The 57671-nt window shown below is 71.2% G+C and carries 43 protein-coding genes and 1 pseudogene (1 of these 44 running past the window's edge); 10 read left to right on the top strand and 34 right to left on the bottom strand.

Annotated features, from left to right (window positions below; genetic code table 11):
• Together tuf and ACZ61E_RS27285 are read right to left on the bottom strand one after the other, a co-directional pair.
• A protein-coding gene (gene tuf, locus ACZ61E_RS27290; RefSeq protein ID WP_469702525.1) for an elongation factor Tu crosses the window boundary here: on the bottom strand, nt 1–851 show its 5' portion. Its footprint begins 328 nt before the window's first position; the window shows 851 of its 1179 coding nt (coding positions 1–851); it begins with the start codon at nt 849–851; its stop codon lies beyond the left edge, outside the window.
• A 97-nt stretch (nt 852–948) separates the two neighbouring features.
• Nucleotides 949–1203, bottom strand: coding sequence for a hypothetical protein (locus tag ACZ61E_RS27285; RefSeq protein WP_469702531.1), 255 nt, complete (start codon nt 1201–1203; stop codon nt 949–951).
• 139 nt (nt 1204–1342) lie between these two features.
• Between ACZ61E_RS27285 and ACZ61E_RS27280 the strand changes: the two genes are divergently transcribed.
• Nucleotides 1343–2104, top strand: coding sequence for a TVP38/TMEM64 family protein (locus ACZ61E_RS27280; RefSeq protein ID WP_469702524.1), 762 nt, complete (start codon nt 1343–1345; stop codon nt 2102–2104).
• A 27-nt stretch (nt 2105–2131) separates the two neighbouring features.
• Here ACZ61E_RS27280 and ACZ61E_RS27275 read toward each other — a convergent pair whose 3' ends face one another.
• Genes ACZ61E_RS27275 through ACZ61E_RS27260 form a run of 4 tightly spaced genes read right to left on the bottom strand, consistent with a single transcriptional unit; the run spans nt 2132 to nt 8289 of the window.
• A complete protein-coding gene (locus ACZ61E_RS27275; RefSeq protein WP_469702523.1) occupies nt 2132–3199 on the bottom strand; it encodes an enoyl-CoA hydratase/isomerase family protein in 1068 nt (355 codons plus the stop codon).
• Nucleotides 3196–4206: a methylmalonyl Co-A mutase-associated GTPase MeaB gene (meaB, locus tag ACZ61E_RS27270; protein WP_469702522.1), complete on the bottom strand. Its 1011-nt coding sequence runs from the start codon at nt 4204–4206 to the stop codon at nt 3196–3198. The genes ACZ61E_RS27275 and meaB overlap by 4 nt, the downstream gene beginning before the upstream one ends.
• A 4-nt stretch (nt 4207–4210) precedes the next feature.
• The gene (scpA, locus tag ACZ61E_RS27265; protein WP_469702521.1) at nt 4211–6412 is read right to left on the bottom strand and encodes a methylmalonyl-CoA mutase; all 2202 of its coding nucleotides are present in this window, start codon (nt 6410–6412) and stop codon (nt 4211–4213) included.
• The gene (locus ACZ61E_RS27260) at nt 6409–8289 is read right to left on the bottom strand and encodes a methylmalonyl-CoA mutase family protein (RefSeq protein ID WP_469702520.1); all 1881 of its coding nucleotides are present in this window, start codon (nt 8287–8289) and stop codon (nt 6409–6411) included. Before ACZ61E_RS27260 ends, scpA begins: the two co-directional genes overlap by 4 nt.
• 439 nt (nt 8290–8728) lie before the next feature.
• Here ACZ61E_RS27260 and ACZ61E_RS27255 point away from each other — a divergent pair, with 439 nt between their 5' ends.
• The 4 genes from ACZ61E_RS27255 to lnt all read left to right on the top strand — a co-directional run bounded on the left by ACZ61E_RS27255 (nt 8729) and on the right by lnt (nt 12377).
• Complete coding sequence (locus tag ACZ61E_RS27255) at nt 8729–9601, top strand: undecaprenyl-diphosphate phosphatase (RefSeq protein WP_469702519.1); 873 nt, start codon at nt 8729–8731, stop codon at nt 9599–9601.
• Between the two features lie 194 nt (nt 9602–9795).
• A complete protein-coding gene (locus ACZ61E_RS27250) occupies nt 9796–9966 on the top strand; it encodes a hypothetical protein (protein ID WP_469702518.1) in 171 nt (56 codons plus the stop codon).
• Between the two features lie 194 nt (nt 9967–10160).
• Nucleotides 10161–10634 (top strand): nuclear transport factor 2 family protein, encoded by a 474-nt coding sequence (locus ACZ61E_RS27245; protein WP_469702517.1) that lies wholly within the window; start codon nt 10161–10163, stop codon nt 10632–10634.
• Nucleotides 10635–10760: 126 nt separating this feature from the next.
• Nucleotides 10761–12377, top strand: a complete 1617-nt coding sequence (gene lnt / locus ACZ61E_RS27240) for an apolipoprotein N-acyltransferase (RefSeq protein ID WP_469702516.1) — start codon at nt 10761–10763, stop codon at nt 12375–12377.
• Here the strand turns inward: lnt and ACZ61E_RS27235 are convergent.
• Nucleotides 12322–13227, bottom strand: coding sequence for a Gfo/Idh/MocA family protein (locus tag ACZ61E_RS27235; protein WP_469702515.1), 906 nt, complete (start codon nt 13225–13227; stop codon nt 12322–12324). The genes lnt and ACZ61E_RS27235 overlap by 56 nt on opposite strands.
• A gap of 171 nt (nt 13228–13398) precedes the next feature.
• Here ACZ61E_RS27235 and ACZ61E_RS27230 point away from each other — a divergent pair, with 171 nt between their 5' ends.
• Nucleotides 13399–13839, top strand: coding sequence for a hypothetical protein (locus ACZ61E_RS27230; protein WP_469702514.1), 441 nt, complete (start codon nt 13399–13401; stop codon nt 13837–13839).
• 25 nt (nt 13840–13864) lie between these two features.
• Here ACZ61E_RS27230 and ACZ61E_RS27225 read toward each other — a convergent pair whose 3' ends face one another.
• The 11 genes from ACZ61E_RS27225 to ACZ61E_RS27175 form a co-directional block, all read right to left on the bottom strand.
• Nucleotides 13865–14323, bottom strand: coding sequence for a hypothetical protein (locus ACZ61E_RS27225; RefSeq protein WP_469702513.1), 459 nt, complete (start codon nt 14321–14323; stop codon nt 13865–13867).
• A 154-nt stretch (nt 14324–14477) separates the two neighbouring features.
• Nucleotides 14478–15161, bottom strand: coding sequence for a uracil-DNA glycosylase (locus tag ACZ61E_RS27220; protein ID WP_147875932.1), 684 nt, complete (start codon nt 15159–15161; stop codon nt 14478–14480).
• Nucleotides 15162–15239: 78 nt separating this feature from the next.
• Nucleotides 15240–16820, bottom strand: coding sequence for an ABC transporter substrate-binding protein (locus ACZ61E_RS27215; protein ID WP_469702512.1), 1581 nt, complete (start codon nt 16818–16820; stop codon nt 15240–15242).
• 107 nt (nt 16821–16927) lie between these two features.
• Nucleotides 16928–17704: an SDR family oxidoreductase gene (locus tag ACZ61E_RS27210; protein ID WP_469702511.1), complete on the bottom strand. Its 777-nt coding sequence runs from the start codon at nt 17702–17704 to the stop codon at nt 16928–16930.
• A 17-nt stretch (nt 17705–17721) separates the two neighbouring features.
• On the bottom strand, nt 17722–18483 hold the full coding sequence (gene fabG / locus ACZ61E_RS27205; protein ID WP_469702510.1) for a 3-oxoacyl-ACP reductase FabG: 762 nt from the start codon (nt 18481–18483) through the stop codon (nt 17722–17724).
• A gap of 235 nt (nt 18484–18718) precedes the next feature.
• Nucleotides 18719–19102 (bottom strand): DUF3037 domain-containing protein, encoded by a 384-nt coding sequence (locus ACZ61E_RS27200; RefSeq protein WP_469702509.1) that lies wholly within the window; start codon nt 19100–19102, stop codon nt 18719–18721.
• The gene (locus ACZ61E_RS27195) at nt 19099–19950 is read right to left on the bottom strand and encodes a HipA family kinase (RefSeq protein WP_469702508.1); all 852 of its coding nucleotides are present in this window, start codon (nt 19948–19950) and stop codon (nt 19099–19101) included. The genes ACZ61E_RS27200 and ACZ61E_RS27195 overlap by 4 nt, the downstream gene beginning before the upstream one ends.
• 526 nt (nt 19951–20476) lie before the next feature.
• Nucleotides 20477–21268 carry an ABC transporter permease gene (locus ACZ61E_RS27190; protein WP_469702507.1) on the bottom strand — a complete coding sequence of 264 codons (792 nt, stop codon included), beginning with the start codon at nt 21266–21268 and terminating at the stop codon, nt 20477–20479.
• Nucleotides 21265–22398 carry an ATP-binding cassette domain-containing protein gene (locus ACZ61E_RS27185; RefSeq protein WP_469702506.1) on the bottom strand — a complete coding sequence of 378 codons (1134 nt, stop codon included), beginning with the start codon at nt 22396–22398 and terminating at the stop codon, nt 21265–21267. Before ACZ61E_RS27185 ends, ACZ61E_RS27190 begins: the two co-directional genes overlap by 4 nt.
• Before the next feature lie 48 nt (nt 22399–22446).
• Nucleotides 22447–22653 carry an MbtH family protein gene (locus ACZ61E_RS27180; protein ID WP_469702505.1) on the bottom strand — a complete coding sequence of 69 codons (207 nt, stop codon included), beginning with the start codon at nt 22651–22653 and terminating at the stop codon, nt 22447–22449.
• Entirely contained in the window at nt 22650–33284 is a 10635-nt protein-coding gene (locus ACZ61E_RS27175; RefSeq protein ID WP_469702504.1) for an amino acid adenylation domain-containing protein, read from the bottom strand. Before ACZ61E_RS27175 ends, ACZ61E_RS27180 begins: the two co-directional genes overlap by 4 nt.
• A gap of 977 nt (nt 33285–34261) precedes the next feature.
• Here ACZ61E_RS27175 and ACZ61E_RS27170 point away from each other — a divergent pair.
• On the top strand, nt 34262–35173 hold the full coding sequence (locus ACZ61E_RS27170; protein ID WP_469702530.1) for an MBL fold metallo-hydrolase: 912 nt from the start codon (nt 34262–34264) through the stop codon (nt 35171–35173).
• Between the two features lie 188 nt (nt 35174–35361).
• Here the strand turns inward: ACZ61E_RS27170 and ACZ61E_RS27165 are convergent, their stop codons facing one another.
• The 11 genes and pseudogenes from ACZ61E_RS27165 to ACZ61E_RS27115 all read right to left on the bottom strand — a co-directional run bounded on the left by ACZ61E_RS27165 (nt 35362) and on the right by ACZ61E_RS27115 (nt 46391).
• Nucleotides 35362–35820, bottom strand: a complete 459-nt coding sequence (locus ACZ61E_RS27165; protein WP_469702503.1) for a hypothetical protein — start codon at nt 35818–35820, stop codon at nt 35362–35364.
• Between the two features lie 790 nt (nt 35821–36610).
• Nucleotides 36611–36710, bottom strand: a pseudogene (locus ACZ61E_RS27160) (HipA family kinase); the annotation flags it as partial.
• A gap of 61 nt (nt 36711–36771) precedes the next feature.
• On the bottom strand, nt 36772–38691 hold the full coding sequence (gene htpG, locus ACZ61E_RS27155) for a molecular chaperone HtpG (protein WP_469702502.1): 1920 nt from the start codon (nt 38689–38691) through the stop codon (nt 36772–36774).
• A 130-nt stretch (nt 38692–38821) separates the two neighbouring features.
• Nucleotides 38822–39472 carry a type III effector protein gene (locus tag ACZ61E_RS27150; RefSeq protein WP_469702529.1) on the bottom strand — a complete coding sequence of 217 codons (651 nt, stop codon included), beginning with the start codon at nt 39470–39472 and terminating at the stop codon, nt 38822–38824.
• A gap of 171 nt (nt 39473–39643) precedes the next feature.
• On the bottom strand, nt 39644–40342 hold the full coding sequence (locus ACZ61E_RS27145; RefSeq protein ID WP_469702501.1) for a hypothetical protein: 699 nt from the start codon (nt 40340–40342) through the stop codon (nt 39644–39646).
• Nucleotides 40343–40463: 121 nt separating this feature from the next.
• Nucleotides 40464–40997, bottom strand: coding sequence for a DUF6328 family protein (locus ACZ61E_RS27140; RefSeq protein WP_469702500.1), 534 nt, complete (start codon nt 40995–40997; stop codon nt 40464–40466).
• 192 nt (nt 40998–41189) lie between these two features.
• Nucleotides 41190–41855 (bottom strand): HAD family hydrolase, encoded by a 666-nt coding sequence (locus ACZ61E_RS27135; RefSeq protein WP_469702499.1) that lies wholly within the window; start codon nt 41853–41855, stop codon nt 41190–41192.
• A 194-nt stretch (nt 41856–42049) separates the two neighbouring features.
• Nucleotides 42050–43591 carry an FAD-dependent oxidoreductase gene (locus ACZ61E_RS27130; protein ID WP_469702498.1) on the bottom strand — a complete coding sequence of 514 codons (1542 nt, stop codon included), beginning with the start codon at nt 43589–43591 and terminating at the stop codon, nt 42050–42052.
• A gap of 251 nt (nt 43592–43842) precedes the next feature.
• Nucleotides 43843–44577 (bottom strand): GAF and ANTAR domain-containing protein, encoded by a 735-nt coding sequence (locus tag ACZ61E_RS27125; protein ID WP_469702497.1) that lies wholly within the window; start codon nt 44575–44577, stop codon nt 43843–43845.
• Nucleotides 44578–45197: 620 nt separating this feature from the next.
• On the bottom strand, nt 45198–45425 hold the full coding sequence (locus ACZ61E_RS27120; RefSeq protein WP_469702496.1) for a DUF5133 domain-containing protein: 228 nt from the start codon (nt 45423–45425) through the stop codon (nt 45198–45200).
• Between the two features lie 57 nt (nt 45426–45482).
• Complete coding sequence (locus tag ACZ61E_RS27115) at nt 45483–46391, bottom strand: SigB/SigF/SigG family RNA polymerase sigma factor (RefSeq protein ID WP_469702495.1); 909 nt, start codon at nt 46389–46391, stop codon at nt 45483–45485.
• Nucleotides 46392–47067: 676 nt separating this feature from the next.
• Here ACZ61E_RS27115 and ACZ61E_RS27110 point away from each other — a divergent pair.
• The 3 genes from ACZ61E_RS27110 to ACZ61E_RS27100 all read left to right on the top strand — a co-directional run bounded on the left by ACZ61E_RS27110 (nt 47068) and on the right by ACZ61E_RS27100 (nt 50707).
• Entirely contained in the window at nt 47068–47796 is a 729-nt protein-coding gene (locus ACZ61E_RS27110; protein WP_469702494.1) for a GAF and ANTAR domain-containing protein, read from the top strand.
• Nucleotides 47797–47944: 148 nt separating this feature from the next.
• Nucleotides 47945–48880, top strand: a complete 936-nt coding sequence (locus ACZ61E_RS27105) for an SDR family oxidoreductase (protein ID WP_469702493.1) — start codon at nt 47945–47947, stop codon at nt 48878–48880.
• A gap of 171 nt (nt 48881–49051) precedes the next feature.
• A complete protein-coding gene (locus tag ACZ61E_RS27100) occupies nt 49052–50707 on the top strand; it encodes an MFS transporter (protein ID WP_469702492.1) in 1656 nt (551 codons plus the stop codon).
• Nucleotides 50708–50781: 74 nt separating this feature from the next.
• Here ACZ61E_RS27100 and ACZ61E_RS27095 read toward each other — a convergent pair whose 3' ends face one another.
• From ACZ61E_RS27095 to ACZ61E_RS27075, 5 genes are all read right to left on the bottom strand, one after another.
• On the bottom strand, nt 50782–51621 hold the full coding sequence (locus ACZ61E_RS27095; RefSeq protein ID WP_469702491.1) for a methyltransferase domain-containing protein: 840 nt from the start codon (nt 51619–51621) through the stop codon (nt 50782–50784).
• Between the two features lie 396 nt (nt 51622–52017).
• A complete protein-coding gene (locus ACZ61E_RS27090) occupies nt 52018–53448 on the bottom strand; it encodes an FAD-binding oxidoreductase (RefSeq protein ID WP_469702490.1) in 1431 nt (476 codons plus the stop codon).
• Between the two features lie 441 nt (nt 53449–53889).
• A complete protein-coding gene (locus ACZ61E_RS27085) occupies nt 53890–54462 on the bottom strand; it encodes a GNAT family N-acetyltransferase (RefSeq protein ID WP_469702489.1) in 573 nt (190 codons plus the stop codon).
• Nucleotides 54463–54516: 54 nt separating this feature from the next.
• Nucleotides 54517–56205 (bottom strand): MFS transporter, encoded by a 1689-nt coding sequence (locus ACZ61E_RS27080; protein ID WP_469702488.1) that lies wholly within the window; start codon nt 56203–56205, stop codon nt 54517–54519.
• A gap of 228 nt (nt 56206–56433) precedes the next feature.
• Nucleotides 56434–57477, bottom strand: coding sequence for a methyltransferase (locus ACZ61E_RS27075; RefSeq protein ID WP_469702487.1), 1044 nt, complete (start codon nt 57475–57477; stop codon nt 56434–56436).
• Nucleotides 57478–57671 lie beyond the last annotated feature (194 nt).

Below are 57671 nucleotides of genomic sequence, written 5' to 3'. Positions count from 1 at the left end.
CGTGGCATGCCGCGCAGCAGCAGGGCGACGTTGTCGCCCGCCTCGGCGAACTCCATCGGCTTCCCGAAGGTCTCCAGCGAGGTGACCGTACTGAACTGCGGCCCGGACTCGGCGCCGAGCACCTCGACCCGGTCGCCCACGCGCACCGTGCCGCGCTCGACGGCGCCGGTGACGACCGTGCCGCGCCCGGTGATCGTCAGGACGTTCTCCACCGGGAGCAGGAACGGCGCGTCGGTGTACCGGACGGGGATCGGTACGTACGTGTCGACCGCGTCGAGGAGCGCCCGCACGGCGTCCGTCCAGCGCGGGTCGCCCTCCAGCGCCCGGAGTCCGGAGACCCGGACGACGGGGACGTTCTGGCCGCCGTACCCGTGCGAGCTGAGCAGTTCGCGCACCTCCAGCTCGACCAGGTCGGTCAGTTCGTCGTCGCCGGCGTCGGCCTTGTTGAGGGCGACGACGATGTGGTCGACGCCGACCTGGCGGGCGAGCAGGACGTGCTCGGCGGTCTGCGGCATGATCCCGTCGAGCGCGGACACGACGAGGATCGCGCCGTCGAGCTGTGCCGCGCCGGTGACCATGTTCTTGATGTAGTCGGCGTGGCCGGGCATGTCGATGTGCGCGTAGTGCCGGGTGTCCGTCTCGTACTCGACGTGCGCGATGTTGATGGTGATGCCGCGCGCGGCCTCCTCGGGGGCCCGGTCGATCCGGTCGAACGGGACGAACGTGCCGCTCCCGCGCTCGCTGAGGACCTTGGTGATGGCCGCGGTCAGGGTGGTCTTGCCGTGGTCGACATGGCCCATGGTGCCGATGTTGAGGTGCGGCTTGGTGCGCACGTATGCCGTCTTGGGCATGGCTGACGTGTTCCTTCCAGGAACTCGAAGCGTGAAGGGGACCCCGGTGCCTTGCCGACCCTCCCCCTGTGGGGTCCGCCGGACGATCCGGGAAGGGTCAGCTTCGGGCGCCGTCGAGCAGCGCCGCCGCGGGGGCCTGCGCCGCGGCTGCTTCCGCGTGCGCCGCCAGGAACCCGGCAGCCTTCGGCGCGTCCGCGACCGCGGACGACGCTGCGTGGAAGGCGTACCGGAACATGCCCTCGATGATGTCCGACCGGCGACGCGGCGTCGACGGATTTACGGGCGTGCGGCCGGCGACGAGGCGCGCCGGCACGGTGTCCGCGCGAGCGCCGGGCGGCGGTGCGAGGGTCATGACGTGCGGTTTCCGCGGCGCCACCGCCCGTTCGCGGTGGTCCGCGTACGGCCGCGGACGGGCCGGTCGGGCGGCCGAGTGGCGGTTGTCTCAAGGCTCTTGACGACAATCACATCGCGTCGTCGGTTAGTCTCCCCGAATGCTCGACCACGTCGACAGGCCGTCCACCGGCCTCACGGTCCGCTGTACGAGGGTGCTGCTCTCACCCTGGTCCAGGCTCTCCCTCCTCGTGCTCCTGCTGGCGTGCGCGGGGACCGCGGTGCTGGTCTACGAGCCGCAGAGATTCGTCTCGGCCGGCTGGCCGCAGCTCAGCGGCGGCGCCGCCGTGGTGCTGTTCGCCGCCGCCTACGGGGTGTGCACGGCGGCCTTCGTGCCGCGTCCGCTGCTCAACCTCGCCGCGGGCGCGCTGTTCGGTACGCAGCTCGGCCTCCCCGCGGCGATCGCGGGGACGGTGCTGGGCGCGGGCATCGCCTTCGGACTCGGCCGCTTCCTCGGCCAGGACGCGCTGCGTCCGCTGCTGCGGGGCCGCTGGCTGCTCGCGGCCGACGGGCAGTTGAGCCGGCACGGCTTCCGCTCGATGATGGCGGTACGCCTCTTCCCCGGGGTCCCGTTCGTGGCCGCCAACTACTGTGCGGCGGTGTCGCGGATGGGCTGGCCGCCGTTCCTGCTGGCGACGGCCATCGGCTGCGTACCGAACACGGCGGCGTACGTGATCGCGGGGAGCGAGGCGGGATCGCCGACGTCACCCGCGTTCCTGCTGGCGATGGGGTTCATCGTGCTGACCGGGACGGGAGCGGGGGTGCTGGCGTGGTTCAAGCGCCACCGGCTGCGTCCGGCGGGCCCGAAACCCACGGAGACCACGGAGTCCGCGGAGGCCAGGGTCCCGGAGCCGGTCGCCTGACCGGTCCCCCTCGGCCGCCGGACGGGCTCAGGGGAGCGCGCGCGGCAGTTTCAGGTCACCACTCGGCGGCACCGCCGAGAAGCGCGCCACGTCCGCCCGCGTCACATCGCCCAGCTCCCCCGGCGCCCATCTCGGCGTCCGGTCCTTGTCGATCACCTGCGCCCTGATCCCCTCCACGAGGTCCGGCGTCCTCAGCGCCGCGCACGACGCCCGGTACTCGGCCTCCAGCACCTCTTCCAGGGTTTCGGCCGTCCGCGCCCACCGCACGGCGGCCAGCGTCGCCTTGAGCGCGGTCGGGGACTTCGCCAGGATCGTCTCCGCCGTCTGCTTCGCCCGGTGGTTCCCGCCGGCGAGGAGCCGGTCCACGATCTCCTCGACCGAGTCGGCGGCGTAACACGTGTCGATCCACTCGCGGTCGGCCGCCAACTCCCCCTCGGGCGGCGCCGACACCTGGCGCCGTACGGCCACGGGGACGTCCGTGTCGGCGAGTCGGGCCGCCAGTTCGGGCAGCCGCCCGGAGGGCACGTAGTGGTCGGCGAGCCCGCAGAGGATCGCGTCGGCGGCGCCCACCGCCGTGCCGGTGAGGGCGAGATGCGTGCCGAGTTCGCCGGGTGCCCGGGAGAGCAGATACGTACCGCCGACGTCCGGTACGAGGCCGATGCCGGTCTCCGGCATGGCGACCCGGGAGCGTTCGGTGACGATCCGGACGTCGCCGTGCGCCGAGAGGCCCACCCCGCCGCCCATCACGATGCCGTCCATGAGGGCGACGTACGGCATCGGGCAGCGCGCGATCCGGGCGTTGAGGCGGTACTCGTCGCGCCAGAACGCGGGCGACGCCGAGCCGCCCGCACGCGCGTCCTCGTGAATGGCCCGGATGTCGCCGCCCGCGCACAGCCCCCGTCCGCCGGCGCCGTCGAGGACCACCGCGCGCACGTCCGGGTCAGCCTCCCAGGCGGTCAGCGCGGCGTCGACGCGCGACACCATGGCGTGGGTGAGGGCGTTGAGGGCGCGCGGCCGGTTGAGCGTGAGCCGCCCCACGCGTCCGTCGCGGCGTACGAGGACGGTCTCGTCCTCCGTAGGAGGCCGTGCGGTCATCGGTCCTCTCCCCCGGCCGGCAGGTCCAGCGCCTCGACGATCCGCTCGGCGGCCAGCGTCGCCGTCAGCGAACCCTCCCGCACCCGCTGTTCGAGCGCGGGAGCCAGCTCGCGTACGCCCGGATGGCCGTGCAGCCGGTCCAGCAGATGGTCCCTGATCATCGACCAGGCCCAGTCCACCTGCTGCTCGCCACGCTTGTGCCGGAGGCGTCCGCTGGTGTCGAGGACCTTCCTGTGCTGCTCCAGGCGCTCCCAGACGGTGTCGAGCCCGGTGCCCTCACGGGCACTGCAACTCAGCACCGGCGGCGTCCACGCGGCGTCGGCGGGGTGCATCAGGCGCAGCGCGCCCGCGAGTTCACGCGCGGCGGACCGGGCGTCGCGCTCGTGCGGCCCGTCGGCCTTGTTGACGGCGATGAGGTCCGCCAGTTCCAGCACGCCCTTCTTGATGCCCTGGAGCTGGTCGCCGGTACGGGCGAGGCTCAGCAGGAGGAAGGAGTCGACCATGTTGGCGACGGCGGTCTCCGACTGGCCGACGCCGACGGTCTCGACGAGGACCACGTCGTAGCCCGCCGCCTCCATGACGATGATGGTCTCGCGGGTGGCCTTCGCGACGCCGCCCAGGGTGCCGGCCGTGGGCGAGGGCCGGACGAAGGCCGCCGGGTCGACGGACAGACGCTCCATCCGGGTCTTGTCGCCCAGGATGGAGCCGCCGGTCCTGGTGGACGACGGGTCGACGGCGAGGACGGCGACCCGGTGCCCGAGGCCGGTGAGCATCGTGCCGAGTGCGTCGATGAAGGTCGACTTGCCGACGCCGGGTACGCCGCTGACGCCGATCCTGCGCGCCGTTCCGGAGTGGGGCAGCAGCGCGGTCAGCAGCCGCTGGGCGAGTTCGCGGTGGTCGGCCCTGGTGGACTCCACGAGGGTGATGGCGCGCGCGACGGCCGAACGGGAGCCGTCGAGCACCCCTTTGGTGTAGGTGTCGATGTCGATGCCGGTCCGGGCTGTCACCGGCTCACCGCTCGTGGCCGAGAGCGGTGGCCAGGGTGGTGAGGAGGTCCCGTGCTGCCTCGGGGATGACGGTGCCGGGCGGGAAGACGGCCGCGGCGCCCGCGCGGCGCAGCTCGTCGACGTCCCCGGGCGGGATCACCCCGCCGACGACGATCATGATGTCCTCGCGGCCCTCGCGCGCCAGCTCCTCGCGCAGGGCGGGCACGAGCGTGAGGTGTCCGGCGGCCAGCGACGAGACACCGACGATGTGCACGTCGGCCTCCACGGCCTGCCGCGCGACCTCACCGGGCGTCTGGAACAGCGGGCCGACGTCGACGTCGAAGCCGAGGTCCGCGAAGGCGGTGGCGATGACCTTCTGGCCTCGGTCGTGGCCGTCCTGGCCCATCTTGGCGACGAGGATGCGCGGGCGCCGCCCCTCGGCACGCTCGAACTCCTCGACGGCGTCACGGGTGCTCTCGACCGCCGGTGACGTGCCGGCCTCGTTCCTGTACACACCGGAGATGGTACGGATCTGTCCGGAGTGCCGTCCGTAGACCTTCTCCAGGGCGTCGGAGATCTCGCCGACGGTGGCCTTGGCGCGGGCCGCGTTCACGGCGAGGGCCAGCAGGTTGCCCTCGGGCCCCGGGGCCGACCCCGCCTCGGCGGCGCCGGTGAGGGCGCGCAGCGCGTCCTGGCAGGCCGCCTCGTCCCGCTCCTCGCGCAGCCGGCGCAGCTTGGCGATCTGCTGGGTCCGTACGGAGGAGTTGTCGACCGACCGGACCTCGATCTGCTCGTCGGTGCCGACCAGGTACTTGTTGACACCGATGACGGGCTGGCGCCCGGAGTCGATCCTGGCCTGGGTGCGGGCCGCCGCCTCCTCGATCCGGAGCTTCGGGATGCCTTCGGCGATGGCCCGCGCCATGCCGCCGGCCGCCTCGACCTCCTCGATGTGCTGCCAGGCCCGGCGCGCGAGGTCGTACGTCAGCTTCTCCACGTAGGCGCTGCCGCCCCACGGGTCGATGACCCGGCAGGTGCCGGACTCCTGCTGGAGCAGGAGCTGGGTGTTGCGGGCGATGCGCGCGGAGAAGTCGGTGGGCAGGGCGAGCGCCTCGTCGAGGGCGTTGGTGTGCAGCGACTGGGTGTGGCCCTGGGTGGCGGCCATCGCCTCCACACAGGTGCGGGGGACGTTGTTGAAGACGTCCTGTGCGGTGAGGGACCAGCCGGAGGTCTGCGAATGGGTGCGCAGCGACAGGGACTTGGCGTTCTTGGGGTCGAACTTCTTGACGAGCCTGGCCCAGAGGAGCCGGGCGGCGCGCAGTTTGGCGATCTCCATGAAGAAGTTCATGCCGATGGCCCAGAAGAAGGAGAGCCGGGGGGCGAACGCGTCGACGTCGAGGCCCACGTCGAGTCCGGCGCGCAGGTACTCGACGCCGTCGGCGAGGGTGTAGGCCAGCTCCAGATCGGCCGTCGCGCCGGCTTCCTGGATGTGGTAGCCGGAGATGGAGATGGAGTTGTAGCGGGGCATCTCGCGCGAGGTGTGGGCGAAGATGTCGGAGATGATCCGCATGGAGGGGGCGGGCGGGTAGATGTAGGTGTTGCGGACCATGAACTCCTTGAGGATGTCGTTCTGGATGGTCCCGGCCAGCTTCCGCGGCGGTACGCCCTGTTCCTCCGCGGCCACGATGTAGAGGGCGAGTACGGGCAGGACGGCGCCGTTCATCGTCATGGAGACGGTCATCCTGTCGAGCGGGATGCCGTCGAAGAGCCGGCGCATGTCGTAGATGGAGTCGATGGCGACGCCCGCCATGCCGACGTCACCGGTCACCCGCGGGTGGTCGCTGTCGTAGCCGCGGTGGGTGGGCAGGTCGAAGGCGACGGACAGGCCCTTCTGCCCGGCGGCGAGGTTGCGCCGGTAGAAGGCGTTGGACTCCTCGGCGGTGGAGAACCCGGCGTACTGACGGATCGTCCAGGGCTGGTTGACGTACATCGTCGGGTAGGGGCCGCGCAGGTACGGCGCGATGCCGGGGTACGTCCCGAGGAAGTCGAGGCCGGCGAGGTCCTGCGGGGTGTAGAGCGGTTTGACGTCGATGCCCTCGGGGGTGTTCCAGACGAGATCGGCGTCGCTGCTGCCGGTGCTCTCCTTGACGGCGGCGCGCCACTGGTCCTCGTGTCCGCCCGCGGGTGTGGCGGGGCCCAGGTCGATTCCGGTGAAGTCGGGGACGGTCATGGCGCCACTCCCAGGTGGTCGAGGGCGGAGGTGAGTTGGGCGACCGCGTCCCCGCCCGCGGCGACGAACTCGTCGACGCCGGACCGGGTGAGGGTCTCGCGCAGTTCGCCCGGCCGTCCCGCGAGGTACACGCGGGTGGCACCGGCGGTCTTGAGTGCCGCCGCGACGTCCGCGGCCTGTTCGGCGTAGAGCGGGTCGCTGGAACAGAGGCAGGCGATGGCGGCGCCGCTGCGTTCGAAGGCACCGGCGGCGGTGGCGGCGTCGACGGTGACGGGGTCGTGGACCGGTTCGACACCGCCGGACTGGAAGAGGTTCGACGCGAAGGCCACCCGCGCCGTGTGGGCGGCGGCCGGGCCGAGGGCGGCCAGGAAGACACGGGGCCGGGCACCGGTCGAGGCGAGGTGGGCGTCGGAGCGGGACCGCAGGGCCTCGAAGGCGTCGTCGCGGTGGACGGTGGGCAGTCCGCCGGCCGGGGCCGGGGGTGCGGCGTCGCGTACGACGGGCGCCTCGGTCAGGTGGGGGAACTCGCTGACGCCGGTGACCGGTTCGCGCCGGCGGGCCAGCTTCTCGGAGCGCGAAGCCCAGGTCGCGGCGAGGCGTTCGGCGATCAGGCCGTCGCGCAGCGCGGCGCGCTGGCCGCCGGCCCGTTCGATCTCCTGGAACCACGACCAGGCGGCGTGCGCGAGGTCGTCGGTGAGCCGCTCGACGTACCAGGAACCACCGGCCGGGTCGATGACGCGGCCGAGGTGGGACTCCTCGATGAGGATGGTCGAGGTGTTGCGGGCGATCCGCCGGGCGAAGGCGTCGGGGAGTCCGAGGCCGTGGTCGAAGGGCAGCACGGTCACGGAGTCGGCGCCGCCGACCCCGGCGGCGAGCGAGGCGACGGTGGTGCGCAGCATGTTCACCCAGGGGTCGCGCCTGGTCATCATCACCGAGGAGGTGACGGCGTGCTGGCGCTGGGCGGCGCCGGCCGGTCCGGCTCCGCTGACCTCCGCGACGCGGGCCCAGAGCCGGCGCGCGGCGCGGAGTTTGGCGATGGTGAGGAACTGGTCGGCGGTGGCGGCGTACCTGAACTCCAGCTGGCCGCAGGCCGCTTCGGCGGAGAGCCCCGCGGCGTCGAGGTCGCGCAGCGCGGCGACGCCGGCGGCGAGCGAGCAGCCGAGCTCCTGCGCGGCCGAGCCGCCCGCCTCGTGGTAGGGCAGGGCGTCGACGACGAGGGCACGCAGCCGCGGGTACTCGCGGTGGCAGAGCGTGGCGAGTTCGGCGGCGGCGTCCCGGAGGCCGGCACCCTCGTGGCCGGTGCGGGCGAGGCGGCCGACCGGGTCGGCGCCGAGGGTGCCGCGCACCTCCCCGCGCGGGACGTCGCGTTCGTCGTGCAGGCGCAGCAACTCGGCTGCGGCTTCGGGGCATTCGTCGCCCGCGTCGAGTGCGACCGGGGCGAGGTCGAGATAGACGCCGGCGAGGGCGTCGGCGAGGCCGGAGACCGGCACCCCGGACCAGCCCACCGTCAGCCAGAGGGAGGTGGTGCCGTTGGCGAGGTCGTCGAGTACGGCTTCGTTGGTGCGTGCCGGGTCGGTGCGCGCGTGACGCTGGCGCACGTCCCAGCCGCCGGGCGCGGGGCCGCCGGGGGTGCCGCCCCGGGTGAACGGCGCGAAGCCCGGGAGGCCGCCGTCGCCGGGCGCGTCGGCCGCGGTGTAGAGGGGACGAGTGGTCAGTCCGTCTTCGAGCGTGGTCGAGAGTGCGTCCTCCGCGGCGGTGCCCGAGACGTCCCGGCCGGATTTCCGGAGTACGCCCTCCACCAGACCCTGCCACTGCTCATGGGTGGGTTCGGGGAACTCGGCTGCCAGCGAAAGCCCGCTGTCGGGCAGGAGCGTCATGCCGAGATGTTAGGGCAGCGCGTTCGGCGGTTAGCAGGTTGAACCGATGTGACCTTGAACTCCCCTCCACGCACCCCCTGGAAGCCACCCCGAGCGCCCCCTACGCGCCCCCGGACCCGGATGCCGCCGGGAACGGTTCCGGGCCTGTACGGGCCCGTCGCCGGGGCCTGACGCCGCCTCGTAACCCGCAACGGCTACGCTGCCCCCGTCCGGCGCGCGACCGCTCCTCCCGGGAAGGGGAGTGGATATCCGTCGCGCCGCCGGCGCCGCACCGCCATCCCTTCGAGTACTCCTGCGAGCAGTGATGAGTCCGCGTGAGCACATCCACACCCCGCTCCATATGAACGGCTCCGCACCCCGCCCGCCGGTACACATTCCGCCACCGGACCGCGTTCGCCGCGGCCGGTGCACGATCTTTTCTTGGATGGCGTAGCACCCAATGTCTTGGTTCGAATCACTCATCCTCGGACTCGTCCAGGGGCTGACCGAGTTCCTGCCCATCTCCTCCAGCGCGCATCTGCGGCTGACCGCGGCGTTCGCGGGCTGGCACGATCCGGGCGCGGCGTTCACCGCGATCACCCAGATCGGCACGGAGGCGGCGGTCCTCATCTATTTCCGCAAGGACATCGCCCGCATCGTCTCGGCGTGGTTCCGCTCGCTGACGGACAAGTCGATGCGCTCCGACCACGACGCCAAGATGGGCTGGCTGGTGATCGTCGGCTCGATCCCCATCGGTGTGCTCGGGCTGGCGTTCAAGGACCACATCGAGGGGCCTTTCCGTGATCTGCGGCTGATCGCGACGACCCTGATCGTGATGGGCGTCGTCCTCGGCATCGCCGACCGGCTGGCCGCGCGCGACGAGTCCGGCGGCAAGCACCGTGCCGTCAAGCAGCGCAAGTCGCTTGAGGAGTTGGGCGTCAGGGACGGTCTGATCTACGGGTTCGCCCAGGCCCTGGCGCTGATTCCGGGGGTCTCGCGCTCGGGTGCCACGATCAGCGGCGGTCTGCTGATGGGCTACACCCGTGAGGCGGCGGCGCGTTACTCGTTCCTGCTGGCCGTTCCCGCCGTACTGGCCTCGGGTGCCTTCGAGTTGAGGAACGCGGGCGAGGGACATGTCTCGTGGGGGCCGACCATCTTCGCCACCGTCATCGCCTTTGTCGTGGGATATGCCGTCATCGCGTGGTTCATGAAGTTCATCACCACCAAGAGCTTCATGCCGTTCGTGATCTACCGCATCCTGCTCGGCGTGGTGATCTTCTTCCTCGTCGGTACGGACACCCTGAGCCCGCACGCGGGCGATTCGGCGGGCTGACGGGCGCCGTTCACGCCCGGTGTGCTCAAGGACACGTTTCCAGTCCGGGCCGTCCCCAACTGCCGTACGGGGCCCAGAACCCTTGGCGGAACAGGGCTCACAGCTGACACACCGTGGGGTTGCCCTCTCCATGTGTGAGCTATGCCGCTCCCGGATCGGCACGAGAACGCCTCGGCGGCCCGTACCGTTGCCGTATGTCAACAACTTCCTCCTCCGCTTCCGCGGCGTCCGGCGCCGTCGCGGCCAACGAGCGCATCCGCGCCCTGGTCGACGCGGCCGACGGCACGTGGCCGGCCGAGGAGTACGAAGTCCTGCTGCTCGAGTGGGCGGCCGCCCTGCACGACGGGGTCGACGAGGCCGCGTAGGGGCTACGCCCGGCGCGCGTCCCGAGAGTTCGGACGGAGAGGCCCGGTCCCGCGGTGACACCGCGGGACCGGGCCTCTCCCCTGTGTAACGGGGCGTCCGGGCGCCCGGCGACGTGGACGGGGCCGCTCGGCCGGTCGGCCGGCGGAGCCGCACGGGCCTTGGCCCGGGCCCCCCGCTGCCGGAGACTGGCGTGATGACGCAGCGTGTGGATCTCGCGACCGTGATGGACCGCCTGGCCGTCGACGAGGTGATCAGCGGCTACGCGGCGGCCGTGGACGAGGCCGACTGGCCGGGATTCCTCGCCCTGTACACGCCCGAGGGGCGCGCCGACCACCGGGAAGCCGGCGGGATCGAGGGATCGGCCGCCGAGGTGGCCGACTGGCTCGCCGGGGTCCTGGGCCCCTTCCCCGTGCGCCAGCATCTGATCGGCAACCGCCGGCTGACCTTCGAGGACGGCGGCGGATATCCCGGCGACCGCGCCGAGGTGCGCGCCGACTGTCTGACCACGATGTTCCGGGATTCCGGCGAGAGGACCACCGCCGTCAGCCGCTACACCTTCGGGCTCTCCCGGACGGACGACGGCTGGCTGCTGCACGGCGTCGTGGTGCGGCGGAGCGCCCCGCGCGGCGCGGACGGCACGGCCGGGCACCGGGACGACGAGAACTGACGCGCCGGGGGGCGCTCTGTCGTCCCGCGCGCTCCCTCCCGCACACTGATCGCAGAGGCACCGCTCACCGGCACCGCCGGCCGGTGCCGCCGATCTGCACCGCTCACGGGCGGACGAGGGGGGCGCATGCGGGTTCCGGCCGGGCGGCGGACGGGGTGGGCTCCGGACGTCGGCCACGAGGCATGGGTCCGGCGCTCCGGGTCGCCGGTGTGGCGCGGCGCCGCGGCCGTGACGGCCGGCGCGCTCCCCGCGCTCTCCTTTCCCGAGCCGGGCCTCTGGTGGCTCGCGTACGGGGCCCTGGTGCCCTGGATGCTGCTCGTGCGTACGGCGCCGACGGGGCGGCGCGCGATCCTGGACGGCTGGCTCGGCGGGCTGGGCTTCGTGCTGGCCGTCCACCACTGGCTGATGCCGAGCCTGCATGTCTTCATCGTGGTGCTGGCCGCGCTGCTGGGGCTGCTGTGGGCACCATGGGGCTGGCTGGTGCGTCTGATGCTCGGCGGGCGGCCGTCGCCCCGGCGTACGGCCGCCTCGCTGGTGGTGGTGCCGTCCGGCTGGCTGATGATCGAGACGGTGCGCTCCCTGGAGGGCCTCGGCGGTCCCTGGGGGCTGCTGGGCGCCAGTCAGTGGGAGGTCGCCCCCGCGCTGCGGCTCGCCTCGGTGGGCGGTGTCTGGCTGGTCACTCTGCTGGTCGTCGCCGTGAACACCGCCCTGACGGCGCTGCTGGCGGTCGCCGCGGCCCGGACGGTCGTCGCCACGGGGCTCGTGGCGTGCGCGGTGGGGGTGTCCTGCGCCTGGGTGTGGGCGCCCCGGGTGGAGAGCACGGGGCGGGCGCGTGTCGCCGTCGTCCAGCCGGGGGTCTTCACCGGGCCCGACGGTGTGGAGCGCCGGTTCGACCGCAGCGAGGAGCTGACCCGCTCGCTGGCCGGGCGGGACCTCGATCTCGTCGTCTGGGGCGAGAGCAGCGTCGGTGACGATCTCGGCACCCGGCCCGATCTGGCGGCCCGTATCGCCGTGCTGTCACGGCAGGTGGGCGCCGAGGTCCTGGTCAACGTGGACGCCACCGGCCAGGACGGGGCGGGGCGCACCGGGATCTTCAAGAGTGCGGTGCTGGTGGGTCCGTACGGCCTGACGGGCGACCGGTACGACAAGATGCGGCTGGTGCCGTTCGGTGAGTACGTCCCGGCCCGCGCGGCGCTCGGCTGGGCCACGTCGGTCGGCAAGGCGGCGGGCGAGGACCGGCGGCGCGGCACGCGCCAGGTGGTCATGGTGCTGCCCGGCGAGGGCCGGGGCGGGCTGCGGGTGGGCCCGCTGATCTGCTTCGAGTCGGCGTTCCCCGACATGAGCCGGCAACTGGTCAGGGACGGCGCGGGGCTGCTCGTCGCGCAGTCGTCGACGTCGACGTTCCAGCACAGCTGGGCACCGGAGCAGCACGCCTCGCTGGCGGCGCTGCGGGCGGCCGAGACGGGCCGTCCCATGGTGCACGCCACCCTCACCGGTGTCAGCGCGGTGTACGGCCCCGGCGGCGAGCGGACCGGCGCCCGCCTCGGTACGGACAGCAGCGCGGGCGCCGTGTACGAGCTGCCGCTGACCCGCGGCACCACCGCGTACGTGAAGTACGGCGACTGGCCGGTCTACGGAGCGCTGGCGGTGCTGGCGGTCCTCTGCGCGGGCGAGGGCGCGCGGTCGTTCAGGCGGCCTGCGTCCGCGCCGCCCGTACCACCCGTTCACACAACTCGTGCGTAGCCAGCGCGTCGCGCGCGCCGAGCGTCCTTCCGGCGCGTACGGCGTCCAGGAAGGCGAGTACGCACTGCTCGATCCCGCGCTGCCGGGCCACCGGCACCCAGTCGCCGCGCCGGCGGACGCTGGGCTGGCCCTTGTGGTCGACGATCTCGGCGAGATGGTGGACGGCGCGCTTGGTGTCCTGTCCGGAGACTTCGAGGATCTCCTCGGTCGAGCCGTTCATCCTGTTCATCATGCCGATGGCGGTGAAGCCGTCGCCGGAGAGCTGGAGCACCACGTGGTGCGTCAGGCCCTCGCGGGTCCGTGCGCGGACGTCGACGTGCTCGACCGGGCCGGGGAGCAGGAAGCGCAGGGTGTCCACGACATGGATGAAGTCGTCGAGGACCAGGGTGCGCGCGTCCTCGGGCAGGCCGACGCGGTTCTTCTGCATGAGGATCAGTTCGCGCGGGTGTTCCAGACACTGGGCGTACGCGGGCGCGAAACGCCGGTTGAAGCCGACCGCCAGACTGGTGCCGCGCTCCTCGGCGAGCGCGACCAGACGCTCGGAGTCGGCGAACTCGTAGGCGAGGGGCTTGTCTACGAAGGTCGGCACACCGGCGTCCAGGAGCCGGGTGACGATCCCGGCGTGGGCGGAGGTCGGCGCGTGGACGAACGCGGCGTCCAGGTCCTGGTCGAGCAGCGAGTCGAGTTCGGCGTGGCGGCGCCCCTCGGGGATGTGGTGGGTCTCGCCCACCCGGGTGAGGGTGGCGGGGGTACGGGTCTGGAGGTGCAGCTCCGTCCCGGGCAGCGTGGTGAGTACCGGCAGATACGCCTTCCGGGCGATGTCCCCGAGCCCTATGCAGCCGAGCTTCACGTGCGTCTCCCTGTTGCCTCGCCGCGGACCTTTAATCTCACGCGCCGGAGCGCTTCCGTGCAGCATAAGGGCGCCGCGGGGGTCACCGGCCGGGGGCTGGGCGTCACCCGTGCGGGTAACGCCCAGCGGTTAGGGGTCCCGGCGCGGCGCCGGGCCGACAGAGTGGGCCGGGTGACGCGGCGAACGAGAACGACAGCGGTGCTTCTGCTCGGTGTGGCCGTCGGCGGTATCCCGGCGTGTGTGGCGGTGGAGCCCGGGACGGGGGCGGGTACGGGTGCGGTGACGGGTGCGGTCGCGGATGCCGGGACCGTACGGGCGGCTCCGCCGCGCGGCCCGGCCGGGCCGCGGATCACCCAGCCGCCAGCCCGTGAGGTCCTGGAGGCCGCGGAACCGTCCATCCGTACCCGCGCGCGGCCGCGTGCGGTGGCGGACGCCGTGCCGCCACCGCGCGAGCGGCCCGTACGTCCGCCCGTCCCCGCCCCGGTGACCCCGCCGGCGCTGCCGGACCTACCGGACTCGACCGACGGGGTGTGCGCGCTCGGCGGCCGGTACGGGGGCTGGGCGCCGGACAGCCCGGAGAGGCGGCTCTGCGAGGGGGTGTACGGCGGCTGATCCGCCCCGGGCCCGGGTCCCCGCCCTACTCGTCCAGCAGTTCCCGCTCCAGGCGCCCGATCGCGGTCCGTACGCCGTCGCTCCCGTGCCCGTCCGCCCCGAGCGCGTTGACGGCCGCACGTGCCCGGGAGAGGTGGAGCCGCGCCGCGTCCGGGCGCCGGAGTTTCACGTAGTCGGCGGCCAGGTTGAGATGGAGGGAGGGGTAGAACGCCCGTACAGCCGGCGAGGCGGGTGCCGTGACCGGTCCCTCCGCGGCGCTCAGCGCGCGAAGGTCCCAGGCCAGTTCGTCGCCGGGGTCGTCCTGTGTGTCCGCCATGTAGTGCGCGAGCGTGCAGCGGTGGAGCGGATCTCCGGACTCGCCGATCTCGGTCCACAGCTCACCGAACCGATTGCGCGCCTCCTCGCGGTCACCGCCGTGCAGCAGCATGACCGCCTGTCCGATCCTGGTCAGGACGCCGTCCCCCGCCACCTCGCGCTGCCCCATCGCCGCCGCCTCCCGCGCCCGTCCGGTCGATCCCGTCCGCCCGACGCTAACCGCAGTCGACGGCAATCGCGCACAGGCTCACCCGCCCGGCGCGGACCGCCGGGCAGGTGTCCGCACGGGCCGCGCCGCGTGCGGCGTGGGCGGCGGGAACCGGTCAGCCCAGGTCGGGGATGCGCCAGTCGATCGCCTTGTGGCCCTGCGCCGCGATCGCCTCGTTGATCTGCGTGAACGGACGCGAGCCGAAGAACTTCTTCGCCGACAGCGGCGACGGGTGCGCGCCCTTCACCACCACGTGCCGGCTCTCGTCGATCAGGGGCAGCTTCTTCTGCGCGTAGGCGCCCCAGAGCACGAAGACCGCGGGATCGGGGCGGGCGTCGACCGCGCGGATCACCGCGTCGGTCACCTGCTCCCAGCCCTTGCCCTTGTGCGAGTTGGCCTCGCCGGCGCGCACCGTGAGAACGGCGTTGAGCAGCAGCACACCCTGCTCGGCCCACGGCATCAGATATCCGTTGTCCGGCACCGGGTGACCGAGCTCCTCCTTCATCTCCTTGTAGATGTTCCGCAGGGACGGGGGCGTGCGCACACCGGGCCGCACCGAGAAGCAGAGTCCGTGGCCCTGGCCCTCGCCGTGGTACGGATCCTGGCCGAGGACCAGGACCTTCACCTGGTCGTACGGCGTGGCGTCCAGCGCGGCGAACACCTCTTCACGCGGAGGGTAGACCGGTCCCTTCGACCGCTCTTCCTCGACGAACTCGGTGAGCTCCTTGAAATAGGGCTTCTGCAGTTCCCCGCCGAGGACGCCGCGCCAGGACTCGGGCAGCATGTCGGTGTCGGTCACGTCAACAACCTCCGGTAAGCGATCAGTTGGTACGCCGCTGAACCTACCGGTGACCACTGACAATCGCGGCTCCCGCGGTTACCAGCTGGCCTTGCGGCTGAACTCCCACAGCTGCATGACCGTCTGGGGGTCGAGCGCCCGCTCGCCACCACTGATCTCCTCCGAGGCCGCGACGTAGAGCTTGCCCTGCCACAGCGGCAGCAGCCGCACGTCGTCGACGAAGATCTCCTGGGCGCGCTCGAAGTGCTCGATGACCGCGCCGCGGTCGCTCTCGCGCCGCGACTGCGGCAGCAGCTCCGTGGTGATCTCGGGGCTCTCGTAGGGCGTGCTGAGGGCGTTGTTCTTGCCGACGAAGGGGGCCACGAAGTTGTCCGGGTCCGGGAAGTCGGGGAACCAGCCACGGCCGAAGACCGGGTACTCGCCCTTCTGGAAGCCCGCCTGGAAGTCCTTCCACGGCTTGCTCTTCAGCGTGATCTCGAAGAGGCCGGACGCTTCGAGCTGCCGCTTGAGCTCGGCGAACTCGGCCACGGTGCCGGAGCCGTACCGGTCGGTCGTGAACCAGAACGTCAGCGGCACGGGCGTCTCGATGCCGGCCTCCTCCAGGATCGCCCGCGCCTTGTCGACGTCCGGGTCGCCGTACTGGTCGAAGAAGCTCGTGGCGTGCCCCGAGATGCCCTTGGGGACCATGGAGTACAGCGGCTCGGCCGTGCCCTGGTAGACCTTGGCCACCAGCGCGTCGCGGTCGACCACCTGGGCCACCGCCTGCCGCACGGGAAGCTTGGCCGCCGACTCGTCCTTGGGGTTGAACACCAGGTAGCGGATGTCGGCGCCGACCGTCTCGACCAGCTGGAGGTGGTCGTTCTCCTCCTTCTTCTGTTCGAGTTCGACGACTTCCTCCGAGGTCAGACCCCGGTAGATGACGTCGATCTCCTTCTTCTTGAGGGCTCCGAACATCTTGTCGGAGTCCTGGAAGTACTGGATGGTGACGGCCTTGTTCTTGCGGTCGGCGAAACCCTTGTAGCTGGAGTTCTGCGCCAGCTCGGCATCGCTGCCGACCGTGTACGACTCAAGGGTGTACGGGCCGGAACCGGTCAGCTCGCCGTCGTCCCGGAGCTTGTCGGCCGGGTACTCCGCCGGGTCGACGATGGACATGGCGGGCGCGGCGAGCACGAACGGGAACGTGGCGTCCGGCTTGTTCAGGTTGAAGGTGACGGTCAGCTCGCCGTCGGAGTCGACGCTGTCGAGCGACGCGAGGAGTCCGTTGGGACCACCGTTCACGTCGATCTTCACGATGCGGTCGAAGGAGTGCTTCACGGCGTCCGCGTCGAGCTCGTGGCCGTTCGAGAACGTCAGCCCGTCGCGGAGCGTGCAGCGGTAGACCTTGTTGGTCGAGTCCGTGAATTTGCAGTTGTCGGCGGCGTCGGGCTGCGGAGTCGTGCTGCCGGTGGGGAAGGCGACCAGGGTCTGGAAGACGTTCCGGTAGAGCTCCCAGGAGTTGTCCCACGCGGCGGCCGGGTCGAGCGTGCTCGGCTCGCTGGTGGTGCCGACCGTGATCTTCTGATCCGCTTCGGCGCTGTCCGACGAGAACAGGCCACATCCGGCCAGCAGGGATATGGACGCGAGGGCCGCAGCGGCCTGCAGACTGGTCCGCTTGAACACGTGCACGCTCCTTGTTCAGCCACGAGTCGGGCGACCATACCGCAGCGCCCCATCGGTTCAATATGCAGGTCCGATGGGGCACTTGAAGCATTTACCGACAAAACGTGTCAGTGCACACCAGCATTGAGGAAAATTCCGCCGTCGACGGCCAGCGTCTGCCCGGTGATCCAGTCCGACTGGTCGGACGTGAGGAAGGCGGCGGCGCCGCCGACGTCCTCCGGAACACCGAGGCGCCCCAGCGGATAGGACGCCGCGGCCTCCGCCTCGCGGCCCTCGTAGATCGCCTCCGCGAACCTGGTCTTGATCACGGCGGGCGCGATGGCGTTGACCCGCACGCCGGGCGCGAACTCGTGGGCGAGCTGGAGGGTCAGATTGACCATCGCCGCCTTGCTCATCCCGTACGCCCCGATGAACGGTGAGGCCGACACCCCGGCGATCGACGCGATGTTCACGATCGCACCGCCGTGGTCCTTCTGCCAGGCGCGCCAGGTCAGCTGGGCGAAGCCGAGTGCCGAGATGACGTTGGTCTCGTAGACCTTGCGCGCCACACCCAGGTCCAGCTCGGCCATGGGGCCGAACACGGGGTTGGTCCCGGCGTTGTTCACCAGATAGTCGACACGGCCGAACGCCTCCATGGTGCGCTCGACCGCGGCGGCCTGGTGGGCCTCGTCATGGGCCTTGCCGGGAAAGCCGATCACCCGGTCCGCGCCCAGCCGCTCCACGGCCTCCTTCAGGGCGTCCTCGCCCCGCCCGGTGATGCACACCCGGTCGCCCCGGGCGACGAGCGCCTCGGCGATGCCGTATCCGATGCCGCGGCTCGCACCGGTGATCAGGGCGACCTTGCCGCTGTCGGGCCTGCCGCCGTCCTTCGGCTGCTGCGTCATGTCCGTCACTCTCCGGTTCAGTTGAGGGGTCCGCCGGCGACGTACAGCACCTGACCGGAGACGAATCCGGCGTTCTCTCCCGTGAAGAAGGCGATCGCGTTCGCGATGTCGTCGGGGACGCCGACCCGCTGGACGGGGATCTGGGTGGCGGCGGCGGCCTGGAACTCCTCGAAGCCCATGCCGACACGGGCGGCGGTCTGGGCGGTCATGTCGGTGACGATGAAGCCGGGGGCCACGGCGTTGGCCGTGACGCCGAACTTGCCGAGCTCCTTGGCCAGGGTCTTGGTGAAGCCCTGGAGTCCGGCCTTGACCGCCGCGTAGTTGGCCTGGCCGCGGTTGCCGAGCGCCGAGCTGGACGACAGGTTGACGATCCGGCCGAACGAGGCGTCCACCATGTGCCGCTGGCAGGCGCGCGACATCAGGAACGCGCCCTTGAGGTGCACGTTCATGACCGTGTCCCAGTCGGACTCGGTCATCTTGAAGAGGAGGTTGTCGCGGAGCACCCCGGCGTTGTTGACGAGGACGGTGGGGGCGCCGAGTTCGGCGGCGACGCGCCCGACGGCGGCCTCCACCTGGGCGGCGTCGGAGACGTCGCAGCCGACGGCGAGCGCCCTGCCGCCCGCGGCGGTGATCGTGCCGACGGTCTCCGCGCAGGCCGCCTCGTCCAGGTCGAGTACGGCGACGGCCCGGCCCTCGGCCGCCAGACGTACCGCGCTCGCGGCGCCAATGCCCCGCGCCGCCCCGGTCACGACGGCGACACGCTGCTCGGTGGTGGACATGCTGCTTCTCCTCGCCCTTGGATCGCGGCGCCGGCACGACTGCTGAGCGACCGCTTAGTATTCAGCTGCCGTGACGCTAGAAGCCCTGACACCCGGTGTCAACGGCCCACGGGGCGGCCGAACGTATGTCACACCGCGAACGGCCACCCGCGTACGCCCGCCCCGGGTACCTGGGTCGTCTCTTCACAGTCCCGCCCCGTCCTGCGGGCGGACGGCGCTACTTCGAAGACACGGCCTAACGCACCAGCAGGTCGAGCAGCCGCTCGGCCTCGGCCGCCGGGTCGGCCGTCAGCCCCGTGTGTACGGGACCCGGCTGGACGACCGTCGAGCGCGGCGCGATCAGCCAGCGGAACCGCCGGCCCGCGTCGTCACGCGCGGCCTGTCCCGCGGGGTCGCCGCCCGCGCAGACGCCCTCCACGGCGCGCAGCGCGGCCCGTACCCCCGCCACGTCGGCGTCCGGCGCCAGCGCCTTGAGCCGGGACTCGTCCAGGTGCGTACGGGCGGCCACGAACGACCTGGCGCGGCAGTAGACCAGGACGCCCGCGTTGATGAACTCACCGCGCTCGACCCTCGGCACCACGCGCAGCGGCGCGTACTCGAACACGTCGCGCCCGTTCACCGGCCCTCGCCTCCGCCCTTCTTCGTGGGGTGCGGCCAGGGGGTCAGGTGCTCGGTCAGCCAGCCGGGGGCCTGTGAGGGGCGCTCCTTGACGGGTGCGCCGAAGGTGAGGCGTTCATGGATGGTGGCGGCGCGCGGCAGCAGAGCCGCCACATAGGCGGCGCGCAGCGCGTCGGTGGAGTCGAACCCGGGCTCGTCCAGGAGCCATTCGTCCGGCACGTCGGCGGCGACCTCGGTCAGCAGTGCCTCGGTGACCAGCGGCGCGAGCTCCTCGGCGGCCGAGGCGATGTCGGGCCGGAACGGCGCGAGGACATGGTCGGACGCGTCGTACGGCTTGGCCGCCGAAGCCTGGGCGCCGGGCCAGTTGTGCTGCCAGATCATGGTGGCACCGTGGTCGATGAGCCACAGGTCCCCGTGCCAGACGAGCATGTTGGGGTTGCGCCAGGAACGGTCGACGTTGTTGATGAGCGCGTCGAACCACACGATCCTGCCGGCCTCGGCCGCCCCCACCTCGTAGGCGAGTGGGTCGAACCCCAGCGATCCCGGCAGGAAGTCCATGCCCAGGTTCAGCCCGCCGCTCGCCTTGAGCAGTTCCTGCACCTCCTGGTCGGGCTCCCCGAGCCCGATGACGGGGTCGAGCTGCATCGTGACCAGCTCGGGCACCCGGAGCCCGAGCCGCCGCCCCAGCTCCCCGCAGATGACCTCCGCGACGAGCGTCTTGCGGCCCTGCCCCGCGCCGGTGAATTTCATGACGTACGTCCCGAGATCGTCGGCCTCGACGATCCCGGGGAGCGAGCCGCCCTCACGCAAGGGCGTGACGTAGCGGGTCGCGATGACCTCTTTCAGCATTTCCCAGGCTGCCCATCTCTTCTGCCTTGCGGTCCACGGCCACCCTTGGTGGGACCTGTCAGCGGGAATCACCCGCCGACGGACCCGGGGAGAACTTGGGGAGTTTCGGCCGGTCCGCCGATCTCCCCGCTTCCCGAGCAGTCCGTCGATGGCGGTGCGCCCCTTGCGTCCGGCCTCCGGCATGAAGTGAGCATAGTAACCGAGGGTGATCGCGGGCGAGGAGCGCCCGAGCCACCGCGCCGAGGTCACGACCGGCCTCCGACTTCCGGCATGGTCGAGGCACAGGTGTGCCGCGGCGTGTGGAGGCCGTCCTTCGGGGCCGCCGCCCATTGCCGGGGTTTCGCTCCCCAGCACGCGGCGGGATGATGCCGGCCTCAGCCGACGCGGGCGGAAGCTCCGACTCCGCCGGTGGGAACGCTTCGACGTGGCGCTTCAGCTCCCCGGCCACCGAGGAGGGCGTGTCGACGGTACGGGTCTCCTCCCCCGCGTGAAGGAGTCGAGCAGCGCTGAGGTGCGTGTCGTGGTGTCAGCTCACTACGATCCTGCGGAATCTGCTCAGCGCCAGCCCCATGAAGGCGGCGGTGATGACGGCCGCACACAGCAGGGCGTACGGGAGCGCGTTGACGACCGGCCATGCGGTACCGGCCGGGATGCCGGCGGGCGGCGGGTTGCCGAAGAGCTGCCGTACTGCCGTGGCGGTGGCCGACACCGGGTTCCACTCGGCGACCGTACGCAGCGGGCCCGGCATCGTTGCGGTGGAGACGAACGCGGATGAGACGAAGGTGACCGGGAACAGCCAGATCAGGCCGGCGCTCTGTGCCACCTCGACACTGCGCGCCATCAGTCCGATGGTGGCGCCCACCCAGGACATGGCGAACGCGAAGAGCAGGATCAGGAAGTAGGCCAGCGCGGCTTCAGGCAACGACGTCCCGATGCGCCAACCGACCAGCAGTCCGCAGAGTGATGTGACGGCAAGGGTGACGACACTCATGATGAGGTCGGACAGGGTACGGCCCAGGATCACCGCCATGCGGGGCATGGGCAGCGAGCGGAACCGGTCCACGATTCCCTTGTCCATGTCGTTGGCGAGCCCGAGCGCCGTGAAAGCGGCGTTGAAGGTGACGGCCTGGGCGAAGATGCCGCCCATGAGGAAGGTCCGGTAGTCGGCGCCTCCGAGGCTGCCGCCGAAGACGTAGGCAAGCAGCAGGACGAACATGACCGGCTGGACGAGCGCGGCGATGACCGAGCCGGGGGTACGCCGCAGATTGAGCAGGTTTCGCCACGCGATGATGCACGCGTCGCGTGCTATACGGTTCACGAACGCCGTCCGGTGACAAGGAGTTGCACAGTGCGTTCGCCGGGTGTCTCGGCGGGCGCGTTCGACGGCGGACCGGCGGGCGGGTACTCGACCGACTCATCGGGCTGTGCGGGCGGGCCGGCGGCGAGTTGTCCGGTCAGTGCCAGGAACGCGTCATCGAGGGTGGGTGGCGCGAGCTCGACCTCCCGCACGGCTACGCCCGCCAGTCGCAGACGGCTCAGCGCGGTCTCCAGTGTCTGCGCCCCGTGTTCGGTCGCGACGGTGAACCGGCCGGTCCGGGTGTCGAGTTCGGGCCGGTGTGGTCCGAGTGCGTCAAGCACCTCGTACGTCCGGGTGTACGCCTGCCGGTCCGCGACGGTGAGGGTCAGCCGCTCTCCGCCGACCCGTGCTTTCAGCTGGGCGGCCGAGCCTCGTGCGATGACCGCTCCCTGATCAATCACGACGATGGAGTCGGCCAGTTGGTCGGCCTCTTCCAGATACTGGGTGGTGAGGAGCACGGTCGTGCCGGCCGCGACGAGTTCCTGGATCGACACCCATGTGTCGGCTCGGCCCCGTGGGTCGAGGCCCGTGGTCGGCTCGTCCAGGACCACGACGGCGGGGCGTGCCACGAGAGCTCCCGCGAGGTCGAGCCGGCGGCGCATACCACCGGAGAACGTGCCGCTGGGTTTGTCCGCGGCGTCCTCCAGCCGGAACCGGGCGAGGAGTTCGGCTGCCTTGCGTCTGGCAGTCGTGCGGCGCATGCCGTAGAGGCGGGCGACGAGATACAGGTTCTCGCGTCCGGTGAGCTTCTCGTCGACGGCCGCGTACTGCCCGGAGAGGCCGAGGTTCTTGCGCACGCCCTCCGGGTCTCTCAGTACGTCGCGGCCGGCCATCCAGGCCCGGCCGCTGTCGGGGCGCAACAGGGTGGAGAGGATACGGACCGTGGTGGTCTTGCCCGCACCGTTCGGGCCGAGTACGCCCAGGACCGTCCCGGGGCTCGCTTCCAGGTCGACCCCGGCCAGGGCCTGCTTGTCGCCGAACCTCTTGGTCAGCCCTTCGGCGCGGATCGCGTGGCCCTGAGCCTGTCCCGCCGGATGGGGGTTCCGTCGGGGCGGCGGCGGCGCCACGGGCGGCATGGGTGAGGACGTCATCTGGGCCTTTCTTCGGCTGCGGCAGGCGACCGGAGCGGTCGCCGGGGGTCAGACGGTCGTGCTGCGTGCGCTCTTGGGCGTGAGATCGGTCCAGTTCCGCTCGACGTAGTCGTGGCAGACACCTTGCTCCGCCGGGCCGAAGACCTCTTCCCAGCCGGCCGGGAGCGCGGCGAAGGACGGCCACAGGGCGTGCTGGCCCTCGTCGTTGACGAGGACGCGGTGCTGGGTGCGGGGGTCGTCGAAGGGGTTCGTCATGACAGGTCTCCTTGTGTGGTGTGGTGCGTTGCGCGCAGGGCGGCCGCCACGGTGGCGCCGATCTGCTCGCGCGCGGCGGGCTGCATCATCTGCGCGTGGGCGCAGGCGACATCGTGGTTCTCGATGTGGCCGGTGATGTACGGGGTCCAGAGGTCGAGAGCGAAGGTGTCGCGAGGCCGGCCCTCGGTGGCGGTGAAGAAGAGCACGGGTCCCTGGAAGACGCGTGGGGTGTAGAGGCGCATCAGACGTGCCTGGCCGGCGAAGTTGTCGACCATCGCGTCGATGGTGACGGGCTCCAGCGCGCCGAGCGGGCTGCCGATGCGGCGGAACTCGTCGCGCACGGAGGCCGCGTCCACGGCTGTTGCCCCGTCGAGCTCCTCGGTGTCGACGCCCAGGTTGCTGAGCAGCGCGCGGAAGACGGTGTCGCGGCTGGCGCTGTCGAGATCGTCCAGGGGAGCAAGGGGAAAGGCGTCCAGGATGGCGAGCAGCGCGACCGGCTCGCCGGCTTCCTGGAGCTGGACGGCGACCTCCTGGACGAGGTTGCCGCCGAAGGACCAGCCCAGCAGGTGGTAGGGGCCCTGCGGCTGCACGCGGCGCAGCTCGGCCACGTAGACCGCGGCCATCTCCTCCATGCTGTCGGGGAAGGGCGCGGTGCCGTCCAGGTTCGGGGTCTGGAGGCCGTACATGGGCTGGTCGGTGTCCAGGTGGGGCAGCAGCCCCGCGTACGACCAGGCGAGGCCGCCTGCCGGATGGACGCAGAACAGCGGCGGCCTGGTGCCGGTGGTGCGCAGCGGGAGCAACGTGGTGAGGGAGCTGCCGTCGGCGGCGTCTCCGCTCCCTTCTCGGAGGCGTTCGGCGAGGGCGGCGACGGTCGGTGCCTCGAAGAGGGCGCGGATGCTCACCTCCACACCGAGGGTGGCGCGGATTCGGGCGATGAGCCGGGTGGCGAGGAGGGAGTGTCCCCCGAGCGCGAAGAAGTCGTCGTCGATCAGGACCTGTTCGACGCCGAGGGCTTCGGCGAAGAGGGTGCAGAGGATGTCCTCGCGGGGGCCGCGTGGACCGCGGCCGGTGCTGTCCGTCTGTCGCGCGGTGGCGGGGGCGGGCAGCGCGGCGTGATCGAGTTTGCCGTTGGCGGTCAGCGGGATCGTGGGCAGGGTCGTCCAGGCGGACGGGACCATGTAGGCGGGCAGGTGGCGCGCGGCGTGCGCGCGTACGGCTTCGTGGTTGACGGCCGTGTTGTCGTCGGCGGCGGGGACGAGGTGTGCGACGAGCCGGGTGTCCGCCCCACCGTCCACGTCCGCCACCGGAACGACGACTGCCTGCGCGACGTCGGGATGTCGGCGCAGTACGGCGGCGATCTCGTCGACCTCGACCCGGAAGCCGCGCACCTTGATCTGGCCGTCCGACCGTCCGGTGAACTCCAGTCCGCCGTCGGCGGACCGGCGGACCCGGTCCCCGGTGCGGTACATCCGGGTGCCGGGGGGACCATAGGGGTCGGGCAGGAAGCGGGCGGCGGTCTCGCCGGGGCGGCCGAGGTAGCCGAGGGCCAGGCTGTCCCCGGCGAGGTGGAGGTCACCGGTGACGCCGGTCGGTACCGGCCGCAGCCCTTCGTCGAGGACCCGGATCCGTGTTCCGCTGACGGGCGTGCCGAGCACCGGCCGCTGATGGTGGCTGAGTTGGGCGGTCAGGGTGTCGACGGTGGCTTCGGTGGGTCCGTAGAAGTTGCGTGCATCCAGGCCGGGGATCTGGCGCAACTCGGTCCAGAGCGCGGGCGGTACGGCCTCGCCGCCGAGGATCAGGACGGCGGGCCGGTGGTCGCCTTCGAGCACTCCGGCGTCGAGGAGCTGGCGTGCGTGGCTGGGGGTGGTCTCCAGTACATCGAGCCGGTGTGCTCGTACGGCGGCAACGAGCGCCTCGGGGTCGCGGCGGGTCAGGTCGTCGGGCAAGTGGAGTTCGTGACCGTCGATCATCCAGAGCACCGGGTCCCATGAGGCGTCGAAGGACAGCGCGGCGGTGAGGGCGGCGGTCAGCCGCCTTCTGCCCGTGCGGCGCATGGCGGGGGCGAAGAGATCCCGCCGGTGATGCTCCAGCAGCCGGGCCAGGGAGCGGTGCCCGACAAGAACACCCTTGGGCCGCCCGGTGGATCCGGAGGTGTGGATGAGGTAGGCGGGGTCGTCAGGGGCGGGGGTACGGCGGCTTGTGCCGCGGTCCCGAAGTCCGGGGTCGACTACGTCCACCGGCCCACTTGTCCCCTCGTCTGTCCCCTCGTCCCCGCCGAGGACCAGGCGAGGGCTCCCGGGCGGGACCAGTTCCCCGGTGGACGGGGCCGTCAGCACCAGACGCGGGCGGGCGTCATCGAGGATCGCCCTGATGCGGGTCGCGGGGAGACTCGGATCGATCGGCGTGTAGACGGCGCCCGCCTTGAACACACCGAGCAGTGACGCGATCGAGTCGGTCGAGCGGGGCAGCAGCACCGCGACCGGGTCACCGGGCGCGACGCCCGCCGAGGCGAGCAACTGCGCAACGCGGTCGGAGCGTGCGGCCAGTTCGGGGAAGGACAGCCTGCCGTCGGGCGCGGTCACGGCGATGTCGCCACTGCGGGAGCGCGCCACCGTCTCGGCGAAACGGTCCAGGACGGTGTGCTCGACGGCCGGGGGTGCCTCGGTGTCACCGATGAGCTGCGCCTCCTCGCCGCCGGGGTACAGCGGCAGGTCGCGAACGGGCGTCGCGGGCGCGGTGACGGCGGCGTCCACCAAGTGGCGGAACCAGTCGGCGATGCGCAGCGCCGTCGACTCGTCGAACAGGTCGCGGGCGAATTCCAGTGTGCCGTCGATCCGTTCACCGTCGTCGGTCCCGGACCGCTCGGTGAAGCTGAACGACAGGTCGAACTTGGCGCCGCCCGTCTCGACGCCGTCCATTGTGGCGTGCAGTCCGGGCAGGTCGAGCCGGGGTGTGCGGGTGTTGTTGAGGGTGAGCATGACCTGGAAGAGGGGGTGGCGGCTCAGTGAGCGGCTGGGCTGGACCTCCTCCACCAGACGTTCGAAGGGCAGTTCCTGGTGGGCGTAGGCGGCGAGGTCCGTCTCCCGAACCTGGGCCAGCAGCTCGCGGAAGCCGGCCGCACTGTCCCAGCCGACCCGGAGCGGGAGGGTGTTGACGAAGAAGCCGACGAGTCCGTCCAGTGCCTCGTCGGTGCGCCCGGCGACCGGAGTCCCGATCGTGACGTCGTCTCCTGCGCCGAGCCGGCTCAGCAGCGCCGCCAGCGCCGCGTGCAGGACCATGAAGGTGCTGGTGGCGGACTGCTTGGCCAGCGCGGCGACAGCGCGGGTCGTGTCGGCGGAGAGGCCGATGTCGACGGTGCCGCCGCGGCCGGTGGACCGCTTGGGCCGGGACCGGTCGACGGGCAGCGCGGTCTCCTCGGGGGCGCCGCGCAGCTGGCCGGACCAGTAGGTGAGTTGACGGGCGGAGAGGGAGTCGGCCTCGTCGTCGGCGCCGAGGAGGGCCCGCTGCCAGAGGGTGTAGTCGGCGTACTGGACGGGCAGCGGTGCCCAGTTGGGGGTACGGCCCCGCGCACGGGCCGCGTAGGCGCCGGCCAGATCCTGGGCCAGAGGGCCCATCGACCAGCCGTCGGCCGCGATGTGATGGGCCGTCAACAGAAGCACGTGCTGCTCGGGAGCGAGCTCGAACAGCTCGGCCCGCAGCGGTATGCCGGCCGCCAGATCGAACCGCCGGGCAGCCGAGGCCCGCAGCGCCGCGTCGAGTATGTCGTCAGCGGTCCCGCCGGGTGCCGGCCCGGCCGTCCCGGCCAGCGACGTCACGGACATTTCGGGGCGTGCGTCGCCCGGGTCGAGCACGGCCTGGAAAGGCTCGCCGTCGCTTTCCCGGATCAGCGTGCGCAGGCTCTCATGACGGGCCACGACATCGCCGAGTGCGGCACGCAGCGCGTCGCGGTCCAGCCGTCCGGTCAGCCGTACGGCGATCGGTATGTGATACGCGGCATCCGCGTCGGTGTCGTCGGATGCCATGTCGTGCAGGAACCACAGCCTGCGCTGGGCGGGGGACAGCGGCGGTCGCTCGGGCCGGGTGGCGCGCCGCAGGGCGGGACGTGCGGCGCCCGCCTCGTCCAGCCGCTCGGCGAGCGCGGCCGGGGTCGTCGCCTCGAAGAGGGTGCGCACCGACAGCTCGACACCGAAGGCACCCCGGATGCGGCCGATGACGTGGACGGCGAGGAGCGAGTGACCGCCGAGTTCGAAGAAGTCGTCGTCGCGGGAGACCTGTTCACGTTCCAGGCATTCCGCGAAGAGCGCGCAGAGGATCTCTTCCTGTGCCGAGCGCGGTGCTCCGCCGTCCGGACGGTCGGTGCTGTCCCGCTCCCCGTCCGCCGCCGTGTGCGGCAGCGCGTCGAAGTCGACCTTGCCGTGGACGGTCAGCGGCAGGCCGGGGACGGGCACGACCGATGAGGGCACCATGTACTCCGGCAGCCGTTCGGCGGCGAAGGCCCGCAGGGCATCGGGGGTCAGCCGCTGCCCGTCGCAGGGAACGACCCAGGCGACGAGGCGTCCCGCGCCGGTGACGTCGGGCCGCACCGCTGCGGCGGCCTGGACCACGTCGCTGTGGCGGAGGAGCGCGGCCTCGACCTCGCCGGCCTCCACCCGGAAACCGCGCACCTTGGTCTGTCCGTCCGCACGGCCGGTGAATTCAAGTCGTCCCTCGCGGCGCCGCACCAGGTCGCCGGTGCGGTACATCCGGGTGCCGGGAGCACCGTAGGGGTCGGGCAGGAAGCGTGCGGCGGTGGCGCCCGGCGCGTTCTCGTACCCGCGGGCCAGCCCCGCGCCGGCGAGGTACAGCTCCCCCGTCGCACCGGGTGCCACGGGCTGGAGCCTCGCGTCGAGCACCCGTGCGCGGGTGCGGGCCACCGGGTGTCCGATGTGCGGGCGGGTGCCCGGCGTGATCCGGCCCATCACGCTGTCGACGGTGGCCTCGGTGGGTCCGTACAGATTCCAGACGATCACATCGCGCAGTGCGCCGAGTTCCTCCCACAGCGTGTCGTTGACGGGCTCGCCGCCGAGCGCGAGCACTCGCGGGCGTGGCCTGCCCTGGGCGAACAGTCCGCAGGCGCGGAGCTGTTCGAGGAACGAGGGGGTGGTCTCGACGACGTCGACGGCGCGTCGGTGCAGGAGGCCGGTGAGCGCCTCCGGGTCGCGCCGGGTGATGTCGTCCACGAAATGCAGTTCGTGCCCGGCGACCATCCACAGCAGCGGGTCCCAGGAGGCGTCGAAGGTGGTGGCCGCCGTGAGGGCGACCCGCAGCGGGCGGCCGTTGTTCGCGGCCTCCGCCGGGCCCATCAGCCTCTCCCGGTGGCTCACGTAGAGATTCGCCAGCGAGCGGTGCTCGACCACGACACCCTTGGGGCGACCGGTGGAGCCGGAGGTGTAGAGGACGTACGCGGCGTCCTGCGCGCGCGGCGGCCCGGGCAGCGGGCCGGCCGGGTCCCCGGGGGCGGATGTCCCGTCGAGGTCGAGCCTGCGGTGGCCGGTCGCGGGCAGTGCGTCCCGGGTCGTGCGGGTGGTCAGCACGACCCGCGGATCGGCGGTGTCGAGGATGAGCTGGTTACGGGCGCGGGGGTGGGCCGCATCCAGCGGCACATGGACCGCCCCGGCGCGCAACACGCCCAGCAGCGCGGCCACGTACCGCGCTGTCCGGGGCAGCGCGACGGCCACCCGGTCGCCGTGTGCCACGCCCGCCTCGGACAGCGTCCTGGCGATCTGTTCGCTCTGCGCCAGCAGTTCACCGAAGGTGAGGGAGCCCTCCGAGTCGACCACGGCGGTGCGGCCCGGATCGGCTGTGGCCCGCGAGGTGAAGATGTCGGTGATGGTCCAGTCGGGGCCGTGTGCGCCCGAGTTGACGAGCATCCCGGAGGAGGTGGACGGCTCGGCTGTCGCCCGCGGCAGTTCGTCGACGGCCGCTCTGTGCTCCTCTGCCGACAGGAAGAGAGAGTCGGTGACGGGCTGGTCCGGACTCTCCACCAGCGTGCTCAGGAGTGTGGCGAAGTGAACCGCGAACCGTTCGGCAGTCCTGCGGTCGAAGAGGTCGTCGGCGAATTCCAGTTCACCGGTAAGACCGGCGGCCTCGCCTCCGGCGTCCTGGTGCTCGGTCAGGTCCCAGGTGAGGTCGAACTTCGCGCCGGACCGGCCGATCGACGTGTCGTGGCGGACGGTGAGGTCGGCGAGTGAACCACGGGCGGCGGGCGCGTTGTTGAGGCTGAGCATCACTTGGAACAGCGGGTGCCTGGACGACGAGCGGGACGGCCGTAGCTCCTCCACCAGCCGCTCGAAGGGCAGGTCCTGGTGGGCGTAGGCGGCCAGGTCCGCCGCGCGGACCCGCCGCAGCAACTCGTGGAAGTCGGGGTCGCCGGAGGTGTCGGTGCGCAGCACCAGGGTGTTGACGAAGAAGCCGACCATGTCGGCCAGCAGGTCGTCCGGGCGGCCGGCGACGGGAGTGCCGACGGTGATGTCCTCGCCGGCGCCGAGCCGGGTCATCAGCGCGGCCAGTGCGGCGTGCAGGACCATGAAAGTGCTGGCGCCCGACTCCCTGGCGAGCCGTACGAGGGCCCGGTGGGTGACCGTGTCGATCCGCACCGGTACGGCTCCGCCCCGGCCGGAGTGGCGGGCGGGTCGCGGCCGGTCGGCCGGGAAGGTCGCCTCGGGCGGGAGACCGTCGAGCGCGGCGGACCAGTGGGTGAGCTGCCCTTCGGCGAGGGTGCCGGCCTCTCGGGGGTCACCGAGGAGTTCACGCTGCCAGAGGGTGTAGTCGACATACTGGGCCGGCAACGGGGTCCAGCCGGGCGCGCTGCCATGCCGGCGTGCCTGGTACGCGTCGGACAGGTCACGCATCAGCGGACCCATGGACCAACCGTCGGCGGCTATGTGATGGAGCGTCAGCACGAACAGGTGCTCGTCGGGCGGTCCTTCGGAGCTCTCCTCGCTCGGGCCGGCGGCGGCCGAGCCCGGATCGGTGGTGAACAGTTCGGCCCGCAGCGGCGGTTGGGAGCCGAGTGCGAAGCAGGAGTCGTCCGGCCGCACCGACCCGCCACCGGTCGGGAACGTCCGTGTCACCAACGGGACCTGGACCTGCTCCTCGGGCAGCACACGCTGGTACGGCCCCTGCTCGTCCTCCCCGAAGACCGTCCGCAGGCTCTCGTGCCGCCCGACGACATCGTTCACAGCCGCCGCCAACGCCGCGCGATCGAGTCGCCCGTACAGCCGCAGCGCGATCGGCAGGTGGTAGGCCGTGCCTGCCTCGCCCATCCGCTCCAGCAGCCAGAGCCGCTGCTGGGCGAAGGAGAGCGGCACGCGTGCGGGACGCGGCACGACAGCGGCTACCGGGGGCCGGACCGGAGCGCTCGTGTCCAGGGTGGTGACCAGCCCGGCGGGAGTCGGGTGGTCGAACAGCGCCCGGATGGGCACCTCGGAGCCGAACCGGTCCCTGACGCGACTCACCAGCTGTGTCGCCAGCAGGGAATGACCGCCCATCAGGAAGAAGTTGTCGTCCCGGCCGACGGCCGGCACCTCCAGGCACTCGGCGAAGACCGCACACATCAACACCTCCTCGGCCGTGCGCGGCTCACCGTCACCGCGTGCGGTGAGGGGGGCCGCGGCCGGAAGGAGGCCGGTGTCGAGCTTGCCGTTGGGGGTCAGCGGCAACCGGGGAAGGACGGCGTACGCGGTGGGCATCATGTGCTCGGGCAGCACCTCGGCGAGCGCGTCGCGCAGGGCGTGGACATCCGAAGCGCCGTACGTGTCGGCCGCGTTGGTAGCCACGGCCTCGCCGGCCCGCCCGGGCCCGGTGACGAGATACGCGGCGAGTCGCTCCGCGCCGCCTGGTGACGGCTGGAGAACGACCGCCGCGTCCTCCACCCCCTCCAGCGACCGCAGCGCGGCCTCGATCTCGCCGGTCTCCACCCGGTAGCCCCGGATCTTGACCTGGCTGTCGCCGCGCCCCAGGAATTCCAGCGTGCCGTTCTCGCTCCATCGCGCGAGGTCGCCGGTCCGGTACATCCGCCGCCCCGGCGGCCCGAACGGGTCGGGCAGGAAACGCTCGGCGGTGAGCCCGGGACGTCCCGTGTACCCGCGGGCGACGCCTTCGCCGGAGAGGTACAGCTCCCCCGCGGAGCCGACCGGGAGGGGATGCAGGGCGGCGTCCAGCACGTATGCCCGGGCGCCCGCGACGGGGCGGCCGATGACGGGGCTGCCGGCCGAGACGCGTGAGGTGACCGCGTTCACGGTGGCCTCGGTGGGCCCGTAGAAGTTGAAGACGACCAGATCGCGGTGAGCGGCGAGTTCGTTCCACAACCCGTCGTCCACAGCCTCGCCGCCGAGCGCGATGACCCGGGGCCGGTGCGCGGGGGCGGACAGCAGCCCGGCGGTCATCATCTGCCGCAGATAGGTGGGGGTGGTCTCGATCGCGTCGATCCGCCGCTCGACCAGGAATTCCACGAGCGCCTGCGGATCACGGCGCGTCTCGTCGTCCACGATGTGCAGTTCGTGGCCCGCGACCATCCACAAGACCGGGTCCCAGGAGGCGTCGAACGATGTCGCGGCGGTAAGTGCGACACGCAGTCGCCGCCCGAGGGACTGCTCCGCGTGCGCGTGCGCCTCGCCGCGGTGGTGCTCCAGAAGGTTGGACAGCGAGCGGTGCTCGACCACGACGCCCTTGGGACGGCCGGTCGAACCGGAGGTGTAGATGACGTACGCGGCATCTCCCGGTCCGGGCATCGCGGCACGCACGAGACCGGTGTCCGGCCCCGTTGTCGGCACGCCGGGGTCCACCAGCGGCAGCGTGCGCCCCGGATCGGTCGTGGCGGCCGTACCAGCGGTGGCGACCAGGGCAACCGGCCGGGAGTCAGCGAGCATGAACGCGACGCGGTCAGCGGGGTAGGACGGGTCAAGCGGCAAATAGGCCGCGCCGCAGCGCATCACCGCGAGCATCGCGACCACCAGATCGGTGGAACGCGGCAGCCCGACGGCCACGCGGGTACCGGGACCGGCACCGCACCCGGCGAGTTCGGCCGCGAGCGCGGAGACACGCGCGTCCAACTCGGCGAAGTTCAGCCGGGTGTCGGCGCACACGACGGCCGTGTCGTGCGGCGTCCGCCGCGCCTGCTCGGCGAACTGCTCGGGAAGCGTGGCGGCCCGGGGCCCCTCCCCCCGCCCGGCAGCGGGTTCTCCCGTGCCGAGCCGAATGACCCGCCGGCGCTCGTCCTCGGGAACGATGGGCAGAGCGCCCAATTGACCGGTGGGATTGTCGGCGAACGCCTCCACCAGTCGGCAGAAGGCGTCGTGGTGCTGCTCCAACTCACCTTGGGTGTACAGACCGGGGTTGCCCAGCAGGTCGATCCGGAGCCCGCCGTCGGCGTACGACGCGTGCACGGCGACCACCAGGTCGTCGACGGGGCCGATGGAGAGGTTGTGCAAGGTCGCGGTGTGCGGGCCGAAGCGAAGCCGGTCGTCGAACGCGAGGACATTGACGGACGGGCCGGTCAACGGCTCGCGTACGAGGTCAGCTCCGGCCACGAGCGCCTCGTCGCGCCGACGGTCTCGGCGCAAGCTCTCCGACGGGTAACGCTGATGCCTGAGCACCATCCGGGCCTCGGCGGAGAAGCGCTTGGCGACGTCCGCCACCCGATCGGAGGGCGAGATCTCCAGCCGCATCGGCAGGACGTTGGAAAGCATGGTCGGGGTGGTGCGGGCCACGGCGGTACGGCGGCCCGTCACCGGTAGACCAAGCACCACGTCGCCCAGTCCCCTGCTGCGGTGGAGGTAGACGCCCATCGCGGCCATGAAGAAGGTCGGCCAGGCCACGCCCGCAGTCTTCGCCGCCGCGCGCAGACGCTCCCCGCCGATGGCGTCGAGCTCCCGTCGCACGGCGAGGAACCGGTGCCCCGGACCGGACACGGTCACCGAACCGTCGTGCAAGCTCGTCGGAACGGGCGCGCCGTCGAAGTGCTCCGCCCAGTAACGCTGGTCGGCCACGTACTTCTCGGAGGACCGGTAGGTGTTCTCTTCGTCGATGACGGGACCGAGAGGAGCGGCACAGTACTCGACGGGCTCGTCGGGTGAGGCAACGAGGAGGGTGTAGACCTCGGCGATCCGGGCGAGGGCGAGAGCCGCGCCGTACCCGTCCAACGCAAGGTGGTGCACTTGCTGGTGAAAGAGATGGCGCTCCTCGGCCAGCCGGTACAGCGTCAACCGCACCAGCGGTCCCGTGGCGGTGTCGGCGGGCCGGGCGAGATCCGCCTCCATCAGGCGTTGTGCCTCACGCCGGGGCTCTGGATGACGGGAGAGATCAACCAGAGGAACGTCTATTCGAACGTCCGGGTGGATTTCCTGGAAAGGGACCCCGTCGTTCTCGCCGAACGTCACCCGCAGCGCTTCCGATTCCTCACTGACGTGCCGCACGGCTCTGCCGAGGAGCACGGGGTCCACATCACCATGTATGTCGGCGTATTCGGCGATGTTGTACGCGGGATTGGCCGGATCGAGCTGCTGCGCGAACCACAGGCCACGCTGCGCGGAAGTGAGAGGGAGAGTGCGAGTGCGAGTTTTCGCCGAAGCGGGGTCCTGCGATGCGGTCACGCCAGTTTCACCTTTGCGCTGGGCCTGGGGTAGCGGCTGGAAAAAGATTGGGGCAGCCGCAGGTCAAGGGCTGAAACAGGGCCGACTCGGTCCGGCCCGCGCCGTCACATGGGCGCCTCAGGTGCTGTACGCGCTCGCGAAGCGGAACACGAGACTCAGATGGACGGATGCCTTTCCCGTGATGGAGATCGCCGCAATCGCGCCAGCTACGGGGAGTTCGGAGTCACGACCGACTCGGATTGCCCATGTGACCCAGCACACACGAGCCGGATTCCACCCTTCACAACTGCACAAGGTCCGGAGAACGCGATCTGCATCACAGACGGATCGGGGACCAAACCTGTGGGGACCTGGCCTCGAATCTCCGCGCAACACGTTTGTTCGGTACAACACTTGGAGTGCAGTTGAGGATTCTGGTATCCGTCACCCGCCTTGCCACCGCGACGATGGCCGCGGGTGCCCTGCTCATGTCGGTCTCCACGAGCGCCAACGCACTCGGTCCCGTCGCTTCGGAGCACAAGATGGCGACTTCGGAAACGGGCGGGCAACAGAGCGTTGGCACAGGGCCGTTGTCGAGTGTCTACCGTGGAATACAGGGGGGAAATCTGTGCCTGTTGGCACGCTGCACCGTCGGTGATTCCGGAGGGAACGCCGGTCCGAGCCAGACACAGGGAGCGAATATCTGCCTGCTGGCTGTCTGCACCGTTCGCCCCTGATTCAGCCCTTGTCCAAGGGCTTCAGACGCCCTTCGTGAACGCCGGCCGGGGTCCCCGGGTTCAGCTGCCGGGGACCCCGCGTCCTGTACTCAGTAGGCGTCGCGGTCGCGTCACCGCGGTGCGGGGGCCCGACGGGCCGCTGCCGACCGAGAATGACAACTACCTTGGGGGCGGAGGCCGGTCGACGTCCAGCTTGGTCGGGTCGGTGACCGTCTTCTCGTCCTGACAGCTGAACCACTTGAGGTCGGTCGCGTGACGAACATGAACGAGTCCGTGCAGAGCATGGTGTTGGGAAACGTCGAGGTCATCCGGGTCGTCGAGTGGCACGCACCCTTCCTGCCCACCTCCGGCATGTTCCCCGGAGTCGGTGCCGATGTGTGGAAGGACAACGAGGACTGGCTGGCGCCGGACCACTGGGAGCCGGCCGACGACTTGGTGGTGCTTGCTCTCCAGAGCTGGGTGCTGCGCAGCGCGGGCCGGACCGTCCTGGTCGACACCGGGGCGGGGAACGGGCGCGAGCGACCGGGCATGGGGCCGTTCCACCACGCCCGGAGCGATTTCCTGGGCCTCCTGGCGAGTGCCGGCGTCCGCCCCCAGGATGTCGACGTCGTCGTCAACACCCATCTCCACGTCGACCATGTCGGCTGGAACACCGTGGACGCGGAGGGGCAGTGGGTACCGGCGTTCCCCAACGCCCAATACCTCATTCCGGCCGCCGACGACTTCCACTACGGTCCGGACAACGCGTACGGCAACGGCGCGCAGGAAGTCGACCGCCTGATCTACGAAGACAGCATCGCGCCCATCCACCGGGCCGGACAGGCCGTGCTGTGGGACGGCGTCCACCGCGTCGACGAACACCTCACCCTGGAGTCCGCACCCGGCCACACTCCCGGCTCCTCCGTGCTGCGACTCGCCTCCGGGGGCGACCGGGCTGTCTTCGTCGGAGATCTGCTGCACAGCCCGGTGCAGATTCTCGATCCCTGCCGCAACAGCAACGCCTGCCTGGCCCCGGAACAAGCGATGGCCAGCCGCCGCCGGATTCTCGGGCGGGCGGCCGACGAACGGGAACTGCTCATTCCCGCGCACTTCGGTGGCGCGGGAGCCCTGGAAATACGACGGGACAGTGGCAGGTTCGCCCTCGGCCCCTGGGCAACGGCCCGCCCGAGGTAGAGCGCGACCGCCTTCGAGTGGGCCGCGACCTCATCCGCTCACCCTCGCCGTCCTCCGACGCCCGGAACGCCTCGGCACGCGACGCGACCGTCGCCACCTGCGACGGCCCGGAGTTCACGGGCTGAGCGTCTGTCGCCCGTCGAGCGAGGGATGACATAGCTGACGAAACCCGTAGCAGCCCTTGACCGTCAGCTGCAGACCGTGTCCGCCCCGTAGTACTTGGTGCCGCCGATCTCCACCCACCCGGAGATATAGGCGCAATGGATCTCGGCGCCGGAGACATAGATTGCTCCCGCGTACCTGTCGTAGTAGCCGTTGTCGTACCAGGAGGTCTGCCAGCCTACTCGGCGGACACGAACTTCCATGTGGTGAAAGCCGTCCATGCGATCCATGGTCATCGCACAGAACGTGCCACTGCCCTCGATCGAACGCCAGACCCCGATGTAGGCATTCGTGGGACCGTCGATGTGAATCGCGTCGAATTCACTGCCCTTGCAGTAAGAGAACGGGCCCGCGTAGCCGGGTGGGGCATCGTCCGGGTCGGTCGCAGAGGCGACACCCGCTCCACCGACGACAGAGCCTGCGACCATCGCGCAGATCGCCAGGGCGGACGAGACACATCTTTTGATCTTGCCGATCCTGTTCATCAGGAACCTTCCTGGTCTCGTACAACCGCGATCGGCGGGTCCTTCGGGGCCGGACGCGATGATGGACAACGCGCCCTCCAACGACGCCGGATCCCCGTTCCCGACGACATCCCCGCCTCGACTCCGCCGTGTCCGTGTGATTACAAATGGTGAACCATGCGGTGCCGACCGGGCAAGACCGGCGGAATCAACTCCTCGCCACACATTTTGGATGCCCGTCCGGGTGTTCATGCACAGCGTCGACGGCCGATATCCACAAACAGTCGTGGAAACCCGCCAGTTGCCGTACCTCTCCGCAAGGTGCACCCGTTGGAGTACTGCGGCACGATTGCTTCAACAGCAGATCAGCCGCTCGGGTACGGCCGCAGGGTTTCCGGATGCAGGGACAGCTCGATTCGGCCCAGAAGAACGTCACAGGCTCGTTGAAACGGACACGGCCCGCTCGTGATCTCCGTGTTCGGCCCATCATGAGGCGGACACAGACAGCCGAAGTCCCGCTGGCGCTGATACGCCCGGTACTGCTTGCGCTGGATCCGGTTCACGCCGTCCCCGCGAGAGCGAGCGGCACCTCGTCGACGGCTTGCGCCGGCTCGGCCCTCTCGCGGCGCTCGCGACGAACGACTTGACGGCTCCCCGCCCGGCCGGAGGCGTCGACAGGGAGACCGAGCGAACTCCCAGACCGATCCGACCTCCAAGTCCTGCGGGTAGCCGGCTTCCGCCGGTCGTGAGAGACGCCCCACCAGCGGCAGCACTTCAAGAACCAGCGTTCGCTGGGGAGGATCGGCTGCGTCACGTACGCCCCGGGATCGTCGGCCTCGACGATCCCGGGGAACGAGCCACCCTCACGCAAGGGGCGTGACGTAGCGGGTCGCGATGACCTCTTTCAGCATTTTCCCAGGCCGCCCATCTCGCCAACTCTGTAATCCACGGCCGCCGTCGGAGGCCGGGTGGTCACAGGGTGGCGGTCAGGCGGTCGGTGAGCAGCCGGGTGAAGCGGGCCGGGTCGGGCAGGTCGCCTCCTTCGGCGAGCAGCGCACTGCCGTAGATCAGCTCGGCGGTCTCCGCCAGCGCGGGGTTGTCGGCGTTCGCTTCGTGCGCCGTGCGCAGGGACGTGACGAGCGGGTGTGCGGGGTTGAGTTCCAGGATCCGCTTGACCGGGGGCATCTGCTGGCCCATGGCCCGGTACATCTTCTCCAAGGTCGGGGTCACGTCGTGGGCGTCGCCGACGATGCAGGCCGCCGAGGTTGTCAGCCGTGAGGACAGGCGCACCTGCTTGACTTGTTCGGACAGGGTGGTGGTGAGCCAGGGCAGCAGGGCGGCGAAGTCCTCCTCGCGCCGGGCCTTCTCGGCGTCGGTCTCCTTCTGGCCGTCGGCGGAGTCGTCGAGGTCGACCTGCCCCTTGGCGATGGACCGCAGAGGGTGGCCGTCGAAGGTGGGGACCTGGTCCACCCATACTTCGTCGATGGGGTCGGTGAGGATCAGGACCTCGTAGCCCTTGGCGGCGAAGGCCTCCATGTGCGGGGAGTTCTCCACCATCGCGCGGCTCTCGCCGGTCAGGTAGTAGATGGAGTCCTGGCCGTCCTTCATCCGCCCGACGTACTCGCGCAGCGTGGTGGTCTTCTCCGGGTCGTGGGTCGAGGCCGCCGACACCAGCTCCAGCAGGGTCTCGGCGCTGTCCGTGTCCTCGACCAGACCTTCCTTGAGCGCCCGGCCGAACTGCTCCCACACCTTGATGTAGCGCTCGGCGTCCTTGGACTGCATGGTCTTGAGGGCGCCGAGGACCTTCTTGACCAGGCGCCGGCGTACACCGCGGATCTGGCGGTCGTGCTGGAGGAGTTCGCGGGAGACGTTCAGCGACAGGTCGTGGGCATCCACGACGCCCTTGACGAAGCGCAGGTAGTTGGGCATGAGCGCTTCGCAGTCGTCCATGATGAACACCCGCTTGACGTACAGCTGCACGCCGCGCCGGGTCTCGCGGGAGAACAGGTCGAAGGGTGCCTGCGAGGGGACGAACAGCAGGGCCTCGTACTCGAAGGTGCCCTCGGCGCGCATGTGAATCGTCTCGGCGGGGGGCTGCCAGTCGTGGCTGATCTGCTGGTAGAACTCGTTGTACTCGTCCTCGGTGACCTCGCTGCGCGAACGGGCCCACAGCGCCTTCATCGAGTTGAGCGTGTCGATGTCGCCGGTGGTCCCGCCCTCGGCGTCGGTGCGCTCGGTGGCCATCCGGATCGGCCAGCGGATGAAGTCCGAGTACTGCTTGACGATCTGACGGATCTTCGATTCGGAGAGGTAGTCGGCGAGCCCGTCCTCGCTGTCGGCGGGCTTGAGGTGCAGGGTGACCGAGGTGCCCACGGGCAGCCCGTCGACGGCCTGGATGCCGTAGGTGCCCTCGCCGTCGGACTCCCACTGGGTGCCGGAGTCGGTACCGGCCCGCCGGGTGCGCAGGGTGACGTTGTCGGCGACCATGAACGCCGAGTAGAAACCGACGCCGAACTGCCCGATCAGGCTCTCGGCGGTGGCGGCGTCCTTGGACTCCTTGATCTTCTCCAGCAGGCCGGCGGTGCCGGACTTGGCGATGGTGCCGATCAGATCCACGAGATCGTCCCGGGTCATGCCGATCCCGTTGTCACGGACGGTCAGTGTGCGGGCGTCCTTGTCGACCTCCAGCGAGATGTGCAGGTCGGTGGTGCCGGTCCCGACGAGGCTGGAGTCGGTCAGCGATTCCAGCCGCAACTTGTCCAGGGCGTCGGAGGCGTTCGAGATCAGCTCGCGCAGGAAGATGTCCTTGTTCGAGTAGATCGAGTGAATCACCAATCGGAGCAACTGGCGGGTCTCGGCCTGGAATTCCAGCGTCTCGACGCTGCTGCTCATGTGGGTCTCTTTCTGTGGGTACGTCATGGATCGATGGGGAGTCCGGCCGGGGACGGACCACTGCCCGTCGTCGGCGTGGTGCGGGGTGGGCCGGGGCGCACGTTTGCGGTGTGACTCCGCGTGGTGGGAGTCAGTCATCGTCGGCCGCTGTCGTCATATGCCGGTCTTCGAGGGCCTCCAGGGATCGGGCGAGGCCGGTGTGACGGGCATCGAGGTAGGGACGCATACCGGCCAGGGGCGCGATGAGCTCGGCGGCGTCGGCGGCGCCGAGAGCGGCGTGCAGAGCGGCCTGGGCCGAGCGCGCTTCGGGCGCGAGGCGGGTGAGCGCGGTGATCTGGCCGGCGAGGCGTCGCAGGTCGGCGGCGTGGGCGCGGGCCCAGCCGGCGGTGGCGCGTTCGGCGGCCCTGGCCTGGCGGGTGGCCGTGACGCGCTGCTCGCCGGTGGTGCCGACGGCGCCGGGTCGCCCGCGCAGGTAGCGGCGTTCGGCGGCCTGACGGCTGGCGACGCCGAGGGGGCCGGCGAGGTCGGCCCAGCTGGCGCCCGCGTCCCGGGCGGTCTCGATCAGCCCGGTCTCCCAGCCGGCGAGCCGCTCGCGCACCTGCCGCAGCAGCATCAGCGAGGCCAGCGCCTGCTCGGGGCCGGGCGCGGCGGCGTCGGGGGTCTCGTGCTGGGCTCCGCGCAGGGCGTCGTCCATGGCGTCGAGGGCTGCCGCGGCGGCGAGGAACGACGCCGGGCTGTGGGCGTCGGTACGGGTCGTGGGCGGCTGGTCGGCTGCTGTCACCGGCACCTCCCCGGAGAGTCTCAGGTCGATGACAGCACGCCTGTCATCCATTGGATGACATGTTAACGGTTTCAGTGAGCCCGATTGGCGGTAACCGCCTGACCCGTCCGCGAAACGGCGGAGCCGGATGCACTGCCGCCCCGGCGGACGACGCCGGTTCGCGGGCAGGACCTAGCAGGCTTGCTGCGGACCGGAGTTGAGAGTGCCCACACGGCCTACGGCGGTCTCGTCGGAGAGGTTGGTGCCCGCCGGCCGGGCGATGAAGCAGGAGTACTTCGTCCTGTTGATCACTTCCAGATGGATGTGGGCACCGGTGTCGCCGTTCACCTGGTAGCAGGAGGAGTAGCGGAACCTGCCGGTCTGGCCGAGCCGGGTCCACGGGCCGACGGTGGCGCCGACGCCGATCGCGTCGGGCTTCTGGTCGACGTGCATGACGTCGGCACGGCCCACGACGGCGCCCGTCGCACCGTCGCTGGCCTCCAGCCCGATGCGCCAGCCCCCGTCCGCGAGGTTGCCGGTGGCACAGCCGGGGGTGACGGTCACCACCTTCACGGTCACCGGGTTGCCCGCCGAGGTCTTGCTGCCGAACGGGGAGACGACCGTGGCGCCGGGGTTCTGGTAGATGTCCACCGACCAGTCGTTGAGGTAGCCCCAGTTGGAGAAGACCCGGTGGTGGGAGGAGGGCGGGGTCTGCCCGAACCGGTCCCACGAAGACGGGCCCTGGATCGGTGGGTAGACCGCGACGGTGTCCGCGGCCTGCGCCCGCGCGGGCCGGGCTTCCTGCGCGTGGCTGATCGGAGCGGTCAGCAGGGCGGCGGTGGCGGACAGTACGGACACGATCGCGAGACGGGCGGCGCGACGGGGTGACATGGGGACTCCGCGGTGAGAAGTGGGGGCAGAGCGACGCATCAGCCAACCACTCGGTCACCGGTCGGGACATCCCCCGAACAACCCATGGGAGGGCACCGACCGGGGCGGGCGGCCGGCCGGTTCAGTCGTCCTCCACCGGGTTGCCGCGGTACCGGGCATAGAGCGGGACCATGAACCAGCAGAGCATGAACCAGGCCGCCACCACACCGACGAGCACGGCGGCCCAGGTGTCCCGGGCCGCCAGTCGCAGCACCAGGAGCAGCGAGGACACCATGGTGCACAGCAGAAGGCCCAGGCCGAGGACGGTGAGCCGGGAGGCCAGGAGGACCGTCTCGGGCTTGAGCCGCCGTCCGGTGAGCATGCGGTGCAGTGCGACGGGTCCCACCAGGGCGCCGACGGTGGCGGCGCCCAGGACCACGGTCACGGTGTAGATGTGCCGGTCGGTGTCCGAGAGTTCGGTGAAGCGCTGCTGGAAGACGACGGTGAGCAGGAATCCGAAGAGGATCTGGACCCCTGTCTGGGCGACCCGCAGCTCCTGGAGCAGGTCGCCCCAGCGCCGGTCGGCGCGCTCCTCGGGGGTCTCCTCGCCACGCCCGCGGTCGTGGGAGCCGGTCTCCCGCCGGGGAGCCCCTTCGTCGCTCCGGTGATCCCGCATGCTGGTCGTCCCCCGCGCAGTCGAGTCGCAGGCGCGGCTCCGCGCCCCGATCGAAGGATGCGGTCCGCGGAGCCCGGCCCCCCGGTGCCGCGCCGGACCGGGAGCGCATCCGCGGGCGTCCCGCGGCGATGCCGCCCGACCGGGTGAGTCCGCGCGCCGCCGGGAAGGGGCGGGACGAGCCGTCCGCACGGTTCATTCCATACGGGCGAAGAGGCTGTCGTCGAGCCGGGCCAGGAGGTCGCCGACGTTCTCGTACACCTCGTCGGCCCCGGCCGCTTCGAGCGCGTCGCGCGGAATGCCGCCGGACAGGACGGCGACGCTCCGTACGCCCGCCCGCGACGCCGCCCGCATGTCCCACACGGAGTCCCCGACGAAGACCGCGTCCCGCGCGGGCACCACGGCGAGGTCCAGCGCGGCGCGCACGGGGTCGGGCGCCGGCTTGCCCCGCCGTACGTCGTCCGCACTGGCCGTTCCCGCGATGACGTCGTCCGCGTCGATCGCACGGCGCAGGGCGGCGAGTTCCGGTCCGCTCGCCGACGAGGCGAGGACATTGGTCCAGCCCCGGTCGGCCAGGACCCGCAGGAGGTCGGCGGCGGAGTCGAACGCCGCCAGCCGGCCGAAGTACGTGCCGTACAGCGTGCTGTGCGCGTCACTGATCGCACCGTCCCGGTCCTGGTCCCGGTCGTCGCCGAGCAGGTGGGCGACGAGATCGCCCGAGGCGAGCCCGATCGCCCGGTGGATGTCGGACATCGCCACCTCGTGGCCCGCGCCACGGAACGCCTGCCACCAGCTGGTGACGTGCAGGTAGTTCGTGTCGGCCAGGGTTCCGTCCACGTCGAACAGCGCAGCGCGTGCCACCGAATGCCTCACTTTCCCGAAACGGCCCGGCCGCCCTCCGGAGGGGGCGGACGCGCCGGAGTCCGTTCTTCACGGCCCGGCGGGACCGCTCCTCTCCTGTGCCCGATCCCGGTCGCCCCCATGTCCCCTCTCGCCCATGTCCCCTCCCGCCCGGACCCCTCGCCTGCCGCTGCCTCGTCCGGCGGCGTTCGGTGTCAGCCGCCCGATACGTCCCGTTCCTCCAGCGGGCGGACGGCCGGCCCCTGGAGGACCGAGCCGTCGACGCCGAAACGTGAGCCGTGGCACGGGCACTCCCACGCGGTCTCGGCGTCGTTGAAGGCCACCAGGCACCCCAGATGCGTACACCGCGCGGATACGGCGTGCGCCACACCGTCCGCGTCCCGGTAGACGGCGCAGCGCTGTCCGTTGACACGCACCACCGCTCCGGTGCCCGGCGGGACCTGTGCGACCGAGTCGACGTGCGTGGTGCGCAGCCGGTCGCCGACGAAGTGCTTGGCGACATCGGCCTGATGCCTGAGCAGGGCGGGCGCTTCGCGCAGGGTGCTCGCCAGCCTGCGCGGGTCGTACAGGGCGGCCCACGGCGGCTCCTCGCCCAGGATGAGGCCGGTCAGAAGCCGGCCGGCCATGACGCCGCCGCTCATGCCCCAGCCGCCGAACCCGGTGGCCACGTACGTGTGGCGGGAGGCGGCGTGGAAGGGACCGACGAGGGGCACCGTGTCCGTGGAGTCGTTGTCCTGGGCGGCCCAGCGGTACGCGGTGGCGCCGACGGGGAACCTGGCGCGCGTCCAGGCGTCCAGACGCCGGAATCCCTCTCGGGGGTCACCCGTGCCGGGAGTGAAGCTCTCACCGGTGACGATGAGCAGCCGTCGCTCGGCGTCGAGCGGTGCGGTGCGCACGGACCGCTTGCCGTCTTCCTGTGTGATGTACATACCGGTCGGCGCGATCGCGGCGGCGATCGGAGCGGCGACCACCAGTTCCCTGCGCGGGGAGAGCCGCGCGAAGGTCAGAGCCCTGTCTAACACGGGGTAGTGCGTGGCGACCACCACGTCGCGCGCCGTGACGGTGCGACCGGACTCGACCGTGACCCGGCAGGGCGACCCCTCGCTGAGGCCGGTGGCACGCGAGCGCTCGAAGACCAGACCACCCTTGGCCCGGAGGTCCGCGGCGAGGGCGAGCAGGTACTTGCGGGGGTGGAACTGCGCCTGCCCGTCCACCCGTACGGCGCCGCTCACCTCGTACGGCAGGTCGGTGCGTTCGACGTACGAGGCCGCGAGCCCGGCCGCCGCGGCGGCCTCGGCCTCGGCCCGCAGTCCGGGAACGGAGGCGGGCCCGGTGCCGTACGTGTAGGCGGGCGCCCGTTCCAGGTCGCAGGAGATACCGAGTGCGGCGACGATTTCGGCCACCCGTTCCACCGCGCCCTGCTGCGAGCGCGCGTACAGCCGCGCGGCGTCCTGGTCACGCGTCCGGCGCAGCCGGTCGTAGACCAGGGTGTGCAGCGCCGAGAGCTTCGCGGTGGTGTATCCGGTGACCCCCGCCGCGATCCGGTCGGCCTCCAGCACGGCGACCGTCCTGCCGGCGGCGGCCAGCTCCCAGGCCGTGCTCAGCCCCGCGACACCGCCGCCGACGACCGCCACGTCAACGGTGATGTCCTCGTTCAGCGGCGGGTGACCGGTGGTACCGGCGGTCGCCATCCAGAAGGATTCGTACTGTCCGGGCAGGGGCTGTGAGTCGGTCATGTGAGCCTTTCAGGACGTTCTTCGGATCGGTCGCCACGCATCCCCGACGGGCCACCGGCCTCCCGGCCCCCCTCACCCGGCACACCGTAGATCGGGCCCACCCCCCGCTCCGGGACGCTCGGGCGTGGTGTCGGCGGGAACCGCTGGTCTCAGCCCCTCGCGTCACAGGCGCCGGTCGCCCCGGTACCCGGTCGACCGGCCCCGTACCGCGGCATTCGTCGCGGGCAGTGCCCGCGGCGGATCGCCGGGTCTCAGCCTCGTGGTTGTATCGGGCGGCCGGCCGGGTGGACGCCGACGATGTTGGTGATCAGCTCGGCACAGAGTTCACGGAGTTTGACGTTGCGGTGCTGCGACGCCGTGCGCAGCACGTCGAAAGCTTTCTCCGGAGTGCATCTCTGCTGTCCCATGATCACGCCGATGGCCTGGTCGATGACGGTGCGCGAGCGCAGGGCGGCCTCCAGGTCTGCGGCGAACTCCTGGCTGTCGGCGATGCGCTGCGCCAGCGCGATGGCGCCGGTCGCCTCCGCCGCGAGCAGCCGCAAGGGCGTCAGGTCCATGCCGTCGAACGCGTAGGGGCGGGGCGCGTAGAGGTTGAGCGCGCCCGCGGTGTGGCTGTGCGGTGCGATCGGCAGCGAGAGCGAGGAGCGGGCGCCACAGGCGGCGGCGTACGAGGGGTAGTCGCCCCACCGGCTCTCCCTGAGCGTGTCGGGCACGCTGACCTCCAGGCCGGTCCGCATCGCCTGGAGGCACGGCCCGTCGTCCTGCCCGTACTGCGCCTCGTCCAGCTTGGTGGCGCTCTCGCCCGCGCTGGAGACCGTGACCGGCCGTCCTTGGCGCTCCAGAGTGATCCCGCACCCGTCCGCCTCCGCCGCGAGGCGGAGGGCGCTGCGCGCGAGCGCGTGCAGGAACTGGTCCAGTGAGTCGGTTTCCAGGAGGAGCGCGGTCGCGTCCAGCGCCTCGGAAGCAGGCGTATCAGTCATGTTCATCTCGTTCTGAGCGGTGCCCCGTCGCCCTCGGGACGGGGCAGAGCCGGCGCGGCGTTTCCCTCGCCGCGGATACGTGTCGTCACCCGCGCGTGCCGGGCCCGGAGTCCCGGCCCGGCACGCGGCGGAAAGTCAGCCGACGAGCGGGAGCGGTGCCGGTGCGGCGACCCGGCCGGTCGTCACGGCAGGTCCGGTGACGTACCCCACCGCGGACCGGCGGCGCCATGAGCCGTGGCGGGGACGGAAGGCGGACGGGGTGCTCGCGGGCAGCGCCGTCGCCGTCGTGAGAGCGCGCGGGAGGGGCACAGGGGTCCCGTGCGGCACCGTGGCCCGGAACAGGCCGACAGGGGCGCGGAAGCGCGGGTGGAGACGGCGGCTGAAGCGGCGGCTCACAGAACTCTCCTTGAGACAGAAAAGAACCTTCGCGGGGCCGCTTCCTGACCTCCGGCCGTTCATTATGCCTTGTTCCACGGACAAGATCGGCACTCGCCGCAGGGGGCGGAGGACGGTGGAGGGGCGCCGCGCAGCGGAGAGCCGGAGCTCAGGGCTGACGCGCCGTCATCGCCGTCGTCGCCGTCGTCGCCGTCGTGACGACCGGCCCCCGGTGGCGGATTCCTGACATCTCAGCCGGGCTGTGGGGCCTCTGTGCCGCCGTCAGGCACACCGAGCCGGCCACGGGCGGCGTCGAGCGCTCCCTGCACCTCCCGGGTGCCGGTGGAGACACAGAGGGTGTAGGTGATGTCGTCGATCCGCCGGCGGGCCTCGGGACCACCGTTCTGGGCGTTCAGCGCTCGCAGCGCCTCGTACTGGTCCAGCAGTCTGCGCAGTACGACCGGGTGTGCCATGAGCACGGTGGATCTCCTTCTTCGTGGGTACGGGTCTCGGGATTCGGGGCGGCTCGTCTGCCGTCAGCGGTCTTTGAGCAGGCCGTCCCGGAGGGTGGACAGGATGTGTGCGAGCAGCCGGGAGATGTGCATCTGGGAGAACCCCAGCTCTCCCGCTATCTGGCTCTGCGTCATCTCCTGGCCGAAGCGCATTTCGAGGATGCGCCGGGAGCGCGGGTCGAGCTGTGCGAGAAGGGGAGCCAGGGAATTGAGGTCCTCGACGAGTTCCAGCGCCAGGTCGCGACGGCCGAGCACCTCCGCGTAGGTGAGGCCGGCCCCGCCCTCTCCGTCGCGGTCCCTGCCCGATGGCGGGGCGTCGAGCGGTCCGGCGACGTAGGCGTTCGCCGCCATCAGGCCGTCGCGGACGTCGGCCTCGGCCACATTCAGCCGTTCGGCCAGTTCGGCCGCTGTGGGCTCACGGCCCAGACGTGAGGTCAGGTCCCCTCTGGCCCTGATCAGATCGACCCGGAGTTCCTGGAGCCTTCGCGGTACGTGGACGGCCCACGTACTGTCCCGGAAGAAGCGCATGATCTGACCCGAGATGTGCGGCAGGGCGAAGGCGGAGAAGCGGGTCCCCCGCGAGAGGTCGAACGCGTCGATCGCCTTGATGAGTCCGATGGTCCCCACCTGGACGAGGTCCTCCAACTCGCCGTTGCCGCGGTTGCGGTATCGGCCCGCGACGTGGTGAACCAGCGTCAGGTTCATCTCGATGAGGGTGTTCCGCACGTACTGGTACTCGTGGGTGCCCTCCTCGGCGCTCCGGAGCCGGGCGAAGAACAACGGGGTCAGTTCCCGGGCGTCGGCGGGGGCGACACCGGTGGGGTCCTCGATCCACGGCAGCCCGTCGGGCGGGCCTGCCGGCTCGGAGCACCGCGTGGTCCCCGCGTCGGGCGGGGTATCGGTGTGGGGGGCGGATCGGGTGGGGCGGGACATCAACGCACCTCCGGAAGGTGGGGGCGGTGGCATGCCGCGGAGTACGTCCGGGGCGGCCGCCGGGTCAGCCGGTCGATCAGCGGGAAGAGGCACGCTCCCTTCGCCGGCGTGGCGGCCGGGAGGCGGCCGGGGGTGTGGGGATGTCCGCGATCACCGTGCGTGGACCGGAGCGGGGCGGCGGACGCCGCAGTTCCGGCCCGACCGGCGATGCGTCGCCGGCGTTCACGGCGGTCGGCACCTGGGTGACCGGTTGGGTCTGGTCGAGGCGGTGGCTGAGGAAGAACACACTCACTCCGTGTGGAAGCAGGGCTGTATGGCACGGCCGCTTCCTGACCTCGAAGCCGAGTGTGCCCCCGTCAGGAAACCGGACTCCAGCCGACACTGTGACCTGGGACACATTTCGAGCGCGTGCCCGACGCGCGCCGCACACCCCGCACCCCGCACCCCGCACCCCGCACCCCGCACCGGGAAACCGGACAGGGCGGCCCGGCACCGTGACACGTGCCGCGCGGCGGGTAGGCGGCAGACTGGGAAGAGGACGGCCGTGCCTCTCGCACCGCCCGGTGCGTGGCGGCCGTGCACGCGCTGGTGGTATCGCTTCGGTCGGGATCCGTGGTCCCCGGTGGCACATCGATGCCGGCAAGTGGGTCCGAGGGGCCCGGAACGGAAATCTCCCATGGTGAACGACGCGACGATGGCACCCGACATGTCCGCGCTGCTGCTGGACACGGAGACGCTCGACGGTTTCCTCCAGGGCCTGGCCGACAAGGCCACCTCGTACGCGTCGGAGGCGAACGGGTGCGGCATCACCCTGGAGCGCCGCCACCGGCCCCTGACGGTCGCCAGCGCCGGTACCAGCGCCCCCGCCCTGGACGAGGCCCAGTACGGGCAGGACGACGGACCCTGCCTCCAGGCCCTGCGGACCGGCGAGGAGGTCTCCGTGAGCGACATGCTCGACGAGACGCGCTGGGGACCGTACCCGGCCTACGCCGTCTCCCACGGGAGCCGCTCGTCCCTGTCCCTGCCGATCGCCGCCCATTCCCACACCGCCGGGGCCCTGAACCTGTACTCCCCCGTTCCGAACGGTTTCGACGACGCCGACCTGACGGCCCTGCGCGCGCTCGCCTCCCAGGCCACCGGAGCCATCGCCATCGCCCAACGCATCGCCGACACCCAGGACTTCGCGGACGACCTCCAGCGAGCCGTCAAGTCCCGTGCCGTCATCGACCAGGCGATCGGCGTCATCATGGCCCAGCAGCGCTGCACTCCGGACGAGGCCTTCCAGATCCTGCGCAGCGCCTCCCAGCACCGCAACCAGAAGCTCCGTGACCTCTGCGCCGGCCTGCTCACCAGCGTCTCCGGGGGACGGCCTCCCGCCGACTCACAGCTCCGTCCCCGACCGTGACGTCCCCCGGAGCCCACGCGTCCCGGCGCCCGCGCGCAGAACGATGAAAAGCACGACACAAGGTGTCCGGTTTCGGGGCGATCATGGAGTCACCGGTTTGCGTCGATGACTGACGTGAACCAGGCCGTGCAGATAGATAGGGAACGCAATGAGACTCATGCCCGACACATCGGCGCCCGACCTGAGCGGAAAGATCGCGCTGGTCGCGGGCGCCACGCGGGGAGCCGGGCGCGCCATCGCCGTCCAGCTCGGCGCGGCGGGTGCGACGGTCTACGTCACCGGCCGTACGACACGGGAACGGCGCTCCGAGTACAACCGGTCCGAGACGATCGAGGACACCGCGGAGCTCGTCACCTCGGCGGGCGGGAAGGGCATCGCGGTACCGACCGACCACTTGGAGCCCGAGCAGGTCCGGGTGCTGGCCGACCGTATCGACGCCGAGCAGGGACGGCTCGACGTGCTGGTCAACGATGTCTGGGGCGGGGAGCGGCTGTTCGAGTTCGACAAACCGGTCTGGGAGCACGACCTCGACAACGGGCTGCGGCTGATGCGGCTCGGCGTGGCGACCCACGCGATCACCAGCCACTTCCTGCTGCCGCTGCTCGTGCGCAGGCCGGGCGGGCTCGTGATCGAGATGACCGACGGCACGACCGAGTACAACGGAACGCGCTACCGCAACTCGTACTTCTACGACCTGGTCAAGAACAGCGTGCTGCGCATGGCGTTCGTGCTCGCGCACGAGTTGAAGTCGCACGGCGGGACGGCGGTGGCCCTCAGCCCCGGCTGGATGCGTTCGGAGATGATGCTCGAGACGCTCGGCGTCACCGAGGACACCTGGCGTGACGCGCTGGCCGAGGTGCCGCACTTCTGCATCTCGGAGAGCCCGGCCTACGTCGGGCGCGCCGTCGCGGCGCTGGCGGGTGACACGGACGTCGCGCGCTGGAACGGCCAGTCGGTGTCCAGCGGGCAGCTCGCGCAGGAGTACGGCTTCACCGATCTCGACGGCTCGCGCCCCGACTGCTGGCGCTATCTGGTCGAGGTCGAGGAGACGGGCAAGCCGGCGGATGCCACCGGTTATCGGTGACGGGCACCGCTGACGGGACGGGGCGCGGACGGACGGCAGTGGTTCGGCGCCCCGTCCCGTCAGCGGGCCATCGGTCCATGGGCGCCGCCCGCGGGCCGGGAATCGCCGGCCCCCGGCGACGGCCCGCCCGGCCGGGAGGCGCGTTCACTCCCACCGACTGGGCTCTCCTCCATGACTGGAAAAGGAACGACCGCCGTCACCCCCGTGCGTGCCGGAAGACGTGAGTGGACGGCCCTCGGCGTCCTCTCGCTGCCGGCCATGCTCATCACCCTCGACAACACGGTGCTGCACCTCGCCGTACCGCACCTGAACGCGAGCCTGAACCCGAGCGGTCTGCAACTGCTGTGGGCCGTCGACATCTACAGCTTCCTGATAGCCAGCCTGCTGATAATCGCCGGCACGCTGGGCGACCGGATCGGGCGCCGCCGGCTGCTGTTGATCGGCGCGGTGGGGTTCGGTGTCGCCTCGCTGCTGACGGCGTTCTCCAGCAGCGCCGAGATGCTGATCGTCAGCCGTGCGCTCCTCGGTATCGCCGGGGCGACCCTGACGCCCTCCTCGATGTCGCTGATCCGCAATCTGTTCCTCGACGCCCGGCAGCGGACGGTGGCCCTCAGCGTCTGGATAACGTGCTTCCTGGTGGGCGGTGCCATCGGCCCGCTCGTCGGCGGCGTGATGCTGGAACACTTCTGGTGGGGCTCGGTCTTCCTGCTGAGCGTGCCGGCCATGGTGCTCCTGCTGGTCCTCGGTCCCGTGCTGCTCCCCGAGTACCGCGACCCCCGGCCGGGCAGCATCGACTTCGCGAGCATGGGCCTGCTGGTGCTCTCCCTGCTCGCCAGTGTCTACGGACTCAAGAAGCTCGCCGTCGAGGGCGTCTCCGTGCTCCCCGCGCTGATCCTCCTCGCGGGTCTCGCCCTGGGCTTCTGGTTCGTCGCGCGCCAGCGCCGGCTCACCCACCCGCTGATCGACATGGCCCTGTTCCGCGAGCGCACCTTCTCCGCGTCGCTGGGCGGCATGGCGCTCGCCCTCTTCGTGATGTCGGGATCGCAGTTCTTCATCGCGCAGTACTTGCAGATGGTGGTGGGACTGTCACCGCTGGAGGCCGGGCTGGCGTCGCTGCCGGGCAGTCTCGGTGGTGTCGCGGGGTCGTTGCTCGCGCCGGTGGCCCTGCGGTGGGCGCGTGCGGCGTACGTGATGACCGGGGGCCTCGCGATCGCCGCGGCCGGTTTCGTGGTGCTGGCACAGGCCGGACCCGAGAGCGGGCCGGCCACGGTGATGGTCGCGCTGGCACTGCTGAACATCGGGGTCAGTCCCACCGTCGTGCTCGGCACCGACATGATGATGAACTCCGCGCCGCCGGAGAAGGCCGGAGCGGTCTCCGCCATCTCGGACACCTCGCACGAACTGGGGCTGGGGCTGGGCATCGCGGTACTCGGCAGCCTCGGTGCCGTGGTGTACCGCGATCAGGTCTCCGGCGAACTGCCCCCGGGGCTGCCCGGGGGGACCGTCGCCGATGTCGAGGACAGCATCGGCAACGCCGTCGACGCGATCTCCCGTCTCCCCGAGGGGCCGGCCGCGGTCGCGCTGGAGGTGGCTCGCGAGTCGTTCACCCATGGGCTGGTGCTGGTGAGCGTGGTGTGCGGGGTCCTGACGGTACTGACCGCGGTCCTGACGCTGGGTCTGCGCGCGGTGCCCGCGCTCGCCGGGACCGACGGCTCCCACGGGGAGCACGGGTCGCACGGCTCAGGTGAGGCCGGGAGGTCCGGGCCTTCCGGCAAGGCCGGCGGGGCTGCGGAGCTCCAGGAGGCCGGTGGCCGCACCGCCGACTGACGGCGAAGCCACGGCTGCCCGGCGCCCCTCGTCGCGGAAGGGTGCCGGGCAGCCGCGCGGACGACGGGCCGGGGTCAGGAGCCGGACGCGGGGCGCGCCGCGGCGATGACGAGGTACCCGATGTCCGGGGTGGCCGCCGCGCGGCGCATGAGGTCGATGTACTGGTCGACCGGCTCCGGTCCGTCGATCCTGGCCAGTTCGTCGCGCCGGGCCTCGACGACATCGGCCATGATCGACCCTGTCCGGACCACCTTGTCGCTTATGTCACGCACCTCGACGTCGACGAACCCGTGGGCGGCCAGCAGTTCGAGGTACTCGGCGGCGGTGGCGAACGAACTCACGCCGTACGAGGCGCAGATGTCGCTCAGGACCTTGCGGCCTTCGGGACCGACCGGCGGAATCTCGGCGGTGTCCGCGATCACCAGCCGTCCGCCGGGGCGCAGCACCCTGGCCGTCTCGGCGAGGGCCCGGCCCCGGTCCGGCACGTGGAGCAGCGACTCGACCGCCCACGCGGCGTCGAACGAGCCGTCGGCGAAGGGCAGTTCCATCACATCGGCGTTCCGGAAGGTGGTCGCGTCCGACCGCCCCGCCGCCTTGGCGCGTTCGGCGGCCTGCTCCACCTCGACGTCGCTGATGGCGATGCCCGTGACGTGCACGTCCCTGGCGGCGACGAGCTGGAGCGCGGGCTTGCCCACACCGCAGCCGATGTCGAGGACCGCGGCGCCGGGCGCGGGGTCGAGCAGGGTGACCAGCAGGTCGTTCAGCCGGGCCGTGGCGGCCTCGACCGAGCTGTCGTCGCTGTCGTCCTCCCAGTAGCCGTAGTGCAGGTTCTCACCCCAGGCGGCGTTGAGAACCTGACCGAGACCTTCGTAGAAACTCGCGACATCGCCAACGCCGGACATCTCGGCAGCCATCTCAATCTCCCTGTCGTGTCTGCGACACCTTGACCCCGGTGGCTCGACGGGCCACGGGAACGAGGCCGGGAGCTTCCTCCGGGACGGACGAAATCTTGCTATGACGCGTAAACAAACTCATGACCGGTGTGGGGTGTCAAGGCGGTCCGAATCAGCCCCGGTCGAGCCGGTCCGGCCGAAAAGCACAGGTCAGCGGTGGGTAATGACCGGCTTCAGCGGCTTTCCCGAGTTCGGGCCCGAGCCAGGCTGGCCCGTTTCCGACGTCGCGCGGGGCGCGAGCGCCGTCCGTGTCCTCCTGATCCGTCCCACGGCAGCGGGCTCCCGGTGGGGACGCCCACGGCGCACCCACCGGCCGGTCGGAGGACCGGCCGGTGGGTGCCCGGTGTCGACGCCGGATCAGGTGGGACGGATGGACAGCGGGTGGCGGAACACATGGCGCGGATCGTAGGTCCGCTTGATCTGCTGGAGCCGCGGGTAGTTCGAGCCGTAGTACAGCCCGTGCCACGGTGTGCTGGAGGTGTTCCACTCCGGGTCGGCCAGGTCGACGTCCGGGTAGTTGATGTAGGCGCCCGCGTTGATCGCGTCGGGCACCGGAACACCGCCGGTCCGCTTGTAGACGTCCCGGTAGCACTTGCGGACCCAGGCCACGTGCGCGGCGTCGTCCGCCTCCGCCCGCCACACACCGGGGGTGAAGTAGGTGCGCAGGATGGAGTCGCGGTGCACATAGGCGGTCGCGTCCGAGCGGACACTGTTGATCTTGCCGCCCAGGGCGGCCAGGTTCACCTGGGCACCGGGATTGCTGATGGAGTCGTCGTGGAGATAGCGGTAGATCGTCGCTATCTGCTCATCGGTGTAACTCTTCCGCAGATCCGAGGTCTTGTCCTTCTGGCGGCCGGGAGGACCCCAGAACCAGTTGTCCCGGTCGATCCACGCCAGCTCGGACCTGGAGTCCGACGCGGCCGTGACCCCGGCACCGGCGGTGACGGCGTCGAACATCGAGTCGAGCAGGGCCTCGCCGCCCTCGACCGACTTGGAGACACCGGCCATCAGACCGATCACACCGGCCGACACGTGCGAGGCGGAGAAGGACGCCCATACCTGGACCTCCTTGGCCCCGGGGGCGCTGTTGCGCTCGTACCACTGGCAGTAGTTGCGGATGAGCGTGGTGAACGACTGCTGCGACAGCGTGTCCCACGACCACTGCACCGTGCGGACCCGCTGGTCGGAGCCACGGGGAAGGAGCTTGGACGGATCGGCGGTGTCCACTCCCGGCGTACGCATCCAGTACTTGGTGACCACGCCGAAGTTGCCGCCGCCACCGCCGGTGTGGGCCCACCACAGGTCCCGGTTGGGGTCGTTGGCCTCGCGCGTCGCCACGACGATGCGCGGCTGCCCGTCGGCGCCCACGACGACCACCTCGACTGCGTAGAGGTGGTCGACGGCGATGCCGTGCATACGGGAGTAGAAGTTGTAGCCGCCGCCGAGTATGTGCCCGCCGAGGCCCACCTCCGAGCAGCCCGCGGAGGGGATGGTGACGCCCCAGCCCTTGAAGAGCGTGTTCTGCGTGGGGGCGACGATCGCGCCCGGGCCTATGGCGAAGGCCTTCCGCCGGTCGTCGAAGTAGACGTCCGACATCTGCGAGAGGTCGATGAGGTCCTTGACCCCGGACCACGTGGTGAAGTTCTCCAGGCAGTGGCCGCCGGAGCGGACGGTGACCTGCCGGCCGGCCGCGACGGCCTTGCCGAGCGCCTCGGCGACGTGGGCCGGGGTGGTCGCGATGGTCACCTGGTCGGGCCGGTTGGTGAACCGGGTGTTGTGCGCGCGCACGAAACTCTCGTAGCGGGAGTCCCCGGGCTTAATGGTGACGGAGTCGAACGCCGGAGTGCACGCTCCGCTCGCCTTCCCCCTCCCCGCCGCGGTCGCGGGCCGAGCACCTACTAGGGTATCCGCCGCGACCAGACCGGCCCCGGCAAGTGCGGCACGTGTAAGTAACCCACGGCGGTTCAATTCAGACATGTACGCGACTCCTCGCATGTACTGGAACACAGTTGGATCCTGGCCGTCCGCCGAACTGATCCGGCATCAGCCGATCGGAAGCCTATGCCATAAAGTTGGTTTTAAAACGATTCTTGGATCTCCCTATTTAAGCGGAATATGGGGGTCAGCCCCCGCCCCGGGGGAACCACCGCCGACGGCCAAGTGGAGCTGGGGAGGCGGACGTTGGAGAAGTCCCGGGACCACGGCCGTCGGTGCGGCGGGCGGCCGGATCTACGCCGGGTCAGGCCGCCACTCCTCGGCGAGGAGACCGAGCACGACGTCGTCGAGGAACCGGCCCATCACCCAGGCCGATGAGCGCAGCACACCTTCGCGGACGAAACCGTTGCGTTCGGCGGAACGCAGCATCGCGGTGTTGTCCGACAGCGTCTCGATCTGGAGCCGGTGCAGTCCGCGCACGACGAACCCGTAGTGGCACAGCACCGCGACCACATCGGTGCCGTGGCCCCGGCCGCGGGCGGCGGGCAGCAGCCCCAGCCCGATGTGCGCGGACCGGTGGTGGTTGTCGATGCCCCAGAGCGTCGCGGTGCCGATCAGTGAGCCGCCGGCCAACTCGACCACGGAGAACGGGACGTGCCCCTCGTCCTTGTCGTCCACCACGAGACGGGAGTCCTCGGCGCCCGGCGTGACCGGCCGCCACGGCCTGCTCTCGGCGCGCGCGGATCCGGCCACGTCGTCGTACAGCTCGGCCCGCAGGATCGGGATGTCTTCCGCGTACCGGGCCCTGAGCCCGACTTTTCCGCCCCAGCATGCGAGCTTCCTATCCGACGGGCGGGCCGGCGGCAAACCGATTGAGCGGCCGCGCCGGGACCGGGACGACCCGACGCGGGCGGAGGGCGGTCAGTGGCCGCGGTCCTCCGGCGCCGTCGTCTGACGCTGGTACTCGGACCTTCGCGGATCGCCGTGCTTCTCCAGGGACGCGGTCTTCTCCAGGGACGCGTGCGAACCGGCGGCCCCGGCGGTGCCGTCCCCGCCGTCGGCGCCCACATCGCCCACGCTGTCGGGCTGCGGGAGCGGACCCAGCAGAATCGCGACCGTGAACACGGTCAGCAGCGTGACCACCGTACAGATCACGCTGACGTACAACAGGCCGTCGGTGAACGCCACTCGGGCGGCGTCGAGGACCGTCGTGCCCAGCTCGCCGGGCAGCCGTCCGGCCTCGTACACGGCCGAGCCGATCGTGTCCCGGACGCGTGAGGCCGTGTCGGCGGGCAGCCCCGCGGGCAGGGTGTCGGAGACCTCGGTGCGGTACACGGCGGTCCCGACGCTGCCGAGGATCGCGATGCCCATGCCCAGACCGAGTTCATGACAGGTCTCGGAGATCGCGGAGACCGCGCCGGCCTTCGACGGCGGGGCGGACGCGATCATCATGTCGGTGCCGAGCGCGATCGTCGGCGCCACACCGAAGTTGAGCAGCCCCAGCGCGATCATCACCGGGATCAGCCCGTTCTCCGTCTCGACCTGGGTCAGCACGGCGAAGCCGACGACGGCGATGGCGAGGCCCGCCGTCATCACGTACGCGGACCGCATCCATCGCAGCGCCACGGGCGCCATCAGGGCACCCATCACACCGCCGATGCTGCCGGGCAGCGAGGACAGCCCCGTCTCCAGCGGTGACAGTCCCACCACCATCTGCAAGTACTGCGCGATGAAGAACTGCGATCCCGACATCACGAACAGGGCGAGGGCCATCGCGCCGAGGGAGATGGCGAAGGTGCGCTCGCGGAACAGCGCCGGTTCCAGCAGCGGATGGCTGAGGCGTCCCTGCCGCAGCGCGAAGACCACCGCCAGCCCGAGTCCGGCCACGAGCAGCACCACCGGCAGCGCTTCGACCCCTTCACCGGCGAGCACCTTGAGCCCGTAGACCGTCGCCAGCAGGGAGACCACCAGCAGCAGCACGCTCGCGGGATCGATCTTGCCCGGGTTCGGGTCGCGGTACTCGGGCAGCAGCACCGGCCCCACGATCAGCAGCAGCACCATCGCGGGCACGCTCAGCAGGAAGACCGAGCCCCACCAGAAGTGTTCCAGCATCAGCCCGCCGACCATGGGGCCGATCGCACCGCCCACCAGGAAGCAGGCGATCCAGACGCTGAAGGCGACGGACCGCTGCCGCGGGTCGGCGAACATGTTGCGGATCAGCGACATGGAGGACGGCATCAGGGTCGCGCCGGCGACACCGAGCAGCGCGCGGCTGACGATCAGCATCTCGGCACTGCTGGAGAACGCCGTGAGCAGCGAGGCCAGTCCGAAGCCCGCCGCCCCGATCAGCAGCAGCCGGCGACGGCCCACCCGGTCACCGAGGGTGCCCGCGATGATGAGCAGACCGGCGATGAGGAAGCTGTAGATGTCGACGATCCAGAGCAGTTGCAGACCGCTGGGGTCGATGCTCGCGCTGAGATGCGGAACCGCCAGGTGCAGCACCGTGTTGTCGAGGGTGATGAGCAGCGCCGGCAGGGCGAGGACACCGAGGGCTGTCCATTCGCGTTTTCCGGCGCGCTCGGGCGGGGAGTGAGTGGCGTCTTGGCTCATGTCGGAGTGCCTATCCAGCGACGAGTGGGTGATAAGCCCATCCGAGCGGCCGGCGGCCGCCCGGGAGCGTTTTTCGGACCCGGTGGGCGGCGGATCGCGGCACGCCGGACCCACGCCCGGGCGGTGCGGGCCCGGGCGTCGGCGGCACCGGAACGGCGGGTCACGGTGATCACCCTTCCCGTGGGCCGGCGGAGCCGGCGCTTCCGGACACGACAGGCCCCAGGTGGCTCAGGCGGCGAGCGGACGGGTCGTGATGACGCCCATTCCGCTGGGCAGCACGAGTGTCTCCTCGTGTTCCAGTCCGGCGGCTGCCAGCAGCGCGGTGAAGTCTCCCCCGGTGCGCTCCCGGCCGCCGGACGCGCCGAAGAGGGAGAGCATGTAGAGGTCCATCAGGGCGGGGAGCCGGTGTCGTCCGCCTTCGGGCGAGTCGGCGTCGGTGAGCAGGTCGATCACCATGAGCCGCCCGTGCGGAGGCATCGCGGCCGCGCAGGTACGGAGGATCGAGACCGCGCTGTCGTCGCCCCAGTCGTGCAGGATATGGCTGAGAATGTAGAGGTCCGCCCCCGGAGTCACGTCGCTGAAGAAGTCCCCCGCGGTGGCGGTGCAGCGGTCGATGAGGTTGCCCTCGACGATCCGCTTCTCGGCGAGCACGACGGTGCCGGGCAGGTCCACGACGACGCCGGTGCTGCCCGGGGTGCGGAGCAGCAGTTCGCACATCAGATGGCCGTTGCCGCCGCCGACGTCCACGATCCGCGGGTACCGGTCGAAGGTCACCGCCTCGAAGATCTCGTCGAGTTCCAGACGCAGCCCGGCCTCCTGCGACCGGTCGAAGACCTCCCGCCGCTCCGGCCGCCGCTCCAGGTGCTCGAAGAGCGCGTGGTCGTGGATCAGCTGGAACGCCGAGTCGCCGGTACGGACGGTGTGCCCGAACTCGGCCCAGGTCCGGCCGACCTCACCGCCGAGCAGCAGGGCGGTGGGGCGTGCCGTACCGGGGGTGTCCGGCAGCAGGGTGGTGCCGAGCCCGGTCAGGGCGAAGGTCCCGTCGGCCTCTTCGGTGAAGACGTCGAACGGGACGAGGGCGCGCAGCAGCCTGCGCAGGGCGAATGGATCGGCCGCCACCTCTCCGGCGAGGTCCTCGGCGGAGCGGCGGCCGGCTGCCAGGGCCTCCGGCAGGCCGAGCTCGACCGCCGTGCAGACCGCCCTCGACACGAGTTGGCCGTAGAGCAGCATGCGCATCCGTGCTGCGTCGTCCCGGAGTTGTGGGTGGAGCACGCTGTCACCTCCTTGTACGTCGGGTGGGATCCCGGGGGGGGGGGGGGGGGGGGGGGGGGGGGGGGGAGAAGGGGGGGGGGGGGGGGGGGGGGGGGGGGGGTTCTGTCCTCCCCCCCCCCCCCCCCCCCCCACGGCCCTGCTCGGCTCCGTCCACGACGCGCTGGCGGCCCTCGCCGAGGAGGCGGCCGGCCGGC

Source organism: Streptomyces sp. NPDC104581 (genome assembly GCF_055583685.1).
The sequence above is the reverse complement of the archived record's forward strand: the minus strand, read 5'-3'. Positions and strand labels throughout refer to the sequence as shown.

Bases quoted from the DNA above. Each gene is read 5' to 3' on its own strand.
- ACZ61E_RS27285 (WP_469702531.1), bottom strand. From the start codon at position 1,203: ATGACCCTCGCACCGCCGCCCGGCGCTCGCGCGGACACCGTGCCGGCG.
- ACZ61E_RS27280 (WP_469702524.1), top strand. From the start codon at position 1,343: ATGCTCGACCACGTCGACAGGCCGTCCACCGGCCTCACGGTCCGCTGT.
- ACZ61E_RS27275 (WP_469702523.1), bottom strand. From the start codon at position 3,199: ATGACCGCACGGCCTCCTACGGAGGACGAGACCGTCCTCGTACGCCGC.
- scpA (WP_469702521.1), bottom strand. From the start codon at position 6,412: ATGACCGTCCCCGACTTCACCGGAATCGACCTGGGCCCCGCCACACCC.
- ACZ61E_RS27260 (WP_469702520.1), bottom strand. From the start codon at position 8,289: ATGACGCTCCTGCCCGACAGCGGGCTTTCGCTGGCAGCCGAGTTCCCC.
- ACZ61E_RS27255 (WP_469702519.1), top strand. From the start codon at position 8,729: ATGTCTTGGTTCGAATCACTCATCCTCGGACTCGTCCAGGGGCTGACC.
- ACZ61E_RS27250 (WP_469702518.1), top strand. From the start codon at position 9,796: ATGTCAACAACTTCCTCCTCCGCTTCCGCGGCGTCCGGCGCCGTCGCG.
- ACZ61E_RS27245 (WP_469702517.1), top strand. From the start codon at position 10,161: ATGACGCAGCGTGTGGATCTCGCGACCGTGATGGACCGCCTGGCCGTC.
- lnt (WP_469702516.1), top strand. From the start codon at position 10,761: ATGCGGGTTCCGGCCGGGCGGCGGACGGGGTGGGCTCCGGACGTCGGC.
- ACZ61E_RS27225 (WP_469702513.1), bottom strand. From the start codon at position 14,323: ATGGGGCAGCGCGAGGTGGCGGGGGACGGCGTCCTGACCAGGATCGGA.
- ACZ61E_RS27210 (WP_469702511.1), bottom strand. From the start codon at position 17,704: ATGACGCAGCAGCCGAAGGACGGCGGCAGGCCCGACAGCGGCAAGGTC.
- fabG (WP_469702510.1), bottom strand. From the start codon at position 18,483: ATGTCCACCACCGAGCAGCGTGTCGCCGTCGTGACCGGGGCGGCGCGG.
- ACZ61E_RS27195 (WP_469702508.1), bottom strand. From the start codon at position 19,950: ATGCTGAAAGAGGTCATCGCGACCCGCTACGTCACGCCCTTGCGTGAG.
- ACZ61E_RS27185 (WP_469702506.1), bottom strand. From the start codon at position 22,398: ATGACGTCCTCACCCATGCCGCCCGTGGCGCCGCCGCCGCCCCGACGG.
- ACZ61E_RS27180 (WP_469702505.1), bottom strand. From the start codon at position 22,653: ATGACGAACCCCTTCGACGACCCCCGCACCCAGCACCGCGTCCTCGTC.
- ACZ61E_RS27170 (WP_469702530.1), top strand. From the start codon at position 34,262: ATGAACGAGTCCGTGCAGAGCATGGTGTTGGGAAACGTCGAGGTCATC.
- ACZ61E_RS27165 (WP_469702503.1), bottom strand. From the start codon at position 35,820: ATGAACAGGATCGGCAAGATCAAAAGATGTGTCTCGTCCGCCCTGGCG.
- htpG (WP_469702502.1), bottom strand. From the start codon at position 38,691: ATGAGCAGCAGCGTCGAGACGCTGGAATTCCAGGCCGAGACCCGCCAG.
- ACZ61E_RS27145 (WP_469702501.1), bottom strand. From the start codon at position 40,342: ATGTCACCCCGTCGCGCCGCCCGTCTCGCGATCGTGTCCGTACTGTCC.
- ACZ61E_RS27140 (WP_469702500.1), bottom strand. From the start codon at position 40,997: ATGCGGGATCACCGGAGCGACGAAGGGGCTCCCCGGCGGGAGACCGGC.
- ACZ61E_RS27130 (WP_469702498.1), bottom strand. From the start codon at position 43,591: ATGACCGACTCACAGCCCCTGCCCGGACAGTACGAATCCTTCTGGATG.
- ACZ61E_RS27125 (WP_469702497.1), bottom strand. From the start codon at position 44,577: ATGAACATGACTGATACGCCTGCTTCCGAGGCGCTGGACGCGACCGCG.
- ACZ61E_RS27115 (WP_469702495.1), bottom strand. From the start codon at position 46,391: ATGTCCCGCCCCACCCGATCCGCCCCCCACACCGATACCCCGCCCGAC.
- ACZ61E_RS27110 (WP_469702494.1), top strand. From the start codon at position 47,068: ATGGTGAACGACGCGACGATGGCACCCGACATGTCCGCGCTGCTGCTG.
- ACZ61E_RS27105 (WP_469702493.1), top strand. From the start codon at position 47,945: ATGAGACTCATGCCCGACACATCGGCGCCCGACCTGAGCGGAAAGATC.
- ACZ61E_RS27100 (WP_469702492.1), top strand. From the start codon at position 49,052: ATGACTGGAAAAGGAACGACCGCCGTCACCCCCGTGCGTGCCGGAAGA.
- ACZ61E_RS27095 (WP_469702491.1), bottom strand. From the start codon at position 51,621: ATGGCTGCCGAGATGTCCGGCGTTGGCGATGTCGCGAGTTTCTACGAA.
- ACZ61E_RS27080 (WP_469702488.1), bottom strand. From the start codon at position 56,205: ATGAGCCAAGACGCCACTCACTCCCCGCCCGAGCGCGCCGGAAAACGC.